This window comes from Nostoc sp. (assembly GCF_036917355.1).
Classification (GTDB): domain Bacteria; phylum Cyanobacteriota; class Cyanobacteriia; order Cyanobacteriales; family Nostocaceae; genus Nostoc.
In genome coordinates this window covers 1-57,671 of record NZ_JBALDP010000013.1, presented here as the reverse complement: position 1 = coordinate 57,671, position 57,671 = coordinate 1, and the positions used below count along the sequence as shown (strand labels likewise).

The following is a 57,671-nucleotide window of genomic DNA, read 5'->3' as shown; positions in this document are numbered from 1 at the left end:
TTGTAATTTGTAATCTTTATTAGTATTGCCGTGGCTACAGTCGATTACAATTCTCGGTGGTAAATTTGCCTGTTTTAATTTCTCTTCTACCAGTTTGACATTTGCTGGATCGAAGTTGGGTTGACTACCACCCCTTAAAATTACATGACCGTAGCCATTACCTTTAGTTTGAAAGACGCTGACCTGTCCGTTTTGATTAATTCCCAGAAAATTATGCGGGTTTCCAGCTGATTGTAGGGCATTCAAAGCTACTTGAATATTGCCATCAGTACCATTTTTAAAACCCACAGGCATCGAAAGCCCACTTGCCATTTCACGGTGAGTTTGTGATTCAGTTGTGCGTGCGCCGATGGCAGACCATGTAATCAGTTCACTGATGTATTGAGGGATGATTGGGTCTAATGCTTCTGTGCCAGCAGGTAATCCCAACGCTGTAATTTTTAATAGTAGCTCCCGTGCAATTAATAAACCTTTCTCTACATGGAAAGAATCATCCATATCTGGATCGTTAATTAACCCTTTCCAGCCTACGGTTGTTCTGGGTTTTTCAAAATACACTCGCATAATTAATAGCAAGTTATCCTTGACTCGCTCGGACAATATTTTCAATCTCTCAGAATATTCGAGCGCTGCTTTTGGGTCGTGGATTGAGCATGGGCCAACTACTATAAATTTCCTGCGATCCTTAAAATTAAGGATATCTTCTATTTCCTGTCTATATGCTAAAACTCTTTGTTCGGCTAATTGTGTTAAGGGTAATTTTGACTTTACTTCATTGGGGGTTAATAAAATGCGATCGTTCTCAATGTTAGCGTTGTCGATATTACTATTAAATAATTTGTTGTGCATGGGGATGCTTTGGCAATTCTATAGACGCACTTCAACTCAAAAGTGTAACACAAACCTATGAAATTTTAAAATAGCTTATTTTCTGCTTGACAAATTTCTAATTAGACTGTAAATGAGTAAAATCATAACTAAAAAAGGGGAAATATTTTCCCCTTTTTCTTTTCTATTGGACTACCGACTTAGTGGTAGTGTATATCATTACTGCCATACAAACACTTTAGCTTCGTATGGCCCCAAGTCAATTATGATGCCATCATCACCAGCTTCGACATCATAATTGCCTGTCCACTCGTGCCATGTCCCAGCGCTAGGAAAGTTAGGAACGTGATAGTCAGCTAGGAAGTTTTCTGAGAAATTTGCAATTACCACTACACGAGAACCTTCATCATTCCAACGAGTATAAGCTAATACTTTTGCTTCAGGATTTTCGTGGATAAAATCGATATTTTCTGTGTAGAGAGCATGATTGCTTTTACGCAGGTTGGTTAAGCCTTTGTATGATTCAAATAAACCACGATTGAGATCGTTACCTAACAGCGTCCAATCGATTTTGGATGATTCAGGTTGTTTAGGTTTATACTCGCCAAATTCTTCTCCCATCCAAATCAAAGGCACACCAACAGCAGTCATTAGGATGGCTACTCCTAATTTGACCCGCCGAAATGCTTCTTCGTCAAAAATCTCACGGTTCCCTAGTTCAACCATGACATGATTATGGTCGTGGTTGGTGAGATAATTTACTACATTGGTAGCACCCAAAAAGCCTTGGCGCTTGCAATCAATGACATCTTTGAGACGCTCTAAATCAAATGTATCACCGCAAATATGTTCGAGAATGCAGTGATAAAAACTATCATGCCAGCAACCATCCATTGGCCCATCTACATTGGTAATGCTGGTAGTTTCAGGAATGTGTTCGGCAACATTATAAAAAGGCTTCATGCTAGCAGTTTTTTTGGCTTCCTGAACAATCCAGTGCATGAAGTCGTAGTTAGCAATTTGCCGTGCCGCATCATAGCGAATACCATCAAGATGATATTCCTGAATCCAAAAACGGATTGTCTCACCAATAAATTTCCAGGCTGGCTTAATATCTAATTTTTCATCATAATGTTCGTAATTAAACTCAGGGCCCCAATTATTATCAGGGTCACGAGGTTCGTGATGATACCAATAATCGTGGTCAATTTGTGTTAATGGAGCAGATGCTTCTGAGTGGTTATAAATACCGTCAAGAATTACACGAATACCTTTAGCGTGACACTCATCAATCAATTTTTTTAACTCAGCAGTCGAACCATAACTTGATTCTGTCGCAAAGAAGTGACGGGGATTATAACCCCAACTATAATCACCAGGGTATTCTTTAAGTGGCATCAACTCAATAGCGTTGATTCCTAGTTCACACAAATAGTCTAACTTTTCAATGACGTGTTTGTACTTACCTCGTGCATAAGGATCGTCCTCGCCACCAGAAAAGTCACCAACGTGCAATTCATAAATTACTAATTCGTGGTCAGCAGGCAAAGGTTTATCATCATGTTGCCAAACATAAGTATCGGTAATCTTTTGACCATCTTTGACTCGGATCACACCATCATCTTTTCCACTTTGTTCGTCTATATCAGTTGCCTGAGGATCTGTAACATCAACCCATTGTTCTGGTTCAAAAAACCATGAATTTGATTGAACGCGGAATTTATATTTATAAACGCCGTCTTCTAGTTCAACACTTGTACGAAAATAACCATCATCACCTCTTTCCATTGGAATTTCTTGCCAGTCAGAAAAAGAACCAATTAATGCAGCTCCTTTGTTGTAAGGTGCAAATAAACTAAATTCAATTGGCTTTGCCATAGAAGTATTTGTAATATCAAGGGTTGATAGAGATATTCTCTGATGCTCAATATAATTTGCAAATCGCTCTAGAGAAATAATTAGCTCGGCAGTGCTTCTATCTTCAGGAATAATTTATGAATTGTTTATAAAAATTAACTATGCTTTTTAATTTTTGGCTGTTTATAGTATTTATTTCTTGACTAAAATACAGATTTATTATGTAGTAAATCTCGCCTATAAAATAATATTAATATGTTTTTAACACTATTATACATACAGCAGTTTTCTTTTATATTAATGTAGTATGAAGCTACGATTTTGAAGACAGAACGTAGAGGTAGAAACTGTTTATATCTGATTTGTAATTCTACATTTGGTATCTTCTTTACTTACAAATTGCTGTAACTGCAAAAAAATCATTAAATAAAACTAATTATTTTTCTGAGATTAAAACACAGCAGATATTTTTGGTAAAAGTTAGGATGTTTTTTACCAAATATCTACTGCAAAATTACTCTTTTTTGTTGTTAGCTTGTTGTAGATAACTTAATAACCAATTTGCTGCCGTCGCCCTGCGAGTTTGCCGAGGCCCAAATTCTCCAATTTTGTAACCTTTGAAACCCAGTTTTTCTTTTAGCATTTGTTTATTTTCGGCAGGAATGGAACGAGTCAGCTTGACAGTTGCGGGGCGAGATTCAATGAAATCTGGTGGTTGTGGATACTCATTATGCCATTCTGGTGCAACTTGGCTAACGTTCCATTGTGCAATTGAGGAGTCATAGCGATAGCCTAAATAATGCCATAGCAACTGGTTGACTGTGGCATCATCAAGTTTATCGTCAAGAATTGCCCAAATTGTTTCCGTATTAAGTGGTGGCAGATTAGACATAAACAATTCAAAATTCCAAGTGGAATAACTGACTACTGATTAAATTACAGCAGTTTTCAGGTAATTTAGACTAGGACTTCAATGAAGAGTATAGTAGTTCAATTACTTGAAAAGTTCGGGAAATATACAAAAAAAGAAAGACTGGGATTAATTTCGCTAGTTGGAGTTAAAAACAGATTGTGTATACACAAACTAGGTAGACTGGAATCGTAAAGATTAGACCAGTCTATGCAGAATTCTACAGCACTGCCAAAGATTATCCGCGCCCATGTATTCATTTCTGGCCGAGTCCAAGGAGTGGGCTATCGCTATTCTACTGTGGATACAGCTAGTCAATTGGGATTAACCGGTTGGGTGCGGAATCTCCCCGATAATCGAGTAGAGGCAGTTTTTGAAGGGGCACGAGAGGTTGTAGATGACATGGTTCGTTGGTGTCACTCTGGGCCACCTGCTGCTGTAGTTAAAGATGTTGTGGTTGAATATGAGGAACCGGAAGGGTTACGGGGATTTGAAGTTAAGCGGGTTGAGTAGGGAGTTAACAAAAGCATAGGAAAGAGAAACTATCCCTTGTACCCTATAAACTATGCTGAAGTGACTTGTATATTCATGGGTTTTTCGTGTTCATGCCTTAAAGCAGTTTACCGCCTGTGAAAAATTTTGATTACAATGCAGATGTCTACTAGGCGGCGTGCTGTCTATCCATGTATATCCAGAAGATACTCAATGAGTAATCAATTAAAAGACTACAATCCCAGCGGCGTAGGTGAAATAAATGGCAACCTCTTAGGTTTGCCCTGCGATTATCAGTCTGCAAACTTGATTGTCTTTGGTGTACCGTGGGAAGTAACTGTTTCCTATGGTGCTGGCACTGCTAATGGCCCACAGCGAATTCTAGATGCTTCGACTCAATTAGATTTGTTCGATTTCGATCACCCTGATGGTTGGAAGCAGGGAATTTTTATGGAAGAAATTCCCCAAGATATTTTAGAGAAAAACACATACTACCGTGCCTTGGCAGCAAAAATTATTGAACGATTAGCCCAAGGTAAACAACTCTCCGATACACCAGATTTAACATCTGTGCTGACAGAAATTAATCAGGCTGGTCAGCAGGTTAATCAATGGCTGTTTGAAAATTGTCAGGCAGCAATTAATAATGGTAAACGAGTTGCAGTCATTGGTGGAGATCACAGTTCGCCTTTAGGTTATTTCCAAGCATTAGCAGCTAAATATCCAAACTATGGCATTTTGCACATTGATGCCCACGCAGATTTACGCGATGCTTATGAGGGATTTGAGTTTTCCCATGCCTCAATTATGTTTAATGCGATGAAAATCGCGCAAATTTCTAAGTTAGTACAGGTAGGTTTGCGTGATATTAGTCATGATGAAGTGCAAATGATTGACCAATCTGATAGTCGCATTATTGCTTATTACGATCCGGCTATTAAGCAAAAGCTTTACTCTGGGATAACTTGGATTGATTTATGCCGAGAAATGATCGGTCATTTACCTGAGTATGTTTATATTAGCTTTGATGTAGATGGTTTAGATCCAAAACTCTGTCCGAGTACGGGTACTCCTGTTCCAGGTGGGTTGGAATTAGAGCAAACTTTTTGTCTTTTCCGAGAATTGGTCAATAGTGGAAGAAAAATTATTGGCTTTGATATCTGCGAAGTCGGTGATGCAGAGTGGGATGGTAATGTTGGAGCGCGGGTAGTTTACAAGTTGGCAAATTTGATGGATTTATCAAACAGAATTCAGGAATCAGGAGTCAGAATGGGCTAAACCTTAGCTATCCGCTAACAGCACTAATTCTGTACGGCTGGCGGATGAATAAGAGAGTTTATAACCCTTGTTAAATCATTCACGTAACGTCATGAAAGAGAAGATTTAGTGGTTTTCAATCAGTGGCGGATCTGTAGCAAGATCCCGCAGGGTATCCACCACTGATTGTTCTGACTCCTGAATTCTGAGTTCTTCTTCAAGCAGAATTGGTATAAGGAACAAACAATCAGTACATCAGCGTCTGTCTCTATATCTCTCAGAATACAGATACTAAAATAATTCCAGCTGATAAAGTTCTGGAATTATATACTTTATTGTCTATTACTGGCTGAATAGTATTTCTTTGTTATATCTTAACTATGAAAATCATGCTAAAAAACTACTTTAACACCAATCAAGGGCGAATTTTCACTGCTTTGATTTTGACTGGAATTTTGTCTGTTGCTAGCGGTTTAACACTTGTCAAAGGTGCGACGGGTGCTTCTGCGAACTTCTCTCTAGAAACAAGCAATGAAGTTCTCAAAGACAATATTAAACCAAACCGCTTGCCACGTCCAGTAGCTAATGCAGTACTGCGAGACTTAGCCCGCAGACAGGGAGTTTTTACTAGACAACTGCAAATTATTGACTACAATCAACAAACTTGGCGCAATGGTTGCTTGGAACTGCCTCAAGCTGATGAATTCTGTACCCAAGCCTTAGTTCCTGGTTGGCGGATTGTGGTATCTAATGGCAAACAAAACTGGGTTTATCATACCAATAATAATGGGCGATCGCTACGTTTAGCTTCGGCAAACACTCCCTCAGAAAATCTCCCAGATCAATTACCTACATCTGTAAAAAATGCTGTTTTACAAGCCGCATCCAGACGTTTGCAACAGCCAATTTCTCAGTTAACCTTCATTGAAGCTCAACAGCAAACTTGGAGAGATAGCTGCTTAGAATTAGCTAATGTTGATGAATTCTGTACCCAAGCTTTGGTATCAGGCTGGCGGGTGGTTGTCGGTGGAGTTGGCCAAACCTTGGTTTATCATACCAATCAAACAGGTTCCGCACTCAGACTGAATCAAAAGGCTAACGAAACTACACTGGGGCCTGTGCAAATTCCAGCTAGTGAGTTACCACCACCGTTAGATCGAGATATAGTATTTCGCCAAATCTCCAGTGGGGGTTTTGCTGGCAGAACCTATGAGACTGTTTTACTCAAAGATGGGCGACTGATTCGCGTGCGGATTGGTGATGCTAATGATTCTGAACGTAGTGTTCGCCGTGTTTCTGTACAACAGGTACAAGAATTTGTGCGATCGCTAAAACGTTCTCAGTTTAGTAAATTTCGGAATTTGAGTTACCCAGCCCCTAGTGGTGCTGCTGATTATATCACCTACACCCTCACCAGCCAAGAAGGTACGGTTCAGTACAATGATATTTCTCAAAATAACCTGCCAAAGAATTTACAGACAGCAGTCAAAGCCTGGAATCAAATTGTAGCCAGCGCACAATCATAAACTTCATTGATGGAATGCCACTCTTTTATAAAGTGATGGGTTTTAAATTTCCCAAATGCTGGCGATGTCTACGACGGGCTACGCCTACGCGCTATCTTGAAAATAAACTTTCAAGATAGCGAAACTAATGAAAGGTGTTTACGGCAATATTTAGTTAAAATACTTATCTAATTCGCCGTTTTGTAAAATACCACATAGGATTAAAATTAAACATGAAGCCAACTGTTAAGTATAAACTACTCAAAAATCAATATTATATTAAATTGTCAATCCCCCAAAAGAAGTATATTCAAAATATTAATCAAGCTTATTTAGTTTAAATTGGGTAAGCAAGTTTGTAGTAAGGACTAAAGTGTTTATTACAAAACCTCTTGTACTAGCTTAGACATTGCACTAGTACAGCACAACAGAAATCTAGCTACTATCTCAATTAACTAGATAAGTTGCTCTGAAAAACTTGTTAAAGGTAGGCAAATTTCCGCCACAGCGAACTAGTCGTTTTTGCTCAACTATACTCGATTGATGTAAAAAATAGCACGCTTAATCAAGTACTATAAACTTAGTAAAAAAATGAGTAATAGTAAATTCTATAAATTTTGGAAAAACAGACTTGTATATTAATCAAACATTAATTACATGGAACAAGTCATTACTTCAATGGCAGATGCTTTGTTAGTAACCAGTAATTCAGGAAAAATAAAAAAAGTAAATCGTGCTGCTCAACAATTATTTGGTTTTGAGGAAAAAGAATTAATAAATCAACCAATCTCACTAATCATTGACGAGGATCAAATTGTAATTAAAGCTATTTATCAAGATTCTTATTTAAAGCGTAATTCCCAGAATCTAGAAGTAGTTTGTCGAACAAAAACTAGAGAAAAGCTGTTGATTGCTTTTTCTTGTTCAGTAATTCCCAAAAGAACAGAAGGACTAGAAGATATTGTCTACATTGGTCGGGATATTACTGCTTGGCAACGCCGGGAACAGCGTACAAGTTCTCAGTATTCTATTACTCGCATATTATCAGAATCACAGAGCATAAAGCAGGGAATTCCCCAAATTTTGCAGTCGATTTGTCAAAATTTGGGATGGGATTTAGGCGAACTTTGGACAGCAAGCCAATATATTGGCACTTCCGTACAAGGAGATAGTCTCAATGCAGTACTAAGGTGTGTGGAAATTTGGTCAAGTCGATTAGTTTCTGTCCGAGAGTTTAAAGCAATCACCTGGCAAACTACTTATACACCTAGTGTTGGCTTACCTGGTCGAATTTGGATCAGACGTTTGCCTTTGTGGATTAAAGATATCACAGTAGATGGAGATCAAAGGCGATCTCTACCGGCTGCGGAGGCTGGATTGCACGCAGCTTTTGGCTTCCCCATTTTAGACGATAGTGAAATCTTAGGAGTGATGGTTTTCTTTAGCCGGGAGTTACTACCAAAAGATAAAGACTTATTGCAAATGATGGGTTCTATTGGTAGCCAAATTGCCCAATTTATCAAACGCAAACAAGCAGAAGATGCTCTTGTAGAAAGTGAAGAAAGATATCGAGATTTATTTGAAAATGCTAATGACTTGATTCAATCTGTCAATCCATCTGGTCGTTTTTTGTATGTCAATCGTGCATGGCGAGAAACTTTGGGATATAGCGAAGCTGAAATTGCAAATATGAGTGTTTTCGATATTATACATCCAGAGTTTAAACAACACTGTTTGCAAAGATTTTATCGTGTTTTATCAGGAGAAAAGCTTGGGCAGGTAACGGCCACATTCGTTACTAAAGACGGTCAAACAATCTTTCTAGAAGGTAATATTAATTGTAAATTTGTCGAAGGTCATCCAACTGCGATTCGCGGCATTTTTCGCAATATCACCCAACGACTAGCAGCAGAAGAAGCGTTGCGCCATCAGCAGGAAGAAACCGAACGTTTATTGCTGAATATTTTGCCAGCTGCAATTTCTAGAGAAGTGAAAGAACAACCAGCTAGTATTGCGAAAGACTTAGCTGATGTCGCAGTTTTATTTGCAGATATCGTTGGCTTTAGCGAAATTGCTACTTCTATAAGTGCAATTCAACTGCTGAACCTACTCAACTCAATTTTCTCAGCTTTCGATCGCCTCACCGAACGATATAGTTTAGAGAGAATCAGAACCATTAACGATGCTTATGTGGTAGTTAGTGGCTTACCTACACGCTGCCCAGATCGTGCTGAAGCGATCGCTCTGATGGCACTGGATATGCAAACTGCGATCGCTCTATTTAATATTGAGAATAACCAAAATTTCAGCATCCGTATCGGCATCCATAGCGGTTCGGTAGTAGGGGGAGTAATTAATCCGAATAAGTTTACTTATGAACTCTGGAAAGACACAGTAAACATCGCTAATTGCATGGAATCTCAAGGTATTGCTGGTAAAATCCAGGTTACAGAAAATACTTATAAGTGCTTGTGTGATGAATTTGTATTTGAAAAACGAGGCGAAATTGAAGTTAAAGGCAAAGAGAAGATGAAAACTTATTTGTTGATTGGACGGAAGGAATAAGGATATTGGGAAAGAGGAGGCAAGAGACAGGAGGCAGAAGTTCTTTAATTTATAATTTTGAATTTTGAATTGATTTCTCCCCCTGCTCCCCTGCCTATTCCCCTAGTGAGTATTCGGAATGATCCGACCACAGGGATAAGTCGCTGTTTGCTGTGAAGCACTTTCAGCAACTGCTGCTGGAACCCGATCTGATGGTCGGGTTTTAGCTGCTAGATAGTCTTTTTGCAGTTTCTCTAAAATGGCTTCTCGCCTGTCATATATACGCTTCAGGGGACGAGGTTGGCATTTGTTAAGAACATACGCTGTCACCAGTGGTAGAGCGATCGTACTATCGGTATAACAAACAATTGTGTTAGGTAACTCATCCGGGTCAATTTTACCCCAGCTGACGGCTTCCGATGGGGTTGCTCCAGATAAACCGCCTGTATCTGGACGCGCATCAGTAAATTGCACAAAGTAATCGTGTCCTCGTTCTTCTAACCCTAAAACCTCGTGAAGTTGCGGTTGGGTTTGTAGCAAAAAGTTCTTAGGGCTACCACCACCAAGAATTACAGCAGCACTTTTACCTCCTGATTCACGGGCATCATATGCGATCGCTGCTGTCTCATTCACGTCAATTGATGGATCTATTACCAACTGCGAACCTTCCAATGCTAAAGCCGCCACGTTCATCCCAATTGAGCTATCTCCTGGAGAAGATGTATAAATCGGTACGCCATATTCATAAGCTGTAGCGAGTAAGCAGGAATGCTGCACACCCAATTGCTTTTCTACTTCTCGGACATATTTACCTAGTAAATGGTGAAACTCAGCCGTTCCCATCCGCTTTTGAAACGCTTCTCCTTGGAGAATCTTGCGGATGAACGCATCAGTTTCTAGCAGCACATCGTAACCAAAAATAATGTCATAAATGCGGATCGTGCCTTCTTGACGCAGTTTCACATCATCCAAAAACGGATTACCAGCAAAGAGTTCAAAACCTAAACCGTAGTGCATATCGTGGTAAAGATTTGCACCAGTGCTAATCATCCAGTCAATAAAGCCGTTGCGAATTAAGGGTGCAAGCGCTGAAACCCCAAATCCTGCTGGCGTCATCGCACCGGAAAGGCTAACTCCCACCGTGACACCTTCTGTTAGTACATCGCGACTCAGTAGTTGGCAGATTTCCCGCAACCGCGCTGAGTTGTAAGCGGTGAAGTATCGATCGATCAAATCCACCACATTGATATCATTTGATATAGGTGTGGGTGCAATTTTTTGACCCAGCTGTTTAGACATTTTGGCACTCCGAACAGTAAACACGCCGAATCTAATAGTATCTAGCTTTCACCCAAAGTGACAGCAATACTTTTTTACTACTAACTTGAATCTCCAGTGAGGTATTCATCCGGTTGAGTCATTTCCTCATACTCGCGGATCTTAAAATCAGTATCGCACTGGAGAAACCTCTAGATGTCTCTTGTGTAAAACAACACCCTTCGGAACTTGTGGTCAATTTTTTCGTTTAACTGACCCAAAAGCATTTGGATAACATCTTTGCGGTTTACGTATTCTTGAATATGTAAAGCTAAAGTTCTATCAATCTCACGAATTTTTTCAGTATTTATTGCTTCTTCTTCGAGAGCTTTTTCAATTTGAGTAATCGAATTTGAAATTCGATTCATTTTGCTGATGACGGTAACAGTTACACCAGAAAGAACAGAAGCACTAACAAGAATTCCCAAAAAAATACCAGTACTTTCTAGAGTTAGTGTTATGCCTGCGGAATTGATAACAGCTATTTCTGATTTTGAATTAATCATTTTAAATATTAAAACTAAGTGTGATTACACCTCATAAGACGTAATCGCATTATTCTTTGATGATTGCTTCCCAGATTTTTAATTTGCAATTACCTAATGAAAAAGCTAATCTAAATTGTAAAGTAAAAGGCGAAATTCCTTCTGAGAGGATGTTTTAAAAGTGGGGAGGGGTTGTAAGAAAGCTCACAAGGCTTAAGCTGAGATTTGTAGATACCAGCACCTTGTGAGTAAATGACTAAAGCATATCCTAGCAACCTGACATGGGAACAGTGGGAACTAATTGCTGACCTATTTCCCAGTACCAAACCAGGTGGTCGTCCCCGCAAATTAGCCATGTATGCCGTGGTTAATGCAATTCTTTATGTATTGTGTGAGGGATGTACGTGGCGAGGCATACCGGGTGATTTTCCACCGTGGCAAACCGTTTATGGCTATTTCTGGAGGTGGCGGAAAGATGGAACTTCGTTGAAGATTCATGACAAACTTTATCGGTGGACACGAGTGGCTGTAGGACGCGATCCAAGTCCCTCAGAATCAGCAGTTGATAGCCAGTCTGTGGAAACGGCAACAATGATTTCTCAAGACGTAGGTTACGACGCAGGTAAAAAAATACATGGGCGTAAACGACATTTGTCAGTGGATATGTTGGGATTAGTTTTACGAGTTTTAGTGACTGCTGCCAGTGTTCCAGAATGCGAGGGAGGGAAGAAAGTCCTCCACCAAGTTCATCTAATGGGGGACAAGGTTCGGCGGTTAAATACTATTTGGATGGATGGGGGATATAGAGGAGAAGATTTTATACATTGGGTCATGGATATGTTTCAAAGGACATGTGGAGATTGTTCTCAGACCCCTAGAGAAGAAGGGTTTTGTACTCCTACCAAAGCGTTGGGTAGTGGAAAGAACGTTTGGATGGCTTAATTGGTGCCGACGCTTGAGCAAAGACTATAAAAGATTACCGGAAACCTCGGAGACTTTTATCTATATTGCAATGATTCGTATTATGCTCAGACGACTGGCTTGATTATTTACTAGCTTTGACTTTTAAAACATCCTCTAAGCCTTGTGAGCTTTCTTACAACCCCTCCCCACTTTTAAAACATCCTCTAACAGACTTTGAAGGCATAGAAAAAACAGTACGTAGTCAAATATTAGAACTAGTCAGCCCAGAAATAGCCCTTTTTCTTAAATCCTGTTGGCATAACGAGTGAGGGCTAGATGGATTAGTCTTACCCTAGCTCGGATAGTACCACTTTCTTTCAAACTCCATTACCCATCAAGCAAGTCCACTTGTCAATAGGGTTTGAGACGCGCTAACCCTGTCTTTACAATCTCTTAACAAGATATCAGGAAATACATCGATGCAATTCAGACATAATTTCAAGAAAATATTACCATGATAATCGTTATTTTTTTGATGGATTGTCATTTTCTAAAGATAAAAAATCAGACTAATTTATTTGAATAAATGCTGGTCAATAGTTTTTGGTTTTTTACTATCCAATATTTCATATCTAATTTTGAGTTTTAATAACACAATTAGAACTCAAAATACCAACTATCAATATAATACAGTGGACATGAAAAATACAAACATTATTTTCATTGATTCTTCAGTAATTAATTACGAACTATTACTTGAAAATCTAGTATCAACAGTAGAGATAGTTATCCTCGATCGCTACCAGGATGGGGTAGAACAAATTACCGAAGTACTATCACAGTGTCGTGAAGTTGAAAGTGTACACATCATCTCTCATGGCTCCCCTGGTTGCCTCTACTTAGGTAACACCCAACTTAGCCTCAGCACATTGCAACGCTACGCTCAAGAACTACAAACCTGGTCTTCTCATCTCTGCGTTTCTCCATCTCTATTACTCTATGGCTGTAACGTTGCTGCTGGAGACGCTGGAGAAGAATTTATTCAAAAGTTGTACAAGTTGACAAAAGCTAGCATTGCTGCTTCTGCCAATCTCACAGGGAATGCTGTTTTAGGCGGAGACTGGAATTTGGAAATCAGTCGAGGTGAGGTGACAACTGTTCAGATATTTAAACCAGAAATATTAGAGACTTACAACTTTGTTTTAGCTTCTTCCAATGACAACTTTGCCAACCGAATTGTACTTTCTGGTAACTCAGGCAATAGTACAGGCAATAACGTAGGAGCCACAAGTGAATCAGGCGAACCAATTCAATCAGGAACCACCAACTCAGTCTGGTGGAGTTGGACTGCTCCCGCTTCTGGAAACGTTGTTTTTAATACTATAGGTAGCGGGTTTGATACTTACCTTGATGTTTACACAGGTAATGCCGTCAACAGTTTGACCCTGGTTGCTGCTAACGATGATCTTGCGGGTGGAAATACTGCTAGTCAGGTGAGTTTCACAGTTACTGCCGGAACAACTTATCACATTTCCGTAGATGGTTATCAAACTAATACGGGTAATATTACCTTGAATTACTCTTTTACCTCTGGTGCTACTACTAATACTGCTCCGACACTCACTGATAGCGTTGTTACCCTCAATTCAATCAACGAAGATCCAGGCGCACCTTCTGGGGCAGTGGGTACCTTAGTCTCCTCATTGGTCAAACTTGGCGGAAACATCAGCGATCCTAACAGTGGGGCGGTAACTGGTATAGCTATTACTACCGCGAACACCATCAGCGGTTCCTGGTGGTACAGCACTAATAATGGGCAAAACTGGTATAGCGTGGGTACAGTGTCCAATAGTAGCGCCCGCCTGTTGGCAGCAGACGCTAACACTCGTGTTTATTTCCGCCCTTCTTCCAACTTCAACGGTACTATCAACAACGCCATCACCTTTCGGGCTTGGGATCAAACTAGTGGAACAAATGGTGGCTTGGGTAACACAAATACTAATGGTGGCTCCAGTGCTTTTAGTAGTACTACTGACACAGCAGCAATTACGATTAATGCTGTCAATGATGCACCTGTAATTGCGCCGATTTTTTTCAATATTCCTGAGAATCTTAGCAACGGTACAATTATTCGGACGTTGACGGCTACCGATGTTGATAGCAATACTACCCTCTCTAACTGGGCGATTGCCAGTGGGAATATAGATACAGATGGGGACGGCAATCAAGCTTTCAGTATAAACCCCAATACCGGAGAGTTGGCTGTCAATGATATCGATGACCTTAATCCCCAAACTAACCCCACTGTAAATCTACAAGTCAACGTTAGCGATGGTATTGTAACCAGTGCAAACGAAAACGTGAATATCAAGGTCTTACTGAATCCTGGCGACCTCGACTTTAACTTTGGTAATGGTGGTACAGTATCTACCAAATTTGGTAATGGCGGAAGTGCCTATAGTGTTGCAATTCAGCCGGATGGCAAAATCGTGGCAGTGGGTTATGTTTACATGAACAACAATAACGTCAGTGCCCCTGACTTTGCTTTAGCACGCTATAACCCTGATGGCAGCTTAGATACCAGCTTTGGCAATAGTGGTACAGTTACTACTCATGTAGTAGGTACTTCCAGCGATTTTGCTTATGGTGTTACTCTTCAGTCCGACGGTAAGATTATTCTTGCTGGTTATAGTTGGGGAGACAGCACACAACCTAACCAACCAGATTTTGCTCTCACACGTTACAACGCTGACGGTACCTTAGATACTAGCTTTGGCAATGGCGGTAAAGTTATTACCAACTTTGGTCAAGACTTCGGTCATAACGTCTTGCTTCAGCTAGATGGCAAAATTATTTTAGCGGGGTACATCGGCAATGGTAATGCAGATTATATTCTACTACGTTACAACACCGATGGTAGTTTAGACACAAGCTTTGGTAATGGTGGCAAAGTTAACGGTACAAAAGGCTATGCAGTTGCCATTCAGCCCGATGGTAAGATTGTTGTTGGCGGAAAAGATTCCAATGGCAGTGATATTAAATTTGCCCTAACACGCTATAACACTGATGGTAGCCTGGATACAAGCTTTGGCAATAGTGGTAGAGTTGTGGCTGCGATAGGTACTGTCGGTCAAGAAATCCATGACATTGCAATTCAGCCTGACGGCAAAATTGTTGCTGCTGGAGAAGTATGGAAGTACGTGGATGGTACTAGCTATAATCAACATGACTTAGCTATTGCCCGTTTTAACACAGATGGGACTTTTGACGCTAACTTTGGCGATGGTGGTAAAGTTATTACACCTCTTAGCACTAACACTAGTGACCATGCGAATAGTCTGTCTATTCAGTCAAATGGCAAAATTGTTGTTGCTGGCTATATTGAGAGCGGAAATACTGGCATTAATCGTACCGCTGTTTTATTAACTTACAATCCTGATGGAACTTTAGATAGTAGCTTTGGCACAGGCGGTCAAGTTATAACCTCAATTACGACTAGATACGATTCTGATGTTATTGCAACTCAATCGGATGGCAAGATTGTTATTGTAGGCAATATCGATGGCTACTTTGCAGTAGCACGCTATCTCGGTGTTTCTAACATACCACCTGCGATCGCCAATTGGCCCGAATATGCTGCTAGTTACACTGAAAATGCCCCTGAGATATTAATTGCAGAATCAAATATAACTGTTACTGACCCAGATTCTGCCAACTTCCACACTGGCAAATTGACTGTTCGTATCAAAAACGGTGGTAGCAGCGATGACCGTCTTGGTATCCGTAACGAAACTCAAATTAATCTCAACGGCAATATCATCAAGTACGGTACTGTCGAAATCGGTACTTTCTCTGGAGGTACTGGAACTGAAGATTTGGTAATTAACCTGAATAGCAACGCAACACCTATTACTGTTGAAGCTTTACTGCGTAATGTTACTTACGCTAATTTTTCAGAAAATCCATCAACCACTCCTCGTACTATTGAAGTTGTTCTCACAGATGGTGATGGTGGTATTAGTACTGCGGTGACTAGAACAATTAATGTTACCGCTGTTAATGATGCCCCAGCTATTTCTAACTTACCTAGTGTTACTCTTAATGAAGATACTTCAGTCACAATTGCTGGCATTGTTGTTAACGATCTTGATGCCGGAAATTCCCTCCTTAGCGTTACTCTCACAGCAACTAAAGGTACAGTTACAGTCAAAACCGATGTATTTGATGGTTTAACCTTAACTAGTATCAACAACAACAGTAGCAGTAATGTCACTTTCACTGGTACTGTTACCCAAATTAATGCCACCCTCGCTGATATCGCTGGACTGACTTACCAAGGTAACACCAATGTCAATGGTGCTGATATCCTCTCTATTGTTGTGAATGATGGCAATACAGGGGGAAGTACTTCTCAAAACCTGCCAATTACTATTAACTCAGTCAATGATGCTGCTGTGATTACCGCAGGTCAAAACTTTAGCATTAATGAAAGTATTGCCAATGGTACAGTGGTTGGCACTGTAGCTGCAACAGATGTAGATGGCAGCACATTTTCCAACTGGACAATTATTGATGGTAACTTGGATAGCGATCGCGATGGTCAGGTTGGCTTTAACATCAACTCCACCACAGGAGAAATTACTGTCAACGATAGCGACGACCTCGACTTTGAAACTAACCCCATTTTTGAGTTGCAAGTCACCGTCAGCGACGGCATTAACACTAGCAGCGTACAAACTGTCACAGTTACACTTCAAGATGTGAGTGAAAATATTTTAGATGGTACGCGTTCAGCAGATAAGCTGACAGGAAGCCTAGCTGATGATATCATCTACGGCTATGAAGGCAGCGATCGTCTTTATGGAGAAACAGGCAAAGATACTATCTATGGTGGTATCAGCAATGACTCTCTCTATGGTGGTACAGGTAATGATGTCCTCGACGGTGGTGATGGCAATGATTATCTCTACGGTCAAGATGGCCACGATCGCCTCATCGGTAATGCTGGCAATGACTATCTTGATGGTGGTGTAGGTGATGATACCCTCGACGGTGGCAATGGCACTGATTCTCTCAATGAATTAGGTGATGTCAACTTTACTCTGACTAACACTCAACTTTCTGGCTTAGGTAGTGATGTTCTCATTAGTATTGAAAAAGTAATCCTAACTGGTGGTATTACTGGTAATATTTTAGATGCTTCAGCCTTCACTTTTGGTAGCGTCTCTCTTTATGGTGGTGACGGCAACGATACCTTGTTCGGTGGTTCTGGCAATGACACCTTGGATGGAGGTTTAGGAGATGATAGCTTGATTGGTGGAATCGGTAATGACATTTACACTGTAGACAGCATCAGCGACTCTATTCTTGAATCCTTCAATGCAGGCACAGATTTAGTCAAGTCTTTGGTAAGTTGGTTGTTAGCAGATAACCTGGAAAACTTGACCCTGACTGGAAGTAGAGCAATTAATGGTATTGGTAACAACCTTAATAACATCATCATAGGAAATACTGCTGCTAACGCCTTGAATGGATCTGATGGCAACGATAGTCTAATTGGTGGTTCCAGCAATGACACTTTATTCGGCGGTTCTGGCAATGACACCCTGGATGGAGGTGTGGGAATAGATAATCTCAATGGTGGAGTCGGTGATGACATTTACACTGTAGACAACCTGAATGATAGTATTACTGAAGGCTTAGATGCAGGTACAGATTTAGTTAAGTCTTCCGTAAGTTGGGTTTTAGCAGGTAACATGGAAAACTTGACCCTAACTGGAAGTGGGGTAATCAATGGTACTGGTAACAGTCTCAATAATATCTTGACTGGAAATACTGGCGCTAACATCTTGAATGGAGTTGATGGCAACGACAGCCTTATTGGTAGTTCAGGTAATGACAGCTTGTTCGGCGGTGCAGGCGATGACACTTTGGATGGAGGTGCAGGGACTGACAGTCTTAATGGTGGAGTCGGTAATGACATTTACATTGTAGACAACCTGAACGATAGTATTGCCGAAGGCTTAGATGCAGGCATAGATTTAGTCAAGTCTTCGGTTAGTTGGGTGTTGGGAAATAACCTGGAAAACTTGACCTTGATTGGAACCGGAGCAATCAATGGTACTGGCAACAGCCAGAATAACATCCTGACTGGAAACACTGGTGTTAACACGTTGAATGGAGTTGATGGTAATGATAGCTTAATTGGTGGTACTGGCAATGACACCTTGTTCGGTGGTGTCGGCGATGATCTACTGAGTGGTGGAACTGGTAAAGATGTATTGACTGGTGGAATTGGTCGAGATAGCTTGTACCTGACTGATACACGCACTGGAGGCTATGATATTATTGCTGATTTTACTGTTGGAGATGATACTATCTTTGTTTCCAAGGCAGAATTTGGACTTAGCCAATCTCAAAATACTTCTCTTGAGGCTAGCTTATTTCGACTTGGTGCTAATGCTGCAACAGCAAGCGATCGCTTCATCTACAATCAAACTACGGGCAACCTATTCTTTGATAAAGATGGACTTGGTGGTACAGCACAAGTTCAAATAGCCCAATTCTCGAATCAGGCAATTCTTACTAATGCAAATATTACTGTGATTGCCTAATGAAAACTATATTGTCCACTCTCAGAATGAGGGAGAGGAACAAATCTGTTTTCATGAAAGCGCTATGTGATTTCCCATTGTGAATACTTGGCGATAAAATTTACACCATATTCTCTCGAAAGAAGGCTTGTGACAACACCACAGACTTACACCCGTCCGTAAAGCTGACCCAAACCTGCCACTGCCCCAGGTATGCGTTCCAGTAAGGCTCCCGATCAGCAACACCAACAGCCTCGCCAACCTTGGAAACTAACTCACTGTAGAACAAGCCAGCGCTATCCAAGCCTTGCTGCATTTTCAGCTTCAGCCCCTTCCACCCTTGGGTAGCAGGACTCTCAGCTTCATTTAATGCTTGGGGAATTGATTGCGATGTGTCAGTGAGTGGTGTCTGTATATCTTTATTATTAGTGACTGTAACGGGACAGTAAATTTATTTGCGTGTTTTCAACCCTTAGCAGGCTGGCGGCATGTGGATGCTCCCAATGATTAATTGCGTCAGGAATTACGCAACTGGCACAGCGCGATCGCAATTTTATAGTATTTACGTACTAGGCTAAGAGTTCTGGATTTTTTAGGTTGTACTTACTGAGAGAGGCTTTCCGAGTGCAACAAGTCTAATTAAATCTGCGGCTTTTTCGCCGATCATAATAGTGGGGGCATTCGTATTTCCAGTAGTGATTGTTGGCATGATGGATGCATCCACGACACGCAACCCTTCAATCCCATGTACCCGCAGTTCTGGGTCTACAACTGCCATTGGATCGGTACCCATTTTGCAGCTGCCGACTGGATGATATACCGTATTGCAAACTTCTCGAACATAAGCAACGAGTACTTCATCGCTCTGCTTATCTTTACCAGGAGCGACTTCCTCACCGCGAAATTCATCAAAAGCACTTGCATGGAACAAATCACGCGTTAATTTAATCCCAGCAACGAGCTTTTGCACATCGGCTTCACTTTGCAGAAAGTTTAGCCGAATCATCGGTGCATCTTGGGGGTCGGATGAACGCAAACTGACACTCCCAATATTTTGGGGATGGGTCAAACAGACTAGACTTGTGAATCCGAAACCAGAGTGAGCATACTCAGGGGGGGCAAACACAATGGGGCCGAAGAGAAACTGTAAATCTGGTGCAGCATCCACATTACCCTGAGTATGCAAAAACAAGCTAGCTTCCGCAATACTACTGCTGCTGGCTGTGTGTAAATCCTTAGTTGCTTCATATACCACGGGTACGACAGGGTGATCCTGAAGATTTTGACCGACACCCGGCAACTCAACTAGTACCGGAATTCCTAATGCTTGCAGGTGTTCTGCATTCCCAATGCCAGAAAGCATCAACAGCTTAGGTGAATCGAACGCGCCAGCACTTAAAATCACTTCCTGGTTAACTCTGACTTGATGCAGCGTTCCCTCGTGCAGGTATTCCACGCCAACGGTGCGCGTGTCCTCAAACAACAATCGAGTCACCAAAGCTTTTGTGATTACAGTCAAATTGGGACGCTGGAGAATGGGTAAGAGGAAAGCGCCTGCGGCACTGTGACGCTTACCATCCTTGATTGTCAACTGATAGAGTCCTGCACCTGACTGCTGCATTCCATTGGCATCAGGATTATTGGGATATCCCATTGCCACTGCTGCATCGACAAAGCGTTGGGATACCACAGCAGGGGCAATGAGATCGGTCACACTCAATTCCCCGTCAACCCCGTGGTATTCTGACGCGCCGCGTTGCTGATGCTCGGATTTCTTGAAATAAGGCAGTACATTCTGGTAACTCCAGCCGGGATTCCCCAATGACTGCCAACGATCGTAATCGTGATGATTGCCCCGCATATAAATCATGAAATTAATCGAACTGCTGCCACCCAAGACTTTGCCACGAGGACAAAAGATTTGGCGATCGTTGAGGTATGGTTCTGGCTCAGAGAAGTATGCCCAGTCAACTTCGGAGCCGAGTAAGCTGACGCATTCTGCCGGGATTTGAATTTCCGGTTTAGTATCTGGGTTGCCAGCTTCGAGTAATAACACAGTTGTTTCACTGTTTTCTGTCAGACGGTTGGCGACTACACAACCTGCCGAACCTGCACCAATTACAATGTAGTCATATTGAGTCATAACATCCTCCTTTTCGGTTGTTTGTATGAATTATGTTTGTGCGATCTGGTTTGCTGCCTCATGTATCACTGGACAATAGCTAACGCGGATTTAACTTTGCTGAAAAACCGATCGGGTTGTTCAAACTAGGAAAAATGCTACTTGAAGATTCAACTTTTTCTACAAGCTTGCCGCATCAAGATACAGTTTTTTTTATACACCTCTATAGTTCCAGACTGCGGGTTATCTAATTTTTTACTCAGGAGGATGCCAGCAGTAGAATCAGCAGAAGCAGGTAAGGAAATTATGCGATTTTATTTTGAAGGTGGAACAAATAAGGGACTGCGCTCACAGTCAAAGCTCACTAATACTTTCGACGCTTATATGTTCATCACCAGTGCTGAACATATAATCGAATACGCTTGGGTTAAGGGCTAGTGGCAACAATTTTGAGTTTTAGAGACGCGATAAATTGCCGTCTCTACAAGTGTTTTTGGCTTATCTGAACTGTATTGACATATAACCCTCTCTCTACTATCTTTGTGTAAAGCAAACTTAGATATTGCAACTAAATTGCTATCAATATTTAGCTAAATTAATTTGGGCGTTGCTGAGTAAAAGTATGATTTTTTTTCACGCACAGACGTAGAGAGTAAGAGTTTGAGAAATGGAATTTTTAATTTTCATACCTCAATTCAGCAACGCCTTAATTGGTCTGAGTTAAATATATGCAATTAACTTTAACTTGTCGTCCACTCAGAGTTGAAACTTCTGCTCAATACAATGATTGATGAATCAGTTCATCTCAAAATGGAAGATTGGCTCAAACTTTAGTTGGAATCCAAATTCAAACCTTAGTAGGATTTTTTTGGCAAAGGTATTGTCACTTCAAGCGCTCTAATAAACGATCGCCAACTCGCAATGAATTAGCGATAATGGTCAGCGTGGGGTTGACGGCGGAACTGGATGGAAAGAAGCTGGCATCGACAACATAGAGATTATCCACATCATGGGTACGGCAATTAAGATCCAGTACGGAGGTTTTTGGGTCTTCTCCAAAACGACAAGTACCGCATTGATGACCAACCGATTGCAGTGGCATCATATTGCGGGGATAGAGGCTAAATGGAATACAGTGTTCTGCTCGATCGACCTGCTTGAGAACACCTACCCAGCGTTTTGCTAGGCGATCGCTTGCTTCTAAATTGTTGGGTTTATAGTTTAAGTAAAGGCGCTCTTTTTCTACCCGCACGCGATTCTCAGGATCGGGTAAGTCTTCTGTTTGCAACCACCAGCCAACTGTACGATCGGCAACTGTTTTCAGTTCTGCCCCTGGTCGCAGCCTTAATAGTGGAGCCATCAGTGCGGGAACTTCGGCGGGTAGCATATCTGCCAAGACGTTGCCAGTATTTTGTACCAAGCCCATTGGGTAGGGAAAATCGGATTCGCCCCAATAAAAATCACTAATGGCGATCGTTTTTTGATAAACAGAAAGATTGAGTTTTGTATTTAGTTGCACCATTGCCATGCAAACATGTTTCATCAGGTTACGCCCCACCCAATCGGAACTGTTGGCCAATCCATTGGGATGTTGGTCATTGTGCGATCGCAATAATAATGCTGCTGAGTTAATCGCACCGCAAGCAACTACAACAATATCACCTGTAAAGAACTGAGTTTCACCGTCAATTTCAGCTTCTACGCGGGTGACTTCTCGACCAGACCGACTTGTATGTAACCGTGTGACTTTGGCTTCAGTCAGTAAAGTAATATTTTCATTATGGCGAATGTGTTGAATACAGTTAACTTCAGCATCGGCTTTACCTTGAGTTAAACAAGGAAAGCCATCGCAGGTATTACAACGAATACAGTTCCCCAGGCTTTTATCTACTTCATTAAGTTTCAATCCCAACGGCAGATTAAAGGGATGCAAACCAGCTTGTCTCAGACCGTTAACAAGTTCCTGTATTCGGGGTTCATGGTGTACGGGAGGATGAGGATAAGGTAAACTCCTAGCTGCCTCGGTGGGATCGATACCTCCTTGACCGTGGACATCATAAAGCTGCTCTGCTTGAGTGTAGTACGGTTCAAAGTCGCGGTATTTTAATGGCCATGCTGGTGAAATGCCGTCCTTGTGTTCCACCTCTTCAAAATCGCGTTCCCGTAATCGCAACAAAGCTGCACCATAAACTTTGGTATTACCACCAACCCAGTAGTTCGTTGCTGGACGGAAGGGTTTATGGTTTACGTCATACCACTGCTCTGGAGTGTGATACCGTTCTTTTTGGTAAACTTCCAGCGCACTCCAGTTTTCCTTTTCTCGCGGTAAAAATTTACCCCGTTCCAAAATTAAAATTTTCTTGCCACTGGGTGCAAGATGATAGGCTAAAGTGCCACCACCCGCCCCAGTGCCGATAACGATCGCATCATAATGAGTGTTCGTTGTCATGATTGTTCTCCTGGAATTGGCAGAGAGTCGCTCAAATCGATTTTGCCGTTACGATTGTAGTCACAGCGAAAAATACAGCGTTTGTGATTGGCGTGATGCAATTTGGCACACTTGACGGCGCGTTTGCCAAATAGATATTGATATACTCCTGATGCCAGCAACATCCCCGCAGGTGGCACAATTACATATAACCAAAATGCTGTCCAAATGTGGGCAGGGAAAGCAGAAGCCAGACTGCGGGCAGGGTTCATGCCAAAGCCAGATAGAGGAGCTTCAAAAAAAACGTAAAGCATTACCAGAAATCCGGCAAATAGACCTGTAAACCGATTGAGTTTCTGGTTGTTACTAGTTAGCAAAACAGTCATCATCATTACAAATGCAATGACTAGTTCGCCCAATACAGCCACAATCCACCCTGATGTTCCTGGCACGGTGACGATGTAATTCACTGGGGCTTTAGTGAACACTTGACCCAGCAATAATGCCACCAAATAAACCCCCAATAAGCCGCCTAAACACTGAAACAGAATGTAAAAAATAGCATCCTGACGTTTGACTTTTCCCAGACGATAGAATGTGAGCGTGACAGCAGGATTCATGTGTGCGCCGGATTGCTTGCCCCAAGGCGAATAAATCAGGGTAATTGCCGTCAATCCCATAACTACACCAATTAAAAATCGGCGCAAATCGCCATTGGGAATTGCTTGATGAATCGGGGAACCAGGATACTGAAATACACAGGTAAATACTCCGGCAGCAATCAGAAATAATCCCAGTTGTGCTGCTTCCATTAAGTATTCTGGTAAATGCTTTCTAAATGTTTCCATGCTGCTCTTGCGCTCGGTGTTCAGCATTTTGGAGAATTAGCGCGGCGACTAATCCTGTCCAGCCTGTTTGATGACTGGCTCCAATACCCGCCCCGTTATCTCCGTGAAAGTATTCGTGGAACAGAATATAGTTGCGCCAATGGGGATCGGATTGAAATATTTCCAGACCGCCATATACTGGGCGACGACCGGCAGGATCTTGCTCAAAAATCGCAACTAGACGATGAGAAAGCGCGATCGCTACTTCCTTTAATGTCATTTCTTCCCCGGAACCTGTGGGATATTCTACCTTCAAGCTATCTCCGAAGTAGTCATAAAACTTCCAGAGTGCTTCAATAATTAAGTAGTTTACCGGGAACCAAATCGGGCCACGCCAGTTAGAGTTACCGCCAAACAAACCTGTGGTAGATTCGGCGGGTTCGTAACGAACGCAGTAATCATGTTCGCCTTGATGTAATACATAAGGATCTTTGAGGTGATACTTGGAAATGGCGCGAATTCCGTAATCGCTCAAGAATTCATTCTCGTCGAGCATCCGTTGCAGAATACGTTTTAACTTTGTCTGGTAAGCGATCGCTAACAGCCTTCTTGCACCTACCCCCGGTGTTTCCATGCAGGCGACATTATCTTTTAAATCTGGGCGATTGCGAATGAACCATTGCATACGACGCTTAAAGCCGGGAAAACGCTCTAAAGTTTCTAATTCCAGTACTGTGACAGCGTAGAGGGGAATTAACCCAACCATTGAGCGTACTTTCACCGGAAATTGCCGTCCATCAGGTAAATGCAGCGCATCGTAGTAAAAGCCGTCTTCTTCATTCCACAGCGAAATGTCTGCATTACCAATGCCGTCAATGGCATCGGCAATGTAGAGAAAATGCTCGAAGAACTTGCTGGCAATGTCTTCGTAGGTAGAATCTTCTTTGGCGAGTTCCAGGGCGATCGCTAGCATATTTAAACAGTACATTCCCATCCAGCTTGTACCATCTGCTTGATTGAGATGTCCGCCTGTGGGCAATTCCTTGCTGCGGTCAAATACCCCTATGTTGTCCAGCCCCAAAAATCCACCCTGAAAGACGTTTTTACCTTCTACATCTTTGCGATTTACCCACCAAGTAAAATTCAGCAGCAGCTTGTGAAAGACCTTTTCCAGAAAAGCGCGATCGGCTTTTTTGCAAGACTTCTGCTCGATTTGATAAACGCGCAAAGCTGCCCATGCCTGCACGGGGGGATTAACATCACCAAATGCCCATTCGTAAGCAGGTAATTGACCATTGGGCTGCATATACCATTCGCGTGTCAGGCGATCTAGCTGCAACTTGGCAAAATTTGGATCGATGACAGCTAAGGGAATCAAGTGAAATGCTAGATCCCAAGCCGCAAACCAAGGGTATTCCCATTTGTCTGGCATCGAGAGAATATCTTCGCTGAACAGAGAAATCCACTCATGGTTGCGTCCAGTCTGTCGTTCCGGTGGAGGTGGTGGTTGTTGGGGATCGCCCTTGAGCCAGTCATTGACGACATAGTTATAATACTGCTTGCTCCATAGCAACCCGGCAAAGGCTTGGCGCTGAATATTGCGCTCATCTTCTGACACGGGAAAGGGACAAATGCCCTGATAAAATTCATCAGCTTCGGCAATCCGTGTCTGGAAAATTGTGTCGAAATCTTCGCCAAAAGGATCTGTGAGTGTTTGCACATCACTCAACCGCAAGCGTACAACTTTAGTTTCACCTGGATTGATTGTTAATTTGTGGTGAGAAGAAAACTTTGTGCCTATGCGCTCGGAATTGACGGCTGCTGTTTTCCCATTTACAACATACTCATTAATGCCATCTTTGACATAAGTTGAGTCATTTTTGTAACCAAATAATCGTTCGTAATTGGTTTCGTTGTCGGTAAACAGAAGTTCTGTATCTCCTTGGCAGTAAAGCCAACGAGTTCCCAAGTGAGAATTCTCAGCTTCAATTAAACTGAAGTTGGAATTTGAGCTAACCACTTTCATAAAAGGTTTCTCAATTTCGGGATTCCAAGCCCAGATATTCCGAAACCAGAGTGTTGGCAGTAGGTGGAGTGTGCTGGCTTCTGAACTGCGATTAGCGATCGCAATTTTAATTAAAATATCTTCCGGTGCGGCTTTGGCATACTCGACAAAAACATCAAAATAACGGTTCTCGGCAAAGATCCCCGTATCAAGTAGCTCAAACTCCGACTCAAATTTGCTTCTGCGCCGATTTTCTTGTAATAGTTGCGTGTAAGGAAATGCTTGTTGGGGATACTTATACAAGCATTTCATGTAGGAATGGGTGGGCGTATTGTCAAGATAAAAGTAATACTCTTTAACATCCTCACCGTGATTACCTTCTGTGCCCGTTAGCCCAAACAATCGTTCTTTGAGAATGGGATCGTTACCATTCCACAGAGCGATCGCAAAACACAAACGTTGCCGACTATCGGAAATACCAGCAATGCCGTCTTCGCCCCAACGATAAACACGCGATCGGGCATGATCGTGAGGAAAATAATCCCAGGCAGAACCGTCATGGCTGTAATCTTCCCGCACCGTTCCCCATTGGCGATCGCTGAGATAAGGCCCCCAGCGTTTCCAATAGGCAACACGTTCTCGATCCTCCTGCAATCTAACTTCTTCTGGAGTCACGTCGCTTCGCTCCGAATTCAAAATTCAAAATTTAAAATTTAAAATTCAAAATTTAAAATGGGCATTGGGCATTGGTTATTAATTATTCTCCTCTGCTTCCCCTGCCTCTCCTGCTCCCCCTGCCCCTCTGCCCCCTTGCCCCCCTGCCCCCTTGCCTCTCTATTGCTCTTGATAATTCCAGAGCAACCCACCGTCAACAAAAAATGTTGTACCTGTTACATAATCTGACTCAGAAGATGCGAGAAATGCAACTATAGATGCAACATCTCCTGGTTGTCCCAATCTTCCCAAAGGAATGTTTTTCAGGAGCGCCCCTAACTTCTGTGGATCGTTTAAAAGTTTAGTATTTATGGGAGTTTCAATTGCCCCTGGCGCAACATTATTAATATTAATGCCATGAGGAGCTAGTTCTACAGCCAAATTACGGGTGAGCATTTTCAAGCCACCTTTGCTAGCACAGTAAGCAGCAAAGTGCGGAAAGGGTAATTCTTCGTGTACAGAACTAATATTAATAATCTTGCCAGGTTGCTTTGTTTCTAGTAGGTGCTGCACAAATGCTTGTGTCGCAAAGAATATTCCTTTGAGATTCACATTCATGACAGCATCGTAATCGGCTTCAGTGACATCCCAAAAATCGGCGTTTTTTTCTATTCCTGCATTGTTAACTAAGATATCTAACTTGCCAAAGTGGGAAATACTGTCTGCAATCATGCGCTGCACATCGGCAACCTTACCTGTATCTCCTTGAATTGTGAACCCGTCTACTATATGGCACTGACCACCAGCTGCCTTTACCTTCGATAAGGTTTCTTCCGCACCTTCAGGATGAGAGCGATAGTTGATAACAATACTTGCTCCTTCCTGTGCTAGACGAATTGCGATCGCCTGTCCTATTCCTTGACTACTCCCTGTAACCAGTGCAATTTTCTCTTTTAGTTTCATATACCTGTTCCAATGACTTTAGTATTGAAAGCGCTCTGTTACATCAAGTTCGGTTAATTAACGATCGTTCGATATATCTATGCAAAAATCTAAAACTCTTTTCTCCCTGGCTTTCTTCCCACTGTGGTATGAATAAGTCTTTTACTTGGATATGATACAACACCATAGGATACAAATGGTTTTGGTATCCATGCTCACCTTCATCCTTGAACCAAAGTAGTTAAGCGAAAACCATTTCGCTTGCTGTCTCCTTACAACTTGGAAAACAATATATTTAACCCTTCGGTCATCGTGGGATGAGTCAAAATACCGTCGCGCAGAACGGTGTAAGGCATCTGAGCTTGCATCACCATCTGCACCGTCGAAATCACTTCACCCGCTTCATGACACAACAGGGAACACCCTAGAATACGACCTGTCTCGGTATCCACGATCGCCTTCAGCAGTCCATCGGTTTGACCCAGTGTTCTTGCTCTGGGAACGGCTGACGCATCCACCTTCGCCACGCGGATAGCATATCCTTGTTGTCGTGTTTCAGTTTCTGTCAAACCCACATGAGCCAGTTCTGGATCGATGAACAGACAGGATGGAACCAATCGATTGCTTGTACTCCGATCGCCCCCATCAATTAAATTAGTTTTGATAATGCGATAATCGTCGAGCGATATATGGGTGTATTGCGGGCCGCCATTGATATCGCCTAACGCCCAAATTCCGGGTACGTTCGTCTCCAGGCGATCGTTGACTTGAATAAATCCGCGTGTATCGGTTGCCACACCAGCAGCAGGTAAATTTAAGCTCTCGGTATTGGGCGCACGACCAACGGCGACAAGCAAATGCGACCCCTGGAGACTGAGGGAGCGATCGGCAACTTGGATTTGCAGGATGGTTTCATTACCAGTACAATCGACCCTTAACACCTTCGCTTTTAATAAGAATTCAATACCATCTTGTTCTAAAAGTGTTTGAACTGCGATCGCTATATCTGGATCTTGCTGTGACAGGATTTGCTTGTTTTGACCAATGACAGTAATGCGAGAGCCAAAGCGCCGAAACATCTGGGCGAACTCCAAACCAATATAGCCACTACCGAGAACGATCAGATGTTCAGGCAAGTTTTCTAGCTCCATAATCGACTCACTCGTTAAAAACTCAACTTCTGTAAGTCCGGGAATGGATGGAATTAACGGTCGTGTGCCTGTATTAATAAATAACCGTTCGGCGGTAAGTAAGCGATTGTTCCCTTCAGTCGTCGTTACTTCAATTGTTTTAGGAGCAACAAACCTTGCTTCGCCAATAATTAAGTTGCGATCGAGAGCCGTTTCTAGATTGTGCAAATTCATTTCACGCGCAGATTGCACAACCGATCGTTTTCGTTGGATCGCTGCTGCTAAATTAACAATGGGTGTATTGGCTTTAACACCATAAGCGGCACTGTTTCGCACTGTGTTTGCTACATTGGCACTCGCCACCATCGTTTTAGTAGGAATGCAAGCAATATTAATGCACCCGCCACCAATCATGTTTAAACTGCGTTCAACTAGAGCGGTTTTACGTCCGTCAGCGACTAGCGCTGGTGCTAGTGTTTTACCCGCTTTGCCGCCGCCGATAATAATGTCGTCATAGTGTTGAGTGTCCACTTCCATATCCCTTTGGGTTTGATAAGGTGAATACGATTTCTAGAAGGTGTTATGAATTTCAGAAAAAACTGGCTGATTAAGAGGCTTTTAGCGATAGCGTATTTGCCGTAGTACTGCGTCAATAAATAATTGATGGATAAATTAAGAGTAGAGACGGTGATTTATCGCGTCTCTTTAACCGTCAAAATGAATTTGATAGACCACTTTTCCAAAAAGTGCTAACACCCGCAAGAAGATTCAACTTTTTCTACAAGCTTGCTTCATCAAGATACGGTTGTTTTTATACACCTCTAAAGTTCCAGACTGCGGATTATCTAACGTGCCATCCCACACCCAATATTCATAAATTCCATTCCGAAACTTATACACTCGAACACCTTCTGTCGCTTGGCTAGTTCCTTTGCCCAAACTTAAATTACCGTTAGGACTGGTCGCGCGATAGAGCAGTTCACGGGAAGTATAATTCTGCCAAATATTGATGTTGTACCCACCCTGGCATTTCGTACTCAGGAGAATACCAGCAGTAGAGTCAGCAGAAGCTCTTAAGGAAAAATTAGCTAAGATACTGATTGGCAGAGCAAGAAGTAACGCAGATGTTTTCATGAGTTTTGTAAAATTGATGAGTTTGACATTACTGCATTGCTGCTACAACTTCATCTGTAGAAAGGACTGCATTGGCGATATACCCAAAGTTGATCAGTGCTGCCTTATAGCCGTCACCTGCGGTGTCATTCTTGTTGACATTCATGGTTTTCTCCTTGCTTGTTGATTTTCACCGTTCTCTTTCTTAAAATCACCCGCCATTTGCAGCGTTTTTCCAGTGATTCAGAATCAGAATATCTTGTGCCAGAGCGATCGCGGTGGGCGAATTATCTTCAGTAGCCCTATTTCAGACTTTGACCCCACTGCCTAAATGCTGTTTCAAAAACGCCAATGTGCGATCGCGTCCTAATTCTGCGGCTTCTTGGCGATAAGCGGAACTACCCACGCGATTAAATCCATGACTCATATCATGTCCGCTTAATCACTTATCAAAAAAAATTCTCCGCGTCCCCGTGTCCCCGCGTCCCCGTATCAACCCTAATCATAAGTCTTCAACCCGACATGATATAACTCCTTCATAGCGATAGATTGTTCTTGAATAATTTGCTATTTCACATCCTGACGACGACTTTGCTCCTGGAAGTAGTCGCGCCAGCTTTCGGGTAAGGCTTCAAGTTGAGCAGCTTGGTGAAGTAACTCTGGATTGTTCTGCTCGCGAGTATAAAGCTGAGTGATATTAGCAACAGTAATATTGTTGTCATCCCGGCTCACCAACTCTAAAGTGTCTCCGGCTCCGACTTCGCCCTCTTGCAAAACACGAAAGTAAAATCCGGTGCGACGACTTGCAAGAAATCGTTTCACCATATCAGGTCGTCCAAACCGAATCCCAAGTTTGTAACAGGGTAGGCGAGGTTGTGTCACCATCAGTTTTACAGTGCCGATATGAAAGCGATCGCCAATATTCACCTCTTCTTCTCTCAGTCCAGCGGTTGTGAAATTTTCGCCAAAGATGCCTAGCGGTAGCTCTGTATCAGGCAATTCACCTCGCCAGTAATCGTAATGCTCGAACGGATAGACATAGACTGCTTTATCTGCTCCTCCATGAACGGTTAGATCGGCTTGCCTATCACCGTCTAAATTGAGTACGCGCACCATGACGCGATCGCTAACTGGTTCTTTAAAAATTCCAGTGCTAACTATTTTCCCTTTCCAGGTTACTTCACGCGGCAGTCCGATGTTTACAGAGATGAGTTTCATGAGAATTTTAAATTGGGCCAATAGTCAAGTATTTAAATTGAATCAAAAAATAAGTTAATTAAAGGAGTGCTTGATAGGTCTTTGCTTCAACTTCTCAAAGATTGAGGTCGGACAATCCGGGACGATCGTCAGGACGACGACCCAGTTTCCAGTGGTATTTGCGATCGCGTAGCGTCTCCTAATGCCTCCGGCACGCTTGCGCGAACGGAGAATCGCTCTTTTGAATTGGCAGGTCGTTGATGCTGGCAATATGCCATCGCATGAATCCATGTTCATCGAATTCCCAATTCTCATTAGACTTCTTGCAAAAGTCGGGGTAAAGGGTAAGGGGGAAAGGGTAAAGAAACTCAAAATCCTTTCCCTTTAACCTTTACCCTTTTCCCTAAGAGTGCAAAAACATATTTTTGCAAGAGGTCTATTGCCGTAAGAACCGAACCAGTTGCCAGAATCATCATGCCATTCGTAAGCAAACCGGACAGCAATGCGGTTGTCTTGAAAAGCCCAAAGCTCTTTGATCGGGCGGTAGTCTAATTCTTTAAGCCACTTACGTGTCAAGAACTGAACGATCGCCTCACGACCAGATAGAAATTCTGAGCGGTTGCGCCAAACGCTATCCGAAGTGTAAGCAAGTGATACTAGTAGTCTGCCAACCCAAAAATGCGCTCGTGAGGACTGGGAAAAGGGGAAAGGGAAAAGGGTAAGGGATTTAAACCCTTTCCCCCTTCCCCCTTCCCCTTTACCCCGCCAAGTTTCCTTGGCGAACTACTAGTTCAGGGTTACATGTGTTCCAAGCATCCTCTGCGATTCGGACTTTTTGGATAGCGGATTCATTATCAAAAGGCGGCAGGGGTAGTCGAGGATTTTCGGGTTTGGTCATAGTATGGCAGTGTAAAATGGCGATCGGCCGCTTCTTTACTAAAGGCGTAATTGACTAACTACGGCTGCACCTTCGGCTGCCAGATGTTTGGCAATTGAAGCACCAATTCCTTTAGATGCCCCCGTCACAACTGCGATTTTTCCGTCTAGTTTTTTCATGATGATTTTTTAGGATCGGGCAGCGTGAACTTCACGGTTTCGCTAGTGATTACTTTGTGCATGGGGTCAGCTAGTTCGATCAGCACCTTGTGTACGCCAGGTTCCAGTCCGACCAGGACGATCGTTTCCCCGCTGGAATCGACAAAGTGCCACGGCGCATCGTCAACGGTGATATGGATATGACCGATGCGCGGCGATACTTCGAGAGCAGCCTTGCCGAACATCGGCAACACGCGCAGGTTCTCCGTCCGGTACTGGATAAAGACACGACCCTGGGCCAGTGGTTCGGGAAGCGGTGGATCGACAATCAGCTTGGCCGGTGGTTCGTTTTCGATAGCAATCAATGGTGATGGGCCGCGAATGTCTTTGGCGCTCTGGACTGCAATTTCTCCGTCTAGTTTTTTCATGATGGTGAGTCCTATGGTTGTTGAGGTTACTTCATTGCTTTTACAACTTCATCCGTAGACAGAACGGCATTGGCAATTTTCAAACCGTTGGAGTGGCACTTCCGTCAATCCTGATTGTGGTTCCTGTCATGAAATCGCTGAGTGGACTAGCAGTGAAGCAGACCATTGCCGCGATGTTCTTCGACTGCCCCAAGCGATCGCGTAACCGCAAGAGCGTAGCCGAGCGCCAAAGCCTGACAAGAACGAGGCTTAATTGCAACTGCGGTAAAATAAATGATTGTTTCCTATTGCAGATATTTCTTCAGTTCGGCCGCTGCCTGGACAAAAAGAGAACGAACTGCTGGAACCTCAGCTAAACCATTCAGCAGTCCAAAGTCATGAATCATGCCGTTGTAACGCACGGTTGTCACTTTTACCCCAGCTTCATCTAGCTTGCGTCCATACGCCTCGCCTTCATCACGCAAGATATCACTTTCTGCAACCTGAATTAACGCCGGAGGCAATCCTTTCAATTGCTCAACAGTAGCCTGTAACGGAGAAGCATAAATTTCTTTGCGTTTTTCTAGGTCTGTCGTATAGAGGTCATACATCCACTTCATCAGAGATGTGGTCAAGAAACGTTTCTCGCCAAATTGTTGATAAGAATCCGTTTCAAAATTCGCGTCTACGATCGGCCACATCAGGATTTGCAACTTAATCTGCGGGCCCCCTTTCGCTTTCGCCATCAAAGTGGTTACAGCTGTCATGTTACCCCCGACACTGTTTCCGACTACTGCCAGATTTTTGCCATCAACATTAATCTCCTCACCATGCTCGGCTACCCATTTGGTAGCGGCATATATCTCATTGACAGCCTGCGGATATTGAGCATCTGGAGTTCGAGTGTAGTTGACAAAGACAGCCGCAAAACCTGAAAGCACAACGAGATCCCGAACCATGCGTTTGTGCGTTGGATAATCGCCCAGCACCCAACCGCCACCATGAATAAAGATGAAAACAGGCAATGTGCCTTTGACACCCTCAGGTCGGACGATGTTTAGCGCGATCGAATACCCGTCAACGGTAATCGTCTTTTCAGACTCATCAATGCCTGAAAGGTCTACTTTAACGTCAGCCTGTGCATTCACTAGGACTTGACGGGCTTCCAGTGGAGGTAATGTTTCTAAAGGCGCACCACCAGAATTCAGTAATTTCAAAAATGCCTTCACTTCCCTGGAAAGACGCGGATCTTCTGCAACTTCCAAAACTTTCACCGCTTGTGAGTTTGCTTGACTAATCATAAATCTTCCTTGGATTTATAAATGGTGGATAATCTTTTGAAGTGGCACTGTCAAGTTAACTGGCTTGACAGCAGAGCAAACGCATCTAAATTATACTTAGATTATTTACTACTGGGGACTGCGATGATGTCCTCCTTTACAACGTGAGTTGTAATGAAGCGACGGATATGGTCTGCGATCGCATCGCCTTCTTCTTCCAGGGCAAAATGTCCGGTATCAAGTAAATGCAACTCCACGTTTTTTAGGTCGCGCTTGTACGGATGAGCGCCTTCTGCGGGGAAGATGTAGTCATTCTTACCCCAAACAATCAGGGTTGGTGGCTGATATTTGCGAAAATACTCCTGCCATTGCGGATATAATGGTGGATTCGTGCCATAGCTATACAGCAGCGCCAGCTGAATCTCATCGTTTCCTGGGCGATCGAGGAACAGTTGATCCATATTCCAGGTATCAGGGCTGATTGCTTCAATATTGCGAACACCGTTGGTATATTGCCATTTCGTGGCTTCCAAGGTGACAAGGTGTTTAAGCTTGTCAGCATTCTCAGGCGAACGCTCTTGCCAGTAAGCCTTGATGGGTTCCCAAAATTCGCGCAGACCTTCTTCGTAGGCATTCCCGTTTTGAACAATCAGCGCTTCCACTCGTTCTGGATATTTAGCTGCAATTCGATAGCCAATGGGAGCGCCATAATCCATCACGTAAAGGCTATATTTTTTGAGATCGATCGCGGTAATAAATTTCTCCACGATCTGGGCTAGGCGATCGAATGTGTAGTCAAACTCATTCACGGTTGGCATGGAACTGTTGCCGTAACCCGGATAATCGGGTGCAACCAGATGGAAGCGATCGGCAAGCGCAGATATCAGATTGCGGAACATGTGAGATGAGGTTGGGAAGCCGTGTAATAGCAGAATTGTCGGATTACTGCGGGAGCCAGCTTCTCGATAAAATATATCTAAACCATCGATCGAAACTGTACGATATGCGGTCATGATTTTAGTCCTTGTAAGGTTATATAGGCTACTGCCTCTACGCACAACTTTCACGTCGCGCATCTCATTGCAACGCCAATTAAGATTAATGAACTTTAGCTTGAGGCTCCTCTGCCTTTGCTGCTTCAATAGGCGATCGCTCTGGAAGGCTATCGCAAAAACTCACGGGATTATGTGATTACTTCGCTCCGTTATCACTGCGCTCGTAATGACGATTTAATATCATGTTCGGTTAAATACTTATAATATCTGTAGGTTGGGTTGAGGAACGAAACCCAACACTTGATCCTTGTTCATGTTGGGTTTCACTACTGTTCAACCCAACCTACATTGATAAGTTTTATTATAAGTAATCACCCGAACTTGATATAAGAGGTCTATAACGCCTGAAATCCTCCTTGCAGATAGTACTTGTGTGTACACCGTAGCCAATACTACGGGGAGGGTTAGGGTGGGGTATTTTTGTACCTCACCAACTTAAAATCTGCTGTATGTTGTTTTGTAATGAGTAGACGTTTAGGGAAACACAAGTATGGAATCCTCCGCAAGTACATTTAAACTTGTGCCATACCACCATCGACGAACAGTTCAATGCCATTTACAAAGCTGCTATCATCCGAGGCAAGGAAAACAACAGCCTTAGCGATTTCATCCGGTGTACCCACCCGCCCCAGGGGGATAGTGTCAACCTGGCTGGCCACAAATCCCTGCACCTGTTCCTCACTCAATCCCAAGAGATTGTAACCAGGAGTCGGAACCACGCCGGGGCTGATGGCATTGACGCGAATCTTGCGCTCTTTGAGGTCGAGTGTCCAGTTACGGGCAAAGGAGCGCACAGCGGCTTTGGTCGCGCTGTAAACGCTGAACGCTGGAGTGCCTTGAATGGAAGTGGTCGAAGCATTGAGAACGATGGACGAACCCTCTGGCATCAACGGCAGTGCTTTTTGTACAGTGAAGAGTAAACCCTTGACATTGGTATTAAAGGTCTTATCGAAATGCTCCTCGGTAATCGAGCCAAGTGGAGCAAGTTCGCCGCCTCCAGCGTTAGCGAAGAGGATATCGAGGTGTCCTTTCTCCTGCTTAATCGTAGTGTAAAGGCGATCGATATCTGCGAGATTCGATGCATCAGCCTGAACAGCAGTCACGTTTTCTCCAATCTTCTTCACGGCAGCATCAAGTTCGTTTTGACGACGACCAGTGATAAAGACGTAAGCCCCCTCTTTTACAAACCGTTGGGCTGTAGCGAGTCCGATTCCACTGTTACCACCTGTGACTAATGCGATCTTACCTGTAAGTTTACCCGCCATAAAACTTCTCCATTTGTGTGAATTTCACGTTGACGTTTGCTCTCAATGCAGTGGACAGTTACGCAATCTGTCTTGTTCTATGAGAAACTATGAAAATCGCTGAACGATATTAGACTTCTTGGCATTTGTCGGGAAAAGGGAAAGGGGGAAGGGGGAAAGGGTTTAACTGAGCGCAGAGATGCCAGCGACAGGGCGGCAACGCCAAGGGTGATTCAATACGTAGGCTTTAGACGTGATTTTCTCATGGTCTAGCTTCCTGACAGCAATAGAGAGATGCAAGCGATCGAATATGCAACTCTACGATTCTTCCCCAAAGTGAGTACTTATCGGAGTGCAAGCCAACATCATCTCATACTGAGGGTAAAGCTCCGGGCGGCCCCAGAATTTCGTCGCCGATCTCGGTGGAAATGCGATCGAACAGCTCCATGTCCGGTGCTTCTGTCTCATCTACTGTACCAACTGCTGCAATTAGCCGAGCAAAACCACTCGGTGCAGCAACCACCAACCCGCGAGCTGGCCGATCGCTGAGTGCAGCGACTACGTGGGGTGTACCAGCAGGAATCAGGAAGCTTTCACCAACATTCAGCACAACCTTGTTTTCACCCGCCCAAACCGTGAACTCCCCTTCTAGGACGTAGAGTTGTTCGGAATAGCGCGTGTGGCGATGGGGGGGTGTTTGTGTGCCGGGAAGAAAGTAGCCTTCGATCAGATCGTACTGACCTCCTGTAGTGGTGCGATCGGCAACGATGTTGAGGCGAGTGCCAAAAAGCCAGAGAGATTGTGCCATTAGGTTGCTCCTGTTAATTAATTGCTTGCGTAATAAGCAGTAATTTTGGTTGTGTGGTTAAGAACGAAGAAACTTAATGACTTGTAGTGATAATAGCTGCCATCAACTGCTCAATTTTCCAGCGATCGCTATACCGAATTCCATTAATAAACAGTGCTGGGGCAGCCGTTACTCCACTGTATAATCCACTTTCAATATCTTCATTGATGCGATCGATGTAGACTTTTTTAGATATATCTTGGAGAAATTGGGAAATATCAAGTCCTAGATTATTGGCATACTCCACCAGATAGCCGTTTCCCAACTCTTGTTGATGGCTGAACAGCATTTCATGCATTGACCAAAATTGACCTTGGACAGCAGCTGCTTCAGCCGCTTCAGCCGCACGTTGAGCATGAGAATGAATCTCTATCTGTGGAAAATGACGGAAGATGAAACACAAATAATTCTCCCCCAAAGAAACACTAAGCTGTTGCCCAATGACTTTAATTAGCCTGTAAACGTCCGCACTTTGAGAACATTCATAGTCCCCATACATCACCAGCACTACTGTGGCATTCAGCACACCTTTTATGCGATCTTGTGTTGAAGGTGGGACAAATAACAAACTGCGGTCACGGTCAAAACTCACTGATACCTCCGACGGTTGTATGCTCGTCGCCAGCGTTGAGTATACAACCCTCTTTCTACTTTCTTTGTGTAAAGCAAACATCGATTGCAACTAAGTTGCAATCGATGTTTGCCTGCATTAAATATATGCAATTAACTCTAACTTGTCGTCCCCTAAAAGTTGAAACTTTTGCTCAATAGAGTGATTGATAAATCAGTCCATCTCAAAATGGAAGGTTAACTCCAACTTTAGTTGGAATCCACATTTCAACTAAAGTACAACTTACTCATATCATTTCTTTGTGAATTTTGCTCTTTTCCTTTCCTAAAGCATTAACTGCTATATATAGCTTAAAAAAGCTAACTCATAATACGGCTCAATCACCACTAATACTACGTGCGTTTATCCACATTATCACTCCCAATAGTTTTCCCAGTCATCTTGGAAGGCTTGCTGTAGCTTTTTCATATAGGCATTAGTTTTGATTTTTACCATCCACAAGTCCACAGGGCTGTTACCACCTTTGCACACGACACCCTCAGCTACGCCATACTTCCCAGCGCGGACATCTTCTACAAATTGTCCGGTGAGTTTACCACGATAGACAACGCGGGCGATCGCTAAATCACTAAAATCCTGTACAAACTGTTCCGGCGGAACTATACCGCGATTAGTCTCTACATCAAAGAGAATCAGTTGTTTCGGTTCGTCGGGTTTGTGCATACCCGCAAAGGAATTAGCACCGAAAAACTCAGTAAAGACGGTGATTTCTGGACTATTATAAATAGGATTTTCCTGAAACAGTTTATCTAGCGGGGTCGCAAAAAGCGTTTGAAATATGCTGTGTGCTGCTTCCAAGCCTGGATGGGCGGCGTTAAAGTCAGCGATTCCTTTCTCATCGAAATCGAAGCGATCGCGCCGAGTCCCAAATCCGTACCACCCAAGTTCAAATTCCCAAACCCAATGCAGATTAGTCCCGTCGTATTTCTCGAAGGCAATACAGCGCCCGGATGGGTAGTTTTTACTACCAGGAATTTTGGGATACGCTAGCTGAATACGAGGCATAATGTTGATCTTGTATTTATTAGTTGCATTGACCTGCACCTTTATTGCATCGACCTGCACCTTTATTACATCGACCTGCACCTTTATTACATCGACCTATACCTTGATTGCATCGACCTGCACCTTGATTGCATCGACCTGCACCTTGATTGCATTGACCTGCACCTTGATTGCATTGACCTGTACCTTGATTGCATCGACCTGCACCTTTGTTGCATTGACCTGCAAAAATAAACTTACTTTAGATTACGTACTAACTTTAAAAGATTTGTGTGTAGATGGTAGCCTTAACAAGGGGGAATTTAATTATATAGATATTTAATTGCAAAATTGATATTACAAATTGACAATCCCTCGTTTAACAGCAATAATCACGGCTTGAGTGCGATCGCTAACTCCCAACTTACTTAAAATTCGATTAACGTGAGATTTGACGGTGCTTTCACCGATACTCAAAGTACTGCTAATTTCTAAATTACTCATTCCTTGCGCCATTAAACGGAGTACATCTAGCTCTCGCTCACTCAGTTCTGGATTGCTCATCCTCTGCACCAGTTTTGCTCCTACTTCGGGTGGAATATACTGCTGACCGCGATGAATTGTGCGAATGGCACTCAAAAGTTCGTTGGGTTTAGCATCTTTGAGCAAATATCCTTTAGCGCCTGCCTGCAATCCGCGATAAATATCTTCATCACCATCGTAGGTAGTTAGCACAACAATTCGGGCAGCTTTAAATTCAGCACAAATAGCAGTAATGGCTTCAACTCCTGCCATCTGCGGCATTCGTAAATCCATTAGCGTTACATCTGGTTGGTATTCACGAAAAAGCGCGATCGCCTGTTGTCCATCTTCTGCTTGAGCAATCACCGTCATCTCTGGGTCACGGTTAATGATGGTTGTCAATCCTTGCCTGACAATGGAATGATCGTCAACAATCAGAACCCGAATATTCGTTGATTGGCTCATAATTATGAAGAATGAGAAATTGAGCTACTACAGGTTGCGTTTGTAACTAGTGCATTTTTAATATTCTCACCCTCGATTTACGATTACAACAATTTCTGTTCCTTGCCCAGGTTGGCTCTGAATGCTGAGTTGCGCTCCAAGATGTTCTGCTCGCTCGCTCATTCCCAACAATCCAAATCCGCCAACAGATGGGATCGTAGCAACCCCAAAGCCCCGTCCATCGTCTTTAACGCGCAGAATACATTGGGCATTGTCATAAACCAACTCCATACGAATTTCGGCAGCATCAGCGTATTTTATGGCATTGGTTAATGCTTCCTGCCCAATCCGTAATAAATGATTTTCAACCTCGGTTGGCAAAGAATAGGTTGTGCCTTTGATTTCGTAGATCAGAATAGTATCGGTAGAAGCTCTCATTTGAGTTACGAGGCGGTGGAGGGCACTCTGCAAATTGCCTTCTGACAACATCTGAGGGCGGAGCGCTGCCACCGATCGCCGCGCCTCAGAAAGCCCAATGCGTGCCAGTTCATCAATCATTTCCAGATGTTCCTGAGTTGCTTCTCGATCGTCCGCCAGCACTTGCGTTGCCGCTCCGACTTGGAGCAGAATGCCTGTGAAGGACTGTGCCAGGGTATCGTGAATTTCTCGCGCCATCCGGTTGCGTTCTTCCAGAATTGAGGCGTGTTCGGCTCGTTTGCGTTCACGCAGTGCAGCGTTTCGCTGTTCGCTAATATCTGTGATGAGACTGTAGAAGCCTCTCACTTGAGCATTGCGATCGCCTTTGGTACTGCCCCTTGGGCAATCGCAATCGGGGATCAAGGTAGCACTGATGCACCTTTTACCAAACGAAAAGGTAATTTCTGCTTCCAGGGTTACAGTTTGCCCTTCAAATACTTGATTGATATACGGCTCAAACCGTTGATAAACCTTCTCACTCAGAAGTTCATGAACATGCTTGCCCAAAATCTCATCTCGACTACGGCTAAACCAAACCTCATAGGTACGGTTAACAAACCGATAGCGCTGATTTGCATCCACGTAGCCGATCAGAACTGGTAGAGCATCCGTGATTAGTCGCAATTCTTGTTCGCGTAAGCGAAGCTTGTCGTAGACATCGCGCAGTGCGGCTTCACTTTTTTGTAAAGCCGCAGTTCGTTCTGCTACCTGTTGCTCTAGAGTGCGGTTGTAATTGGCTAAGAGGTGTTCTGCTTGTTTACGCTCTGTGATGTCTTGAAAGGCGACGATCGCATAAGCTACATTACCCTGTTCATCAAAGATAGGAGTTCCCCACACCTCGACTGGAACGATCGCATTGTTTTGGTGAATTTCCAGATCGTCAATTGTGGTGCATTCGCCGCTTAATGCCCGAATAACTGGTAGTTTCTCAATTGGATAGTTTTCGTCTGTTCCCGCCAGATAAAATTGATAAACCTCTGGGATTTGCTCCGATGCCACAGAAGGATCAATCCCTTTACCCATTAGCTGAATTCCTCGTTGATTGACGTAGTAAACGCAACCACCCGCATCCAATACTCCAATTCCTACTGGAACCGCTTCTAGAAATTGTTTCATTCTACTTTCGCTAGCGCGTAGCTTGGAGTAGAGCCTGGCATTTTCGATTGCGATCGCTGCTTGGGATGATAACAAATTTAATATCTGCGATCGTTCGGGTGTAAATGCCCCAGCCGCTAATTGATTTTCTAAATACAACACGCCAACTAGCTTACTTTGATTCAGCAGTGGCAAACAGAGCAGTGATTGAATTTGATTGTGCTGAATGTATGGTTCATTGATAAAATGACCTTCACGAATTGCATCATTTAAGATGACAGATTCATGAGTACGGATAACATAATTAATAATTGATTCAGGTAGATGATTTGCAGTTGGGAGCGATTGCAGCACTTGCGTAGCACAGACCTTCTCACCGTCATTGAGTTCGCAAGAAGCTTCGATCGCCCATTTTCCTGAGTTTTCCAAAATCAAAAATCCTGTTTGCGCGCCAGCATTTTCAATTAATATCTTCATCAAGGAACCGAGTAACTTATCCAATTCAATTTCACTCGAAATTGCAAGGGAAGCTTTCATCACTGCTGCTAAGTCGAAAGCGATAGGTGAGTGATTAGAGGTAGTTCCAGAAGTAGTGCGAATTGGCGTGTGAGTCATGCCCGACGACTGAGGAAATAGCTGGGGATATCGAGTTTCTAAATCTTTGACCTTTGCAGTCGCTCCCCAGCGTTCATAGCAATAATGTGCTTCCTTCATGTAAGTTTGGGCGATTTTTTGTCTGCCTCTTGCTAGATAATGTTTAGCAGCTAATTCATAAGCTAATGCTTCTTCTTGCAAATACTCGTTGTCTTTAGCCCCAAGAATTGCTTGCTCGTAAAATTCTTCTGCCTCAAGCAACTGACCCAAAACTCGTGCAGTCTCTGCTTGCACTAAATGATATTTATGCAAATGATTCGTGGGCGCATAATGTGCCCATTGCTTTATTTTCTCCTGGCTAACTGCAATTTTTTTAAGAATTTCCTCTTGCGCTTGAGCGCTGCTTTCCGGGTATATTGCGAGTCTTGTCAAAGCATCATATAGGTAGTAAAAAGGCGCAATAGGTGTGCCTGTTATTCTGATTAAATAACGTTCTGCTATGGTTGAGTTTTCAATTGCCTGAGCATACTCAGAAAATAGGTAGCACAGAAAGAGTTTATTAAAATAGACATCAAAGATTGCAGTTCCATCATTTGCTGCTTCGTGTTGTGGCAATCCATTCTCCTCATTGTAGAATTTGCCAACTAAACGGGTTGGATTGAGCGAGTATCCCATCAAATTTGCGATCGCCTGGTGAAATATTTGATTCCAGGTTAGTGCTATTTCCTGTTTGATTTGACGAAGTGCTTCATTATATGCCGCCATCTCGCGTTCAACCTCCACGAGTTCGTTGCCGACAATATAGGAGTTAAAGCAATAAGAGTGAGCGCCATAGGCGGCAAACTCTAAATCCCCGGTTTCTAGCCCACTTTGATAGACCTCTAGTAATGGCTGTAATGTGTCTCTCACACGATCTTTCCAATGAATAATGAAGGTATTCACGATGAGACATGTTCTAGCTCTGAGTGAATGAGACTTAGGTTGTGACAACTGCCTTAAAGCTAACTGTCCAAACTCGTAGCCAATGTCTATGTCTGCAACCTTTCCACACAGAACTAATCCAAAGTTGGCATAAGCAAAGGAAGACGCAAACGAATTTCCATGCTCGAATGATAAGCTGACTTGTTTAGATACCAGTAAGGCCATTAAATCAGGAGCGGCAATCCAGGCCGTAATAGTGATTCTAGATAGGATTCGCATTGCTGCTAACTTGTCTGGCTCGGTCATTTCCGGCAAATAAATCGAGTCTTTAATCTGTTTCTCACTAAAGAGTGATGCGATCGCGTCTAGTTCAAGCTGAATATCTAACTGACTGGGGGTTTCGGGAAAACTGATCCCCAATTGCTGCAACACTTGCAGTGCCGTATTGATTGCTTGTAATAGCTGGCTCTGTGCAATGTTAGTTTGAATTTTGACTTCGTAGACTTTTACAGTGTCGAGAACTGTTTTAGCTGATTGCAGAACGATCGCCACCCAGTATTCTACCTGCTCAAAATCGCCACACAAATACGCGACTTCTGTTGTTTCTGTGTATAGCTCTAAAGTCAAGTCATAGTTTGCTTGCCAGCTAGAAGCCGCTAGCCAAACTCTTGCTGTGGCTAAATATTTTTTCGCCATACTATAAGCGATCGCTGCTTTTGCTTTCTGCGCGGCAATTAAATTTAATCGAGCAATTTCATTTCGTTCGGGTTGTTCGCTAACAAGCTCAATCCCATGATTCAAATGATCGACGATTTCAAATAACTTATCTGATATGCACTCCGGTGAAGTTTTGCATAGTAGATTGCGACCAATTTGTAAATGAACAACTTGTTTATGCGCTTCATCGATTAAAGCATAGGCAGCTTGCTGTACGCGATCGTGCAGAAACTTATGCTCTTTAATTAACAAGTTTTCATCTAATTCAGATAGTGGTTTAATTAATCCATTTTGTATGGCTGTTAGTAAATCTTGAAAAATCGTTTCAGGTGGTTGATCGCAAACAATCGATAGAGTATCTAAATTAAATTCAGCGCCAATGCAAGCAGCTAACCGAAGAATTTGCTGTGTGTTCTCTGGTAGTTTCTTCAACTTGTGAAGCATCAACTCCACAACATTATCAGTAATATCTTGGGCTTGAATCTGAGAAATGTTCCACTGCCAGCCTCCTACCCTCCTCTGTCTCCCCTTAGTAAGGAGGGAGTCAAAGGTCAACAGATTTTCGCTATATAGCGTCCTCAAAAATTCATTGACAAAGAAAGGATTACCCTCGGTTTTACGCAACACCAACTCAGCTAAGGAACGAACGGTGTCAGTATTGTGATGTAGTGTCTCGGCAATCAGCTGATTCAATGGTTCCAGCGTTAAGGATGTCAGTATAATTTCTTGAAAAACTACTCCTTTTTTTCGCAGTTTTTCTTGCATTAATACCAGTGGATGCGTTGAATTTACTTCATTATCTCGATATGCTCCAATTAAAAATAGGGATTGGATTTGCTCATCTAGCAGCATCAACTCAATTAACTTCAGCGTTCCTGAGTCTATCCACTGTAAATCATCTAGAAAAATAACTAGGGGATGTGACTTGGAACAAAATACCCGCACAAACGATTGAAAAATCCGATTGAAGCGATTTTGAGCTTCAGTTGCGCCAACTTCTGATACAGGTGGCTGTTTGCCGATAATTAATTCAACTTCCGGGATAATATCAATAATAATTTGTCCGTTGGTTCCTAAAGCCCTTAGAAGTTGCGATCGCCACTTTTGCACCCGCTCCTCTGGTTCACTGAGCAATTGCTGCACCAATTTTTGCAGAGCATCTGCGATCGCACTGTAGGGAATATTGCGCTGAAATTGATCGAATTTACCAGAGATAAAATAGCCGCGCTTTTGGGTAATTGGTTTATAGATTTCTTGCACTAACGCAGATTTCCCAATACCAGCATAGCCAGATACCAACATCATTTCGACTTGGAATTTTGGGTTGCCCCTTTGTTCCCTTTGTAAAGTCGTTTCTGAATTATTTGGTAAAGCCGCGACGCGATTTGACTCTGGACACGCTACGCGATCAAACGCCGCCAGTAACATTGCAACTTCCTTGTCCCGCCCATACAGTTTTTGAGGAATTTGAAATTGCTCAGAAACGTCTTGAAGAGCCAGTTGAATGCTAGAAATTTGACCGATTTCTTTTAATTGTTCAGCACAGATTTCTAAATCTGCTTTAATTCCCCAGGCACTCTGATAGCGTTCTTCTGCATTTTTCGCCATCAGTTTGAGAATGATATCTGAAACTGGCTTAGGAATCGTTGTATTGATTTTATGAGGAGGAACAGGATGTTTGGCAATATGACAATGGACTAGCTCAAGGATATCCGTTGTAGGAAACGGCAAATGTCCGGTTAGCAGTTCGTAGAACATCACACCAAGGGAGTAAAAATCGGTGCGGTAATCGAGTAAACGGTTCATCCGCCCAGTTTGCTCTGGAGATAGGTATGCAAGTGTCCCTTCTAAAACATGAGGACTTTTGAAAATCGGATTTGTGCGGTTAAATTGGGTGGCAATCCCAAAATCAATAATTTTGACAACCCCAGTATCCAGATTGAGGACTATGTTTCCAGGGTTGATATCTTTATGAATGATATTGGCTGCATGGATTCTGCCCAGAATGTCGCTTATAGCGATCGCAAGACTTAGAAAAGTGGATAAGGGCATGGGGCAGAAGTTTTCTGGGCGCTTGTGCATCCATTGCTCTAGGGACTCTCCCCCAAAATCTTCTAAGAGAATCACCAGAGTGCGTTGATAGTCCTGCTGGCTGTATGCTTTGATAACTCCTTCCAAGTTGAGCGAACGGGTAATTTTATATTCCTGTCTGTAGCGAGTCAGTTCTTGGGGAGAAGGATAATCAAGCTTTAGCATTTTTACGACGATCCCTACTCCATCGTCTCTGATGCCTCGATACACTAGAGAGTTAGAACTTTCATATATCTTGTTTTGAATGGCAATACCAGGTAGAGCAATCATAGAGCTTCTTTGGAGAGTATAATCTGGCATACCTCAAAATATACAGCAATTCTCACGATCGGAATAATTACTTGCTGTTTGCTCCCATCGAAAATAAGTTTGAGTAAATATTAATAACTAAATTTTAATTTCCGACTCCAAAATACTCAACACTTTTTTTTCCAGAGTAGTTAAATAAGGTCGATTCAATTTCCCCAGCATCTCCAAAAAGGAAACCAGGAGGACAACCAGGGCATCAGGGAAAAACGCGTAAGGGTTTTGGCAAAACTAGCCGCAGGCTATTTCGAGCGTAAAGTTTTGTCAGTTCTAGTTCTGCTAGATTGCGATCGCTCGTGTATTAGTCAACCATCCCAAAATCGTCCTAGCTGACGAACCAACTGCCGCATTAGATAGCAAATCCGGTCGAGATGTAGTCAACCTTACGCAGACATTAGCCAAAGAACAAAGCTGTACCATTCTACTCGTCACCAATGATAACCGAATTCTATATCTAGCCGATCGCATTGTGCAAATGGAAAATGGCAAACTGACCAACCATGAAGTTTTAAGCGCAGCCGTTTAGCCCTCGTAAATTGGCGAAGGTATTGCTAAAGCTATCCCTTTAGAAATATATTAAACTGAAGTCATTACGATTACAGTAAGCCTTGGCAATTTGACTGATAGAGGGTGTGAATCATGGCAGGGGAAGAGACTCAGAGAGTTGACTTGGCTAGCAAAGCTGATTCTTTTATGCTCTATCCGCACAAAGCTCTGGTTTCAAGCGCCTCAGCAGATTGGGATCGGTTTTATCTTCAATACCACCGTCAGCCACCGTATGAAATGGTTGAACACTCCTGTACGCAGCACCGGATCATTATTCACGATCGCACGCTGCAATCACCTATGATTGAGACCATTGAAGAACTAACCCAACCGACTCAAATTAGCTATGGAACGATCACAGTTATACCAGCAAATGCCCGAAACTGGGCGTGTTGGAATACTGAACATCAATTTATTGCGTTGGCTTTTGAATCGACACTATTAGCGCAGCACATTGCAGAAGCGCCCGACGACATAAAAGATGTTGAACTGACACCCACTCTCAGTCGTCCCGATCCCTTAATTCATAGCATTGGATTAGCCCTTAAAACAGAACTGGAATCGAATGGGATGGGGGGACGTCTCTATGTGAACGCAATGACGACTGCGTTAATAGCTCACCTGTTATGCCATTATTCTACTCAGAAACAGATGCTTCCGGCAGTCGCAAGCGGTTTGCCAAAACGCAAATTGCAGCAGTTGGTGGATTATATTCATGCTCATCTAGAACAAGACTTGACATTATCGGCTTTAGCCGCAGTGGTTCATATTAGTCCGAGTTATTTCTCTAGCTTGTTCAAACAGTCAACAGGTTTGGCACCCCATCAATATGTGATCCAGTGCAGGATAGAACGTGCCAAGAAATTGCTATTGCAAGATGAACTACCGATCGCAGAAATTGCCCAAATTCTTGGCTTTACCCATCAAAGTCACCTCAGTCGTCACTTCAAACGATTAGTTGGGGTCACTCCTAAAGCCTTTCTCAAAAGTCAGTAAGAATGTGTCCAAAATCGAAAGAACGTGCAAGACAGGGTTGATGCAGTTTTATAGAGTTTATTTATAAAGATTTTTCTTTATAAAACCAACGCAATTTTAGCAATACAGTTGCCAGTTTTCTCATCAGCAAGCGATCGAGTCAGATTTTGCTGACGATCGCCATCATTACCGTAACCAATTTGTGTTGCCATCAAACCGTTATGACGACAAATCAAAAATCAGAGAATGTGCAACAAAGTTTTGAGTCTGTTTTGAATACTCAACATCGTTAGTGTGACTCACGCAAGTGATTAGCGAAAAGGAACATCGTCTTCTATAAAAGGAGTTATGAGCAAGAGCATATCAAAGCTAAGGGGTATTAGCTACCTCTTTTCAACTGTTTTAATCCTGACGTTTGCAGGAGCCTGTCATTCTGTTGATTCCAATGCAAAAGCAGAAAAAGCACAAGCTACCGCAGCCGTTCGCGTCAAACTTGCCTCAGTCCAAGCTGGAAAAGTTCGCAACACCTCAGAATTCATTGGTCGGTTAGAGTCGAGGCGCTCGATCGCACTTCACCCCCAAGTCGATGGGCGAGTCGCTCAAATCTTCGTTCAGCCTGGAATTGAAGTTGCAGTGGGCACTCCTCTGATTCAAATCAATCCCGATCGCCAACAAGCCGAGATTAGCAGTTTTCGTGCTGCCGCCGCCTCAGCCCAAGCAGACGTTGAAAGTGCCAAAGCTTCACTAATTCCTTTAGAAGCCGATCGCCGCGCTAAAGCGTCAGATGTAGCACTGCAACAGCAGCAATACGATCGCTACTCAACCCTGTACCAAGAAGGCGCAGTCAGTCAAGAAGTGTTAGATGGCAGGCACAATAACCTTGATAATGCCAAAGCAGAACTTGATGCCGCTAAAGCTCGAATTGAAGCACAGCGAGCGATCGTTGCCAGTAAGGAGAAAGTCTTCCAACAGACGGCTGCCAATGTTAGGGGACAGCAGGTTGAACTTCAGTACTACCAGATTATTGCTCCTTTTGCCGGGACAATTGGCAATATTCCTACAAAGGTGGGTGATTATGTCAGTCCTTCTACTCAACTTGCCACCATTACCCAAAATCATCCTTTGGAAGTCAATTTATCAGTACCCTCGGAACGCGCTGCTGATTTACGACCAGGAATGACTGTACAGCTCATTAATCAACAGGGCAAGTTGATTGGCAACAGTCAAGTTTTCTTTATCTCACCTAATGTCAATAATCAAAGTGAATCTATCTCGATCAAGGCGCTCTATACCAATCCAGACGGGCGTTTACGAGCCGATCAACAAGTGCTGTCACGAGTGATTTGGGATGAGCGTCCAGGTGTGCTTGTACCGGCGGCGGCAATTTCCCGTTTGGGTGGGAAAGATTTTGTTTTCGTCGCTCAGAAAGCTGATACAGACCTAGTGGCTCGTCAAAGGCCTGTGATCCTGGGTGAAGTGGAAGATGGAAACTATCAGGTGATTGAAGGGCTGAAACCCGGCGAACAAATTGTCGTTTCTGGACTTCAGCAACTCTCTGATGGAACAGCAATTCTCTCAGAAGCGATGAAAGCGATCGTGTCCAGTTCATAGCGTAGATATCTGAGGCATGAAGGATTAGGGATTTCCAAGAAATAAAATAAACGAACCACAGAGACGCAGAGAACACAGAGAGAGGAGAAATGAGAGGGGTTTTGGGTCAGTTTTGGGATATTTTTTATTTGGAAGTACCTTATGAGATTTCTGCTCATGTTGGCAGTCTTCAACTTCCTTATGTGCGATCGGTGTGTTAGTTGCCGCAGGTGTAGTTTAGGTTCACTTTTGATTTCAGGAAATTTGATGCATTACAGGTTATGCTATGTTCGTCAATTTTTTTCTCAAGCGTCCTGTCTTTGCCATTGTTTCTGCTCTGATCGTCATCCTGGTTGGGGCAGTCAGCGCTTTTACACTTCCGATTGCTCAATATCCAGAAGTTGCACCGCCTCAAGTGGTTGTGAAAGCGACCTACACTGGAGCCAGTGCAGAAGTTGTAGAATCAGCTGTCACGGTGCCATTGGAGCAAGAAATCAACGGCGTGGAGGGACTGAAATACATCACTTCTACGAGTGGCAATGATGGCAGCAGCACAATCACCGTCACGTTTGATTTGTCACGTGCCATCGATCTGGCGGCTGTGGATGTGCAGAATCGGATTAAAGCCGCAGAGGGTAGGCTACCTGAAGAGGTGCAGAAGACAGGCGTAACGGTGACAAAAACCTCTACACAACTAATTTTGGCGATCGCTCTCTACTCCGAAAATGGCGAATATGACAACCTATATATTAGTAATTATGCAGATTTGTTTCTCAAAGATGGGTTAAAGCGCGTTAACGGTGTAGGCGAGGTGCGGTTCTATGGCGAGCGCAAGTATGCAATGCGCCTATGGCTTGATCCCAATCGACTTGCCGTGCGTAATTTAACGGCGGCAGATGTCGTTAACGCCCTACGGGAGCAGAATGCACAAGTCGCAGCCGGACAGTTAGGGCAACCACCCACGTCAGGCAATCAGCCCTACCAGTTCAGTGTCCGAGCATTAGGTAGGCTGACCGATCCGAAAGAGTTTGGCGAGATGATTGTCAAATCAGATGTAGATGGAACGCTTGTCAAACTTAAAGATGTGGGGCGCACAGAACTGGGAGCCGAAGATTACAGCATCCTGGTTCGCTTCAATGGCAAGAGTGCAGTAGGCATCGGAGTTTCGCTGCGACCTGGGGCAAATGCTCTAGATGCAGCAAGAGAAGCAAGGGCAGAATTAGAGCAACTGGCTAAACAGTTTCCACCTGGACTCAAGTATGCGATCGCACTCGACACGACGACCTTTGTTGAAGAATCTATGCATGAGGTGATTAAGTCTCTGTTTGAGGCGATCGTCTTGGTGATCGTTATTATCTTCATCTTCTTGCAGGACTGGAAAAGTACGCTGATTCCATCGATTACGATTCCAGTTTCCTTAATCGGTACATTTGTATTCACAAAACTATTTGGTTTTTCAATTAACACGCTGACACTGTTTGGCTTGGTTCTAGCAACTGGACTGGTGGTTGATGATGCCATTATCGTAGTCGAAAATATCGCTCGTTTCATCCAAGACAAAGGGATGTCGCCTCGTCAGGCTGCCTCTGCTGCAATGCAGGAAATCTCTGGCGCAGTCTTGGCGACTTCCTTAGTGCTAGCAGCTGTATTTATTCCAGTCGCTTTCTTTCCAGGCACAACTGGGCAACTTTACAAGCAGTTTGCATTAACCATTACCTTTTCGATCGCGGTTTCGACTTTCAATGCCTTAACCCTGACTCCAGTTCTTTCAGCTATTTTGCTTCGCAGAGGCAGCGATCGGCGAGGATGGTTTTTCACTCCCATCAATCGCGTACTGACAGGGCTACAGACGGGATATAACTGGGCTTTGAGTCATTTAATGCGGTTCAAAACTGTAATTGTTTTTGGCTTTGTTCTCTCTCTAGCATTGACCTACTGGATATTTCAACAAGTACCAACAGGGTTTGTACCAACTGAAGACCAAGCCTATTTTGTTGTAACCATTCAAGCACCGTCAGGCTCTTCGCTGGATTACACGGATAAGATTATGAATCAAGTTGAACAGGAGCTTCTGAAGATTCCTGAAATCACAGGTGTCTTTGCAGATGCCGGATTCATCTATACAGGCAGTGCTGCGAATCAAGCGACAATTTACGTCACGCTCAAGCCTGTGTCTGAACGCAAAAAAGCCGAGCAGTCGGTTGATAAAATTATGGCGCGATTGAGTCAACCCTTTGGAAACATCATCGGCGCAACCGTCGTTAGCTATCCGGCTCCGGCGGTACAAGGATTAGGCAATTTTGGCGGCTTTCAGTTTGAACTGCAAGAGCAGGTTAACCGGGGCTTTGATACGCTGGCTCAGGCAACAAGCTCACTGGTAAAGCGAGGAAATACGCTGCCTCAGTTGCAAAACTTATATTCCAGCTTCAGCGCTAATAACCCACAGCTACTCGTTAAAGTAGAGCGAGAGAAGGCGAAGGCACTTCAAGTGTCTTTGGAGGACATATTTAGCACACTACAAGTTTTTTTAGGATCTGAGTATGTCAACGATTTTGACTTTTTAGGGCGGATTTACCGAGTTTATGTTCAAGCAGACCAGCCGTTCCGCTCTAGCCCCAAAGATATTAACCGCTTTTATGTTCGTTCTCAAGCTGGAGAGATGATCCCTCTGAATAACTTAGTCGAAATTACTCAAACAACTGTACCTCAACAAATCAGCCACTATAACTTATCTCGTTCTACTGAGATCAACGGCTCACCAGCGACGGGTTACAGTTCTGGACAGGCGATCGCAGCCATGCAGCAGGTAGCAACCGAGCTATTGCCAAAAGGAATGAGCTATGAGTGGTCAGGATTATCGCTTGAACAAGTGCAAGCAGGTTCACAGGTTATTATCATCTTTGGCTTAGGAATTGTCTTTGTATTTCTAGTTCTAGCGGCTCAGTATGAAAACTTTATCGATCCTTTGATTATCCTTTTGGCAGTGCCGCTTGCTCTTTTAGGCGCTCTACTATTTCAACTGATTCGAGGGCTAGAAAATGACATTTTCTGCCAAATTGGATTGGTGATGCTGATTGGCATGGCAAGCAAAAATTCAATTTTGATCGTTGAGTTTGCTAACCAACTCAGAGATACTGGGCTTTCCATTCCCAAAGCAGCTGTTGAAGCGGCTCAGACTCGCTTACGACCCATTGTGATGACCTCATTGGCCACACTTTTAGGCATTTTGCCCCTTGTCACTGCATCTGGTGGCGGAGCAGCCAGCCGACAATCTCTAGGAACAGCCGTTTTTGGTGGGATGATTGTCTCTACGTTTTTGAGTTTATTTGTAGTGCCTGTGCTGTATGTGGCGATCGTTTCTCTACGCGATCGCTTTCAACACCATTAATTTTGCGATCGCGCTACTTTAAAATACTGACTACTAGAACATCGATTCAGTAATCAGGGAAAAAAAGAAAAATCAACTATGTATTGAGTAAATAAGGACACCATGTCTATAGTCAAATTGCGACGTGTAACAAGAATTGATACTAATTGCCGTGCAACCTACACGGGATGAGACACTGTACTATATGCAGTCTTAGGTGTACAAAGACCAACAGTTCGCAAGTGGGGAAGTGACCTCAACTTTGACGGGATACCCAACTACTATATCCGTAATTATGCGGCTGATGCCTTAATAGGTCTAGGAAATCAGAATACAAGAGTTATCACTACTTTAAATAATCTATTAAAATCTAATATAAATGAAAAAACATATCAACTTTTAGTTAAAATCATAGGTAAAATCGGTATTCAGAAACAATAATTTATTAAGTTTTTGAGTGAGCAACTTGAACACCGTAAAGATACAAACTCCCTCTGGAAAAAGGCATAATCCGAATCTATGGTCGTGCACTACGTGGTGAGAGGTTGTACGACTCTTGCCCTAAAAATCGAGGACAAAACATATCATTAATCGGGGCACTAAGTATGGACAGACTAATTGCTACTATGAGCATTCCTGGTAGTGTTAACACCGATGTATTTCTGACCTATGTTCAAGAGGTTCTTGCACCTCAGTTGTGGATGGGAGCAGTCGTAATAATGGATAATTTGTCAGTGCATCACGCGCAGATTATTCAAGATCTGATTGAATCTGTTGGCGCAAAGGTAGTCTTTTTATCTCCTTATTCGCCTGATTTGTCTCCGATTGAATTTGAAGAGTCAAAACTTAAGCAGTGTTTGCGTGCAGCAAAAGCTCGAACTTACGAAGCGCTTAATCAAGTGTTAACCCAAATTATTAATCAGCAAATCTCGTCTGATGATGCTTGGGGCTGGTTCGCTCACTGTGGTCTATTCATATGAAAACCGCTGTAAGTCTTTAATGATGTTTTGTGAGCTATGGAGGGGTCACAATACTCTTATGCAAATAATTGTGCCAAATCAATTGCATCCGGCTGCATCTAGCGAAAAAACCCTCTTTGTGCTAGATACAACTTACGCAAATAATAGGTGAAATCCTGATTTTCAATTAGATTTAATGGGAAATAACAAAGATTTTCAGATTTTGATTGCACTTTCTTGTGTGGATATCAGTGCGATCGCAAAAAGAAACCCCCTCTGCTTTTGCCATAGTAAAGTGATTACAACGCAGAGGGGTTTCATTTTTCTTAATATTTTTGTAGAGGCAGGTTTTCAGGATAATTCTGGCAAAAAATTAGTTTATTTTATTTAAAACCCGCCAAAACCTATGTTGTATTGATTTTAACCTGTGTAATCAGTTGCGCCTATTTCCAATCAGGAATTTCAGCGTCTTCTCCACCAATCCCGATTCCAGTGTTAAATACTTGTGCATCAGTGAGATTTAGATCGTTCATTGATGCTTGATACACATTAGAATCGTGAATTGTAGCACGAGTAAAATTTACTCCGTTGAGATTGACTTGCTTCAAATTCACATTAGTTACATAAGCAGATGTTAGGTTAGCACCTGCCAAGTTTGCACCAGTTAAGTCAGCACCTTCGAGGTTAGCTCCTACAAGGTTAGCTCCTTGGAGCTTCGAGCCTCTCAAGTCAGCACCAATTAAATGAGCGCCACTAAGGTTAGCTCCTGATAGTTCGCACTTAACACATTCCCCAGTTGAAAGCAGCTTTTGTAAATCCTGTGGATTCTCGGCTCTAACCGAGCTAGCGAAAAATAGGGGTGTTGCTAAGGCCATGGCCGCTAATAGCTGGAGTTTCATAATTTTCCCCCTTAATAATCGAGTTGCGTCCGTTCTGTCCCTCACAGTTCTATTATCTCACTAAACTTCGTGAGGTCAATCTATCTTGTGACAATCTAACTTCTGACAAGTTAGTTGCGATCTGAAACAGAGAGAAAATTGATGTCGAAAATGCCATCAATTCCGATTTTTTGGCAAATTTTACCCAATAATTCCTCAAAAATGCTCACTGTTAAATTACTATTAAATCTTTTTAAAAGTAAAAACTGGCGCTATTTGATATAGCTAGTTTGATGAGTATTTATACTTTTGATGGTTTAGCTTAATTCCTCAGAAATTCTCGCATATACTGATTAACCAATTCTGGCTGTTCTTGCTGCACCCAATGGCCACAATTAGGAATGTACTTGATTTGAAAATTCCTAACATAAGCGGCGGTGTTGTAGGTTAGTTCCTTGCCAAGTGCAGTGTCATTTTCTCCCCAAATCATCAGTGTTGGCACTTCCAAAACGCCCCAAGTTGGATTTAGCATTCTCTGTTGAAAAATATTGCGGTAGTAGTTCAACATTGCTGTTAAGGCACCGCGTTTTGCAGCAGCATCTTTGTACGCGTCAATATCCGCTTTAGTGAAAGTACTCTTGTTAACTGCTGTACCTTTAAAAATTGTTTCAATTGCTTGGTAGTCTGAAAATTGTAAGAATAATTCTGGTATCCAAGGTAGTTGAAATAGAAAAATATAGTAACTTCGCTGCAACTGTTGGGGAGTGCGTAAGCCTTGGGCAAATTTGGCAGGATGAGGTAGGTTAAGAATAATTAATCGCTCTACCATTTCGGCATAAGTGTATGCAAAAGCCCAAGCGATCGCACCTCCCCAATCATGTCCAACTAATACACATTTTTGGTATCCTAATCCTTTAATTACTCCCTCAACATCTTTGATAAACTCAGCCATTACATACGCTGATTGCTCATTTGGTTTATCACTATCGTTGTAGCCACGCAAGTCAAGAGCGACGACTTTAAAATCTTGGGCAAATTCTGGTATTTGATGCCGCCAAGAATACCAAAACTCAGGAAACCCATGCAACATCAACATTAAGGGCCCTTCACCTTGGGTAACGTAGTGTAGTTTTACCCCATTGATAGTTATATATTCGTGTTTCCAAGAACTTTCTATTAAAGACATAATTAATCTAAATTCAGCATTAAAAAATACTAAATAATAATACTGTACTGAACAAGTTTAATATTATTTTGAGCAGCCTCACATCTATTGAAAGACAGTATTACGATAGTACTTTTTTGCAAAAATATTAGACAATTTGTCTTGAGATAGATGTGAATCGTGGGTAAATTTTGGTAAAAGGTAGATATAATAATTTTCCCCAACTACCATGACACAACAGTTGACAAACCATGCTTCATTGTGGGTTGAGCGACTGGGACGATTTGGCTATGTTTCCAAGGGAGTAGTTTACGGTATCGTTGGACTACTGGCAGCACAGGCGGCTTTTGGCAGTGGTGGTCAAACAACTGATACCCAAGGCGCTCTCCAAACAATCGTTAACCAGCCATTTGGTCAATTTTTGCTGGCTTTAGTTGCAATTGGCTTGATTGGATACGTAATCTGGCGTTTTGTACAGGCAATTAAAGATCCAGAAAATAAAGGTAATGATGCCAAAGGTTTAGCAATACGAATTGGTTACGCAGTTAATGGCTTGATTTATGCAAGTTTAGCCTTAAGTGCTGTGCAAATCGTTATGGGTACAGGCAGCGGTAAAAATAGTAGTGATTCTACTGAAGATTCAACAGCACGTTTGCTTTCTCAACCCTTTGGTGAATGGTTAGTTGGAACTGTGGGGGCGTTTGTAATTGCTCTAGGTTTCTATCAGTTTTATCAAGCTTTTAGTGGGAAATTTCGTAAAGAACTCAATTTAACTGAATTAAGCAACACAGAAGCCCAATGGGTAATGAGGATTTCCAGATTTGGTTTAGCGGCACGGGGTATAGTATTTTGTATTATCGGTTGGTTTTTAATTGAAGCTGCAAGGCAATCTGACGCCGCTACCGCAGAAGGTTTGGATGAAGTATTACAGACGCTAGCACAACAGCCTAACGGGGCATGGCTTTTGGGTATTGTGGCACTAGGTTTAGTTGCCTATGGGATTTACACAATAATACAGGCGCGGTATCGGCGGCTAGTCAATGTTTAGATGATGCAGTGCCGAGAATTTAAATTTATAGAAATGGCAATAATAGAAACCCGTGGTATTTGGCTCACTACTACTGATAGTAAGGTTCTCAGGTCAAAGCAACGCATTGCTGAGGCGATGGATTTGCTTGCCGAAACGGGATTTAATGCAGTGTTTCCCGTTGTTTGGAACAAGGCAGTAACTTTATATCCCAGTCAAACAATGCAGCAGACCTTTGGAGTCGAAATTGATCCGATGTTTGTGGGCCGTAACCCTTTAGAAGAAGTGGTGGTTGAGGCGCAGCGAGTTGGGTTGAAAGTCATTCCTTGGTTTGAATACGGTTTTGCCAGTTCCTATAATTTGAATGGTGGTGTACTTTTACAGAAAAAACCGGAATGGGGTGCGCGTGATTCTAACGGCAATTTACTGAAGAAAAACGGCTTTGAGTGGTTGAATGCACTCGACTCACAGGTGCAGGAATTCTTCTTGAACTTGGTGCTGGAAGTTGTAAAGAATTATGATGTGGATGGTGTTCAAGGAGACGATCGCTTCCCAGCATTACCCTCTGAAGGTGGCTATGATGAGGGAACTGTCACCCGCTATCGCCAGGAATTCGATCGCAATCCACCACAGAACCACAAGGATAGGCAATGGTTACAGTGGCGTGCAGATATTCTCAGTGAGTTTTTGGCCCGTCTCTATCAGGAGGTGAAAACGGTGAATCCTAAATTATTAGTAGCGATCGCACCTAATATTCATGATTGGGCTTTCCAGGAATATCTGCAAGACTCACCCACATGGCTGAAGCGGGGAATAGCTGATATGATTCAGCCGCAAATTTATCGCCGTAACTTTAGGAGTTATTGTGCGATCGCTGATAAACTGGTAAACCAGCAGTTCACAGATGCAACACTGCCCAAGTTAGCACCGGGAATTCTAATGAAGCTTGGCTCTTACTGTATTAGTCCAGAATATCTGGTGCAGGCAATTGAATACAATCGTCAACTTGGTATTCAAGGAGAGGTATTCTTTTTTTACGAAGGTTTGCGCGAGAATAACAATACCCTTGCTAAAGTTTTGCGCAATGGGCCTTATGCTAAGTCTGCATCATTTCCCACTCTGTCAGATTTGAGTGCAGGTGTTGTGAGTCATAAGACGACATCTTCTATTTGGTCAGGAGTGGAAAATTTGTTAAAAAAGATTTTTTAAGGGAAAAGGCGCGTGGAATATAAATTGCCAGTGGAAAAGGTAATTAATACTTTAAAAAAAGATTTACCGACACTTTTTGAAAAAGATATTTCTTATGACATTTATAGAACCCATTTGACATCTAAGAAGGTGCAGCAAGCCTCTTAACCATCAACCGAATAAAACAAAGATTAACCTTGGCAGTCGCATTAGCTAA

41 protein-coding genes and 3 pseudogenes (1 of these 44 running past the window's edge) are annotated in these 57,671 nt (G+C 43.0%); 14 read left to right on the top strand and 30 right to left on the bottom strand.

Annotated features, from left to right (window positions below):
- From V7K53_RS03865 to V7K53_RS03855, 3 genes are all read right to left on the bottom strand, one after another.
- Window positions 1-849: the 5' portion of a 3-deoxy-7-phosphoheptulonate synthase gene (locus tag V7K53_RS03865; RefSeq protein WP_335196321.1), read on the bottom strand. 210 nt of this gene lie to the left of the window's left edge; 849 of the gene's 1,059 nt are visible here — the first part of the coding sequence; its start codon is at window positions 847-849; its stop codon lies beyond the left edge, outside the window.
- Window positions 850-1,047: 198 nt separating this feature from the next.
- Entirely contained in the window at window positions 1,048-2,706 is a 1,659-nt protein-coding gene (locus V7K53_RS03860; protein ID WP_335196320.1) for an alpha-amylase family glycosyl hydrolase, read from the bottom strand.
- A gap of 493 nt (window positions 2,707-3,199) precedes the next feature.
- Window positions 3,200-3,577 (bottom strand): DUF1823 family protein, encoded by a 378-nt coding sequence (locus V7K53_RS03855; protein WP_335196319.1) that lies wholly within the window; start codon window positions 3,575-3,577, stop codon window positions 3,200-3,202.
- Between the two features lie 228 nt (window positions 3,578-3,805).
- Here V7K53_RS03855 and V7K53_RS03850 point away from each other — a divergent pair, with 228 nt between their 5' ends.
- From V7K53_RS03850 to V7K53_RS03835, 4 genes are all read left to right on the top strand, one after another.
- Window positions 3,806-4,108: an acylphosphatase gene (locus V7K53_RS03850; protein WP_335196318.1), complete on the top strand. Its 303-nt coding sequence runs from the start codon at window positions 3,806-3,808 to the stop codon at window positions 4,106-4,108.
- A 192-nt stretch (window positions 4,109-4,300) separates the two neighbouring features.
- On the top strand, window positions 4,301-5,365 hold the full coding sequence (gene speB / locus V7K53_RS03845; protein WP_335196317.1) for an agmatinase SpeB: 1,065 nt from the start codon (window positions 4,301-4,303) through the stop codon (window positions 5,363-5,365).
- Between the two features lie 359 nt (window positions 5,366-5,724).
- Window positions 5,725-6,870 carry a hypothetical protein gene (locus tag V7K53_RS03840; protein WP_335196316.1) on the top strand — a complete coding sequence of 382 codons (1,146 nt, stop codon included), beginning with the start codon at window positions 5,725-5,727 and terminating at the stop codon, window positions 6,868-6,870.
- Window positions 6,871-7,506: 636 nt separating this feature from the next.
- Complete coding sequence (locus V7K53_RS03835) at window positions 7,507-9,414, top strand: adenylate/guanylate cyclase domain-containing protein (protein WP_335196315.1); 1,908 nt, start codon at window positions 7,507-7,509, stop codon at window positions 9,412-9,414.
- A 102-nt stretch (window positions 9,415-9,516) separates the two neighbouring features.
- Here the strand turns inward: V7K53_RS03835 and V7K53_RS03830 are convergent, their stop codons facing one another.
- On the bottom strand, window positions 9,517-10,692 hold the full coding sequence (locus tag V7K53_RS03830; protein ID WP_335196314.1) for a homospermidine biosynthesis protein: 1,176 nt from the start codon (window positions 10,690-10,692) through the stop codon (window positions 9,517-9,519).
- 170 nt (window positions 10,693-10,862) lie between these two features.
- Window positions 10,863-11,216: a hypothetical protein gene (locus V7K53_RS03825; RefSeq protein ID WP_335196313.1), complete on the bottom strand. Its 354-nt coding sequence runs from the start codon at window positions 11,214-11,216 to the stop codon at window positions 10,863-10,865.
- Window positions 11,217-11,447: 231 nt separating this feature from the next.
- Here V7K53_RS03825 and V7K53_RS03820 point away from each other — a divergent pair.
- Both V7K53_RS03820 and V7K53_RS03815 read left to right on the top strand, forming a co-directional pair.
- Window positions 11,448-12,240, top strand: a pseudogene (locus V7K53_RS03820) (IS5 family transposase).
- Between the two features lie 556 nt (window positions 12,241-12,796).
- Window positions 12,797-18,712, top strand: coding sequence for a DUF4347 domain-containing protein (locus tag V7K53_RS03815; protein ID WP_335196312.1), 5,916 nt, complete (start codon window positions 12,797-12,799; stop codon window positions 18,710-18,712).
- Between the two features lie 571 nt (window positions 18,713-19,283).
- Here the strand turns inward: V7K53_RS03815 and V7K53_RS03810 are convergent.
- Window positions 19,284-20,834 (bottom strand): GMC family oxidoreductase, encoded by a 1,551-nt coding sequence (locus V7K53_RS03810; RefSeq protein WP_335196311.1) that lies wholly within the window; start codon window positions 20,832-20,834, stop codon window positions 19,284-19,286.
- 246 nt (window positions 20,835-21,080) lie between these two features.
- Here V7K53_RS03810 and V7K53_RS03805 point away from each other — a divergent pair, with 246 nt between their 5' ends.
- Window positions 21,081-21,251, top strand: a complete 171-nt coding sequence (locus V7K53_RS03805) for a hypothetical protein (protein ID WP_335196310.1) — start codon at window positions 21,081-21,083, stop codon at window positions 21,249-21,251.
- Between the two features lie 445 nt (window positions 21,252-21,696).
- Here the strand turns inward: V7K53_RS03805 and V7K53_RS03800 are convergent, their stop codons facing one another.
- The 22 genes and pseudogenes from V7K53_RS03800 to V7K53_RS03695 all read right to left on the bottom strand — a co-directional run bounded on the left by V7K53_RS03800 (window position 21,697) and on the right by V7K53_RS03695 (window position 45,723).
- Complete coding sequence (locus V7K53_RS03800; RefSeq protein ID WP_335196309.1) at window positions 21,697-23,262, bottom strand: GMC family oxidoreductase; 1,566 nt, start codon at window positions 23,260-23,262, stop codon at window positions 21,697-21,699.
- The gene (locus V7K53_RS03795; protein ID WP_335196308.1) at window positions 23,259-24,089 is read right to left on the bottom strand and encodes an MIP/aquaporin family protein; all 831 of its coding nucleotides are present in this window, start codon (window positions 24,087-24,089) and stop codon (window positions 23,259-23,261) included. Before V7K53_RS03795 ends, V7K53_RS03800 begins: the two co-directional genes overlap by 4 nt.
- Window positions 24,076-26,748: an MGH1-like glycoside hydrolase domain-containing protein gene (locus V7K53_RS03790; RefSeq protein WP_335196307.1), complete on the bottom strand. Its 2,673-nt coding sequence runs from the start codon at window positions 26,746-26,748 to the stop codon at window positions 24,076-24,078. Before V7K53_RS03790 ends, V7K53_RS03795 begins: the two co-directional genes overlap by 14 nt.
- 159 nt (window positions 26,749-26,907) lie before the next feature.
- Window positions 26,908-27,690 (bottom strand): glucose 1-dehydrogenase, encoded by a 783-nt coding sequence (locus tag V7K53_RS03785; protein WP_334900410.1) that lies wholly within the window; start codon window positions 27,688-27,690, stop codon window positions 26,908-26,910.
- 251 nt (window positions 27,691-27,941) lie between these two features.
- Window positions 27,942-29,336, bottom strand: a complete 1,395-nt coding sequence (locus tag V7K53_RS03780) for a mercuric reductase (RefSeq protein ID WP_335196306.1) — start codon at window positions 29,334-29,336, stop codon at window positions 27,942-27,944.
- A gap of 231 nt (window positions 29,337-29,567) precedes the next feature.
- Entirely contained in the window at window positions 29,568-29,933 is a 366-nt protein-coding gene (locus V7K53_RS03775; RefSeq protein ID WP_335196305.1) for a hypothetical protein, read from the bottom strand.
- 546 nt (window positions 29,934-30,479) lie between these two features.
- A complete protein-coding gene (locus V7K53_RS03770; protein ID WP_335196304.1) occupies window positions 30,480-31,130 on the bottom strand; it encodes an MOSC domain-containing protein in 651 nt (216 codons plus the stop codon).
- Window positions 31,131-31,308: 178 nt separating this feature from the next.
- On the bottom strand, window positions 31,309-31,392 hold the full coding sequence (locus V7K53_RS03765) for a hypothetical protein (RefSeq protein ID WP_335196332.1): 84 nt from the start codon (window positions 31,390-31,392) through the stop codon (window positions 31,309-31,311).
- Between the two features lie 101 nt (window positions 31,393-31,493).
- Window positions 31,494-31,706 (bottom strand): annotated as a pseudogene (locus V7K53_RS03760) (DUF1348 family protein); the annotation flags it as partial.
- 160 nt (window positions 31,707-31,866) lie between these two features.
- Window positions 31,867-32,007: a DUF1348 family protein gene (locus tag V7K53_RS03755; protein ID WP_335196303.1), complete on the bottom strand. Its 141-nt coding sequence runs from the start codon at window positions 32,005-32,007 to the stop codon at window positions 31,867-31,869.
- A 38-nt stretch (window positions 32,008-32,045) separates the two neighbouring features.
- Complete coding sequence (locus V7K53_RS03750; RefSeq protein WP_442940463.1) at window positions 32,046-32,165, bottom strand: SDR family NAD(P)-dependent oxidoreductase; 120 nt, start codon at window positions 32,163-32,165, stop codon at window positions 32,046-32,048.
- Entirely contained in the window at window positions 32,162-32,572 is a 411-nt protein-coding gene (locus tag V7K53_RS03745) for a DUF6130 family protein (protein WP_335196302.1), read from the bottom strand. Before V7K53_RS03745 ends, V7K53_RS03750 begins: the two co-directional genes overlap by 4 nt.
- A 79-nt stretch (window positions 32,573-32,651) precedes the next feature.
- Window positions 32,652-32,831: a hypothetical protein gene (locus V7K53_RS03740; protein WP_335196301.1), complete on the bottom strand. Its 180-nt coding sequence runs from the start codon at window positions 32,829-32,831 to the stop codon at window positions 32,652-32,654.
- A gap of 25 nt (window positions 32,832-32,856) precedes the next feature.
- Window positions 32,857-33,852: an alpha/beta hydrolase gene (locus tag V7K53_RS03735; protein ID WP_335196300.1), complete on the bottom strand. Its 996-nt coding sequence runs from the start codon at window positions 33,850-33,852 to the stop codon at window positions 32,857-32,859.
- A gap of 101 nt (window positions 33,853-33,953) precedes the next feature.
- Window positions 33,954-34,844, bottom strand: coding sequence for an alpha/beta fold hydrolase (locus V7K53_RS03730; RefSeq protein ID WP_335196299.1), 891 nt, complete (start codon window positions 34,842-34,844; stop codon window positions 33,954-33,956).
- 554 nt (window positions 34,845-35,398) lie between these two features.
- The gene (locus tag V7K53_RS03725) at window positions 35,399-36,151 is read right to left on the bottom strand and encodes a glucose 1-dehydrogenase (protein WP_335196298.1); all 753 of its coding nucleotides are present in this window, start codon (window positions 36,149-36,151) and stop codon (window positions 35,399-35,401) included.
- Window positions 36,152-36,500: 349 nt separating this feature from the next.
- Window positions 36,501-36,938, bottom strand: a complete 438-nt coding sequence (locus tag V7K53_RS03720; protein WP_335196297.1) for a cupin domain-containing protein — start codon at window positions 36,936-36,938, stop codon at window positions 36,501-36,503.
- 73 nt (window positions 36,939-37,011) lie between these two features.
- Entirely contained in the window at window positions 37,012-37,569 is a 558-nt protein-coding gene (locus tag V7K53_RS03715) for a DsbA family protein (protein ID WP_335196296.1), read from the bottom strand.
- A 393-nt stretch (window positions 37,570-37,962) separates the two neighbouring features.
- Window positions 37,963-38,613, bottom strand: a complete 651-nt coding sequence (locus tag V7K53_RS03710) for an RNA ligase family protein (protein ID WP_335196295.1) — start codon at window positions 38,611-38,613, stop codon at window positions 37,963-37,965.
- Between the two features lie 96 nt (window positions 38,614-38,709).
- A complete protein-coding gene (locus tag V7K53_RS03705) occupies window positions 38,710-38,841 on the bottom strand; it encodes a hypothetical protein (protein ID WP_335196294.1) in 132 nt (43 codons plus the stop codon).
- 108 nt (window positions 38,842-38,949) lie between these two features.
- Entirely contained in the window at window positions 38,950-39,579 is a 630-nt protein-coding gene (locus V7K53_RS03700; protein WP_335196293.1) for a response regulator transcription factor, read from the bottom strand.
- A gap of 66 nt (window positions 39,580-39,645) precedes the next feature.
- Window positions 39,646-45,723, bottom strand: a complete 6,078-nt coding sequence (locus V7K53_RS03695; protein WP_335196292.1) for an AAA family ATPase — start codon at window positions 45,721-45,723, stop codon at window positions 39,646-39,648.
- A gap of 319 nt (window positions 45,724-46,042) precedes the next feature.
- Here V7K53_RS03695 and V7K53_RS03690 point away from each other — a divergent pair.
- The 5 genes and pseudogenes from V7K53_RS03690 to V7K53_RS03670 form a co-directional block, all read left to right on the top strand.
- Window positions 46,043-46,285, top strand: a pseudogene (locus V7K53_RS03690) (ABC transporter ATP-binding protein); the annotation flags it as partial.
- Window positions 46,286-46,398: 113 nt separating this feature from the next.
- The gene (locus V7K53_RS03685) at window positions 46,399-47,301 is read left to right on the top strand and encodes a helix-turn-helix transcriptional regulator (RefSeq protein WP_335196291.1); all 903 of its coding nucleotides are present in this window, start codon (window positions 46,399-46,401) and stop codon (window positions 47,299-47,301) included.
- Between the two features lie 327 nt (window positions 47,302-47,628).
- Window positions 47,629-48,891, top strand: coding sequence for an efflux RND transporter periplasmic adaptor subunit (locus V7K53_RS03680; RefSeq protein ID WP_335196290.1), 1,263 nt, complete (start codon window positions 47,629-47,631; stop codon window positions 48,889-48,891).
- Window positions 48,892-49,156: 265 nt separating this feature from the next.
- The gene (locus tag V7K53_RS03675; RefSeq protein WP_335196289.1) at window positions 49,157-52,258 is read left to right on the top strand and encodes an efflux RND transporter permease subunit; all 3,102 of its coding nucleotides are present in this window, start codon (window positions 49,157-49,159) and stop codon (window positions 52,256-52,258) included.
- A 473-nt stretch (window positions 52,259-52,731) separates the two neighbouring features.
- Window positions 52,732-53,217, top strand: a complete 486-nt coding sequence (locus V7K53_RS03670; protein WP_335196331.1) for a transposase — start codon at window positions 52,732-52,734, stop codon at window positions 53,215-53,217.
- A 422-nt stretch (window positions 53,218-53,639) separates the two neighbouring features.
- On the opposite strand, the gene V7K53_RS03665 is transcribed toward V7K53_RS03670, so the two are convergent.
- Together V7K53_RS03665 and V7K53_RS03660 are read right to left on the bottom strand one after the other, a co-directional pair.
- Window positions 53,640-54,095, bottom strand: coding sequence for a pentapeptide repeat-containing protein (locus V7K53_RS03665; protein WP_292724889.1), 456 nt, complete (start codon window positions 54,093-54,095; stop codon window positions 53,640-53,642).
- 301 nt (window positions 54,096-54,396) lie between these two features.
- Entirely contained in the window at window positions 54,397-55,260 is an 864-nt protein-coding gene (locus tag V7K53_RS03660) for an alpha/beta fold hydrolase (RefSeq protein ID WP_335196288.1), read from the bottom strand.
- A gap of 208 nt (window positions 55,261-55,468) precedes the next feature.
- Here V7K53_RS03660 and V7K53_RS03655 point away from each other — a divergent pair, with 208 nt between their 5' ends.
- Window positions 55,469-56,287: a DUF1206 domain-containing protein gene (locus V7K53_RS03655; RefSeq protein ID WP_335196287.1), complete on the top strand. Its 819-nt coding sequence runs from the start codon at window positions 55,469-55,471 to the stop codon at window positions 56,285-56,287.
- A gap of 33 nt (window positions 56,288-56,320) precedes the next feature.
- Window positions 56,321-57,475 (top strand): glycoside hydrolase family 10 protein, encoded by a 1,155-nt coding sequence (locus tag V7K53_RS03650; RefSeq protein ID WP_335196286.1) that lies wholly within the window; start codon window positions 56,321-56,323, stop codon window positions 57,473-57,475.
- Window positions 57,476-57,671: the final 196 nt, after the last annotated feature.

What these genes read in the sequence shown, in the direction of transcription:
- V7K53_RS03860 (WP_335196320.1), bottom strand. Translation starts at nt 2,706, where the DNA reads ATGGCAAAGCCAATTGAATTTAGTTTATTTGCACCTTACAACAAAGGA.
- V7K53_RS03855 (WP_335196319.1), bottom strand. Translation starts at nt 3,577, where the DNA reads ATGTCTAATCTGCCACCACTTAATACGGAAACAATTTGGGCAATTCTT.
- V7K53_RS03850 (WP_335196318.1), top strand. Translation starts at nt 3,806, where the DNA reads ATGCAGAATTCTACAGCACTGCCAAAGATTATCCGCGCCCATGTATTC.
- speB (WP_335196317.1), top strand. Translation starts at nt 4,301, where the DNA reads ATGAGTAATCAATTAAAAGACTACAATCCCAGCGGCGTAGGTGAAATA.
- V7K53_RS03840 (WP_335196316.1), top strand. Translation starts at nt 5,725, where the DNA reads ATGAAAATCATGCTAAAAAACTACTTTAACACCAATCAAGGGCGAATT.
- V7K53_RS03835 (WP_335196315.1), top strand. Translation starts at nt 7,507, where the DNA reads ATGGAACAAGTCATTACTTCAATGGCAGATGCTTTGTTAGTAACCAGT.
- V7K53_RS03830 (WP_335196314.1), bottom strand. Translation starts at nt 10,692, where the DNA reads ATGTCTAAACAGCTGGGTCAAAAAATTGCACCCACACCTATATCAAAT.
- V7K53_RS03825 (WP_335196313.1), bottom strand. Translation starts at nt 11,216, where the DNA reads ATGATTAATTCAAAATCAGAAATAGCTGTTATCAATTCCGCAGGCATA.
- V7K53_RS03815 (WP_335196312.1), top strand. Translation starts at nt 12,797, where the DNA reads ATGAAAAATACAAACATTATTTTCATTGATTCTTCAGTAATTAATTAC.
- V7K53_RS03810 (WP_335196311.1), bottom strand. Translation starts at nt 20,834, where the DNA reads ATGACTCAATATGACTACATTGTAATTGGTGCAGGTTCGGCAGGTTGT.
- V7K53_RS03805 (WP_335196310.1), top strand. Translation starts at nt 21,081, where the DNA reads ATGCCAGCAGTAGAATCAGCAGAAGCAGGTAAGGAAATTATGCGATTT.
- V7K53_RS03800 (WP_335196309.1), bottom strand. Translation starts at nt 23,262, where the DNA reads ATGACAACGAACACTCATTATGATGCGATCGTTATCGGCACTGGGGCG.
- V7K53_RS03795 (WP_335196308.1), bottom strand. Translation starts at nt 24,089, where the DNA reads ATGGAAACATTTAGAAAGCATTTACCAGAATACTTAATGGAAGCAGCA.
- V7K53_RS03785 (WP_334900410.1), bottom strand. Translation starts at nt 27,690, where the DNA reads ATGAAACTAAAAGAGAAAATTGCACTGGTTACAGGGAGTAGTCAAGGA.
- V7K53_RS03780 (WP_335196306.1), bottom strand. Translation starts at nt 29,336, where the DNA reads ATGGAAGTGGACACTCAACACTATGACGACATTATTATCGGCGGCGGC.
- V7K53_RS03775 (WP_335196305.1), bottom strand. Translation starts at nt 29,933, where the DNA reads ATGAAAACATCTGCGTTACTTCTTGCTCTGCCAATCAGTATCTTAGCT.
- V7K53_RS03770 (WP_335196304.1), bottom strand. Translation starts at nt 31,130, where the DNA reads ATGAAACTCATCTCTGTAAACATCGGACTGCCGCGTGAAGTAACCTGG.
- V7K53_RS03765 (WP_335196332.1), bottom strand. Translation starts at nt 31,392, where the DNA reads ATGCGATGGCATATTGCCAGCATCAACGACCTGCCAATTCAAAAGAGC.
- V7K53_RS03755 (WP_335196303.1), bottom strand. Translation starts at nt 32,007, where the DNA reads ATGACCAAACCCGAAAATCCTCGACTACCCCTGCCGCCTTTTGATAAT.
- V7K53_RS03750 (WP_442940463.1), bottom strand. Translation starts at nt 32,165, where the DNA reads ATGAAAAAACTAGACGGAAAAATCGCAGTTGTGACGGGGGCATCTAAA.
- V7K53_RS03745 (WP_335196302.1), bottom strand. Translation starts at nt 32,572, where the DNA reads ATGAAAAAACTAGACGGAGAAATTGCAGTCCAGAGCGCCAAAGACATT.
- V7K53_RS03735 (WP_335196300.1), bottom strand. Translation starts at nt 33,852, where the DNA reads ATGATTAGTCAAGCAAACTCACAAGCGGTGAAAGTTTTGGAAGTTGCA.
- V7K53_RS03730 (WP_335196299.1), bottom strand. Translation starts at nt 34,844, where the DNA reads ATGACCGCATATCGTACAGTTTCGATCGATGGTTTAGATATATTTTAT.
- V7K53_RS03725 (WP_335196298.1), bottom strand. Translation starts at nt 36,151, where the DNA reads ATGGCGGGTAAACTTACAGGTAAGATCGCATTAGTCACAGGTGGTAAC.
- V7K53_RS03720 (WP_335196297.1), bottom strand. Translation starts at nt 36,938, where the DNA reads ATGGCACAATCTCTCTGGCTTTTTGGCACTCGCCTCAACATCGTTGCC.
- V7K53_RS03710 (WP_335196295.1), bottom strand. Translation starts at nt 38,613, where the DNA reads ATGCCTCGTATTCAGCTAGCGTATCCCAAAATTCCTGGTAGTAAAAAC.
- V7K53_RS03700 (WP_335196293.1), bottom strand. Translation starts at nt 39,579, where the DNA reads ATGAGCCAATCAACGAATATTCGGGTTCTGATTGTTGACGATCATTCC.
- V7K53_RS03695 (WP_335196292.1), bottom strand. Translation starts at nt 45,723, where the DNA reads ATGATTGCTCTACCTGGTATTGCCATTCAAAACAAGATATATGAAAGT.
- V7K53_RS03685 (WP_335196291.1), top strand. Translation starts at nt 46,399, where the DNA reads ATGGCAGGGGAAGAGACTCAGAGAGTTGACTTGGCTAGCAAAGCTGAT.
- V7K53_RS03680 (WP_335196290.1), top strand. Translation starts at nt 47,629, where the DNA reads ATGAGCAAGAGCATATCAAAGCTAAGGGGTATTAGCTACCTCTTTTCA.
- V7K53_RS03675 (WP_335196289.1), top strand. Translation starts at nt 49,157, where the DNA reads ATGTTCGTCAATTTTTTTCTCAAGCGTCCTGTCTTTGCCATTGTTTCT.
- V7K53_RS03665 (WP_292724889.1), bottom strand. Translation starts at nt 54,095, where the DNA reads ATGAAACTCCAGCTATTAGCGGCCATGGCCTTAGCAACACCCCTATTT.
- V7K53_RS03660 (WP_335196288.1), bottom strand. Translation starts at nt 55,260, where the DNA reads ATGTCTTTAATAGAAAGTTCTTGGAAACACGAATATATAACTATCAAT.
- V7K53_RS03655 (WP_335196287.1), top strand. Translation starts at nt 55,469, where the DNA reads ATGACACAACAGTTGACAAACCATGCTTCATTGTGGGTTGAGCGACTG.
- V7K53_RS03650 (WP_335196286.1), top strand. Translation starts at nt 56,321, where the DNA reads ATGGCAATAATAGAAACCCGTGGTATTTGGCTCACTACTACTGATAGT.